The organism is Aurantimonas marianensis (assembly GCF_024195285.1).
Lineage (GTDB): Bacteria > Pseudomonadota > Alphaproteobacteria > Rhizobiales > Rhizobiaceae > Aurantimonas > Aurantimonas marianensis.
Window position 1 is genome coordinate 1 of record NZ_JALHBS010000016.1, and the last position, 56233, is coordinate 56233.

General features: G+C 66.1%; 53 protein-coding genes and 2 pseudogenes (1 of these 55 cut by a window edge). 33 read left to right on the forward strand and 22 right to left on the reverse strand.

Annotated features, from left to right (window positions below; all coding sequences use genetic code 11):
- The 8 genes and pseudogenes from MJ956_RS02430 to mbfA all read left to right on the forward strand — a co-directional run.
- Positions 1 to 124 (forward strand): annotated as a pseudogene (locus MJ956_RS02430) (alpha-ketoacid dehydrogenase subunit beta); the annotation flags it as partial.
- Positions 125 to 126: 2 nt separating this feature from the next.
- Positions 127 to 1512 carry a dihydrolipoamide acetyltransferase family protein gene (locus MJ956_RS02435; RefSeq protein WP_253962892.1) on the forward strand — a complete coding sequence of 462 codons (1386 nt, stop codon included), beginning with the start codon at positions 127 to 129 and terminating at the stop codon, positions 1510 to 1512.
- Between the two features lie 2 nt (positions 1513 to 1514).
- Positions 1515 to 2912, forward strand: coding sequence for a dihydrolipoyl dehydrogenase (gene lpdA / locus MJ956_RS02440; protein WP_253962893.1), 1398 nt, complete (start codon positions 1515 to 1517; stop codon positions 2910 to 2912).
- A gap of 166 nt (positions 2913 to 3078) precedes the next feature.
- On the forward strand, positions 3079 to 4368 hold the full coding sequence (gene murA, locus MJ956_RS02445; RefSeq protein WP_253962894.1) for a UDP-N-acetylglucosamine 1-carboxyvinyltransferase: 1290 nt from the start codon (positions 3079 to 3081) through the stop codon (positions 4366 to 4368).
- 252 nt (positions 4369 to 4620) lie between these two features.
- Positions 4621 to 4839, forward strand: a complete 219-nt coding sequence (gene infA / locus MJ956_RS02450; RefSeq protein WP_024349579.1) for a translation initiation factor IF-1 — start codon at positions 4621 to 4623, stop codon at positions 4837 to 4839.
- 21 nt (positions 4840 to 4860) lie between these two features.
- Positions 4861 to 5502: a Maf-like protein gene (locus MJ956_RS02455; RefSeq protein WP_253962895.1), complete on the forward strand. Its 642-nt coding sequence runs from the start codon at positions 4861 to 4863 to the stop codon at positions 5500 to 5502.
- On the forward strand, positions 5499 to 5702 hold the full coding sequence (gene yacG / locus MJ956_RS02460; RefSeq protein WP_253962896.1) for a DNA gyrase inhibitor YacG: 204 nt from the start codon (positions 5499 to 5501) through the stop codon (positions 5700 to 5702). Before MJ956_RS02455 ends, yacG begins: the two co-directional genes overlap by 4 nt.
- 433 nt (positions 5703 to 6135) lie before the next feature.
- Entirely contained in the window at positions 6136 to 7119 is a 984-nt protein-coding gene (mbfA, locus tag MJ956_RS02465; RefSeq protein ID WP_253962897.1) for an iron exporter MbfA, read from the forward strand.
- Between the two features lie 12 nt (positions 7120 to 7131).
- Here the strand turns inward: mbfA and MJ956_RS02470 are convergent, their stop codons facing one another.
- Both MJ956_RS02470 and MJ956_RS02475 read right to left on the reverse strand, forming a co-directional pair.
- A complete protein-coding gene (locus MJ956_RS02470) occupies positions 7132 to 7746 on the reverse strand; it encodes a transglutaminase-like cysteine peptidase (RefSeq protein WP_253962898.1) in 615 nt (204 codons plus the stop codon).
- A 290-nt stretch (positions 7747 to 8036) separates the two neighbouring features.
- Complete coding sequence (locus MJ956_RS02475; RefSeq protein WP_256477703.1) at positions 8037 to 8708, reverse strand: alpha/beta hydrolase; 672 nt, start codon at positions 8706 to 8708, stop codon at positions 8037 to 8039.
- A 461-nt stretch (positions 8709 to 9169) separates the two neighbouring features.
- Between MJ956_RS02475 and infC the strand changes: the two genes are divergently transcribed.
- Complete coding sequence (gene infC / locus MJ956_RS02480; protein WP_206453842.1) at positions 9170 to 9709, forward strand: translation initiation factor IF-3; 540 nt, start codon at positions 9170 to 9172, stop codon at positions 9707 to 9709.
- Between the two features lie 142 nt (positions 9710 to 9851).
- Here infC and MJ956_RS02485 read toward each other — a convergent pair whose 3' ends face one another.
- Positions 9852 to 10796, reverse strand: a complete 945-nt coding sequence (locus MJ956_RS02485) for a hypothetical protein (protein ID WP_253962899.1) — start codon at positions 10794 to 10796, stop codon at positions 9852 to 9854.
- Between the two features lie 338 nt (positions 10797 to 11134).
- Here MJ956_RS02485 and rpmI point away from each other — a divergent pair, with 338 nt between their 5' ends.
- The 5 genes and pseudogenes from rpmI to pheT all read left to right on the forward strand — a co-directional run bounded on the left by rpmI (position 11135) and on the right by pheT (position 16079).
- Entirely contained in the window at positions 11135 to 11335 is a 201-nt protein-coding gene (rpmI, locus tag MJ956_RS02490) for a 50S ribosomal protein L35 (RefSeq protein WP_253962900.1), read from the forward strand.
- A gap of 38 nt (positions 11336 to 11373) precedes the next feature.
- Positions 11374 to 11793 carry a 50S ribosomal protein L20 gene (gene rplT, locus MJ956_RS02495; protein ID WP_253962901.1) on the forward strand — a complete coding sequence of 140 codons (420 nt, stop codon included), beginning with the start codon at positions 11374 to 11376 and terminating at the stop codon, positions 11791 to 11793.
- Between the two features lie 149 nt (positions 11794 to 11942).
- Positions 11943 to 13002 (forward strand): annotated as a pseudogene (gene pheS, locus MJ956_RS02500) (phenylalanine--tRNA ligase subunit alpha).
- Positions 13003 to 13073: 71 nt separating this feature from the next.
- Positions 13074 to 13484 carry a hypothetical protein gene (locus MJ956_RS02505; protein WP_253962902.1) on the forward strand — a complete coding sequence of 137 codons (411 nt, stop codon included), beginning with the start codon at positions 13074 to 13076 and terminating at the stop codon, positions 13482 to 13484.
- Between the two features lie 180 nt (positions 13485 to 13664).
- Positions 13665 to 16079, forward strand: coding sequence for a phenylalanine--tRNA ligase subunit beta (gene pheT / locus MJ956_RS02510; RefSeq protein ID WP_253962903.1), 2415 nt, complete (start codon positions 13665 to 13667; stop codon positions 16077 to 16079).
- Positions 16080 to 16126: 47 nt separating this feature from the next.
- Here the strand turns inward: pheT and MJ956_RS02515 are convergent, their stop codons facing one another.
- Both MJ956_RS02515 and MJ956_RS02520 read right to left on the reverse strand, forming a co-directional pair.
- Positions 16127 to 17659 (reverse strand): YifB family Mg chelatase-like AAA ATPase, encoded by a 1533-nt coding sequence (locus tag MJ956_RS02515; RefSeq protein WP_253962904.1) that lies wholly within the window; start codon positions 17657 to 17659, stop codon positions 16127 to 16129.
- A 336-nt stretch (positions 17660 to 17995) separates the two neighbouring features.
- The gene (locus MJ956_RS02520) at positions 17996 to 19378 is read right to left on the reverse strand and encodes a hypothetical protein (RefSeq protein ID WP_253962905.1); all 1383 of its coding nucleotides are present in this window, start codon (positions 19376 to 19378) and stop codon (positions 17996 to 17998) included.
- A 171-nt stretch (positions 19379 to 19549) separates the two neighbouring features.
- On the opposite strand from MJ956_RS02520, the gene trhO reads away from it, so the two are divergent.
- Entirely contained in the window at positions 19550 to 20437 is an 888-nt protein-coding gene (trhO, locus tag MJ956_RS02525) for an oxygen-dependent tRNA uridine(34) hydroxylase TrhO (protein ID WP_253962906.1), read from the forward strand.
- 15 nt (positions 20438 to 20452) lie between these two features.
- Here the strand turns inward: trhO and ald are convergent, their stop codons facing one another.
- On the reverse strand, positions 20453 to 21568 hold the full coding sequence (ald, locus tag MJ956_RS02530) for an alanine dehydrogenase (protein WP_253962907.1): 1116 nt from the start codon (positions 21566 to 21568) through the stop codon (positions 20453 to 20455).
- Positions 21569 to 21701: 133 nt separating this feature from the next.
- On the opposite strand from ald, the gene MJ956_RS02535 reads away from it, so the two are divergent.
- A complete protein-coding gene (locus MJ956_RS02535) occupies positions 21702 to 22175 on the forward strand; it encodes an Lrp/AsnC family transcriptional regulator (protein ID WP_253962908.1) in 474 nt (157 codons plus the stop codon).
- A 21-nt stretch (positions 22176 to 22196) separates the two neighbouring features.
- On the opposite strand, the gene cysG is transcribed toward MJ956_RS02535, so the two are convergent.
- Positions 22197 to 23633, reverse strand: a complete 1437-nt coding sequence (gene cysG, locus MJ956_RS02540; protein ID WP_253962973.1) for a siroheme synthase CysG — start codon at positions 23631 to 23633, stop codon at positions 22197 to 22199.
- Between the two features lie 345 nt (positions 23634 to 23978).
- On the opposite strand from cysG, the gene MJ956_RS02545 reads away from it, so the two are divergent.
- On the forward strand, positions 23979 to 24221 hold the full coding sequence (locus tag MJ956_RS02545) for an antitoxin (RefSeq protein WP_253962909.1): 243 nt from the start codon (positions 23979 to 23981) through the stop codon (positions 24219 to 24221).
- Positions 24218 to 24610, forward strand: a complete 393-nt coding sequence (locus MJ956_RS02550; protein WP_253962910.1) for a type II toxin-antitoxin system VapC family toxin — start codon at positions 24218 to 24220, stop codon at positions 24608 to 24610. Before MJ956_RS02545 ends, MJ956_RS02550 begins: the two co-directional genes overlap by 4 nt.
- Positions 24611 to 25477: 867 nt before the next feature.
- Here MJ956_RS02550 and pobA read toward each other — a convergent pair.
- From pobA to queF, 3 genes are all read right to left on the reverse strand, one after another.
- Positions 25478 to 26659 (reverse strand): 4-hydroxybenzoate 3-monooxygenase, encoded by a 1182-nt coding sequence (pobA, locus tag MJ956_RS02555; protein ID WP_253962911.1) that lies wholly within the window; start codon positions 26657 to 26659, stop codon positions 25478 to 25480.
- A gap of 100 nt (positions 26660 to 26759) precedes the next feature.
- Complete coding sequence (gene ribB, locus MJ956_RS02560) at positions 26760 to 27872, reverse strand: 3,4-dihydroxy-2-butanone-4-phosphate synthase (RefSeq protein WP_253962912.1); 1113 nt, start codon at positions 27870 to 27872, stop codon at positions 26760 to 26762.
- A gap of 72 nt (positions 27873 to 27944) precedes the next feature.
- Entirely contained in the window at positions 27945 to 28406 is a 462-nt protein-coding gene (gene queF, locus MJ956_RS02565; protein WP_253962913.1) for a preQ(1) synthase, read from the reverse strand.
- Positions 28407 to 28636: 230 nt separating this feature from the next.
- On the opposite strand from queF, the gene MJ956_RS02570 reads away from it, so the two are divergent.
- The gene (locus tag MJ956_RS02570; protein WP_253962914.1) at positions 28637 to 29929 is read left to right on the forward strand and encodes a bifunctional alpha/beta hydrolase/OsmC family protein; all 1293 of its coding nucleotides are present in this window, start codon (positions 28637 to 28639) and stop codon (positions 29927 to 29929) included.
- A 38-nt stretch (positions 29930 to 29967) separates the two neighbouring features.
- On the opposite strand, the gene MJ956_RS02575 is transcribed toward MJ956_RS02570, so the two are convergent.
- From MJ956_RS02575 to MJ956_RS02590, 4 genes are all read right to left on the reverse strand, one after another.
- Positions 29968 to 30384 (reverse strand): hypothetical protein, encoded by a 417-nt coding sequence (locus tag MJ956_RS02575; protein ID WP_253962915.1) that lies wholly within the window; start codon positions 30382 to 30384, stop codon positions 29968 to 29970.
- Positions 30385 to 30506: 122 nt separating this feature from the next.
- A complete protein-coding gene (locus MJ956_RS02580; protein WP_253962916.1) occupies positions 30507 to 31661 on the reverse strand; it encodes an osmoprotectant NAGGN system M42 family peptidase in 1155 nt (384 codons plus the stop codon).
- Positions 31662 to 33470, reverse strand: coding sequence for an N-acetylglutaminylglutamine synthetase (ngg, locus tag MJ956_RS02585; RefSeq protein ID WP_253962917.1), 1809 nt, complete (start codon positions 33468 to 33470; stop codon positions 31662 to 31664).
- A 7-nt stretch (positions 33471 to 33477) separates the two neighbouring features.
- A complete protein-coding gene (locus MJ956_RS02590) occupies positions 33478 to 35253 on the reverse strand; it encodes an N-acetylglutaminylglutamine amidotransferase (protein ID WP_253962918.1) in 1776 nt (591 codons plus the stop codon).
- Between the two features lie 306 nt (positions 35254 to 35559).
- Here MJ956_RS02590 and MJ956_RS02595 point away from each other — a divergent pair, with 306 nt between their 5' ends.
- Positions 35560 to 36309, forward strand: a complete 750-nt coding sequence (locus MJ956_RS02595) for a Crp/Fnr family transcriptional regulator (RefSeq protein ID WP_253962919.1) — start codon at positions 35560 to 35562, stop codon at positions 36307 to 36309.
- Positions 36310 to 36342: 33 nt separating this feature from the next.
- Here MJ956_RS02595 and hemN read toward each other — a convergent pair whose 3' ends face one another.
- A complete protein-coding gene (hemN, locus tag MJ956_RS02600) occupies positions 36343 to 37698 on the reverse strand; it encodes an oxygen-independent coproporphyrinogen III oxidase (RefSeq protein ID WP_253962920.1) in 1356 nt (451 codons plus the stop codon).
- Positions 37691 to 38128 carry a hemerythrin domain-containing protein gene (locus tag MJ956_RS02605; RefSeq protein ID WP_253962921.1) on the reverse strand — a complete coding sequence of 146 codons (438 nt, stop codon included), beginning with the start codon at positions 38126 to 38128 and terminating at the stop codon, positions 37691 to 37693. Before MJ956_RS02605 ends, hemN begins: the two co-directional genes overlap by 8 nt.
- Positions 38129 to 38397: 269 nt before the next feature.
- Between MJ956_RS02605 and ccoN the strand changes: the two genes are divergently transcribed.
- Genes ccoN through ccoP form a run of 4 tightly spaced genes read left to right on the forward strand, consistent with a single transcriptional unit; the run spans position 38398 to position 41890 of the window.
- On the forward strand, positions 38398 to 40038 hold the full coding sequence (gene ccoN / locus MJ956_RS02610) for a cytochrome-c oxidase, cbb3-type subunit I (protein ID WP_253962922.1): 1641 nt from the start codon (positions 38398 to 38400) through the stop codon (positions 40036 to 40038).
- 12 nt (positions 40039 to 40050) lie between these two features.
- Positions 40051 to 40848, forward strand: coding sequence for a cytochrome-c oxidase, cbb3-type subunit II (ccoO, locus tag MJ956_RS02615; protein ID WP_253962923.1), 798 nt, complete (start codon positions 40051 to 40053; stop codon positions 40846 to 40848).
- Positions 40849 to 40858: 10 nt separating this feature from the next.
- Positions 40859 to 41014, forward strand: coding sequence for a cbb3-type cytochrome c oxidase subunit 3 (locus tag MJ956_RS02620; protein ID WP_206453642.1), 156 nt, complete (start codon positions 40859 to 40861; stop codon positions 41012 to 41014).
- 3 nt (positions 41015 to 41017) lie between these two features.
- On the forward strand, positions 41018 to 41890 hold the full coding sequence (gene ccoP / locus MJ956_RS02625; protein WP_253962924.1) for a cytochrome-c oxidase, cbb3-type subunit III: 873 nt from the start codon (positions 41018 to 41020) through the stop codon (positions 41888 to 41890).
- 12 nt (positions 41891 to 41902) lie between these two features.
- Here the strand turns inward: ccoP and MJ956_RS02630 are convergent, their stop codons facing one another.
- Positions 41903 to 42586, reverse strand: a complete 684-nt coding sequence (locus tag MJ956_RS02630) for a DUF2270 domain-containing protein (protein WP_253962925.1) — start codon at positions 42584 to 42586, stop codon at positions 41903 to 41905.
- A 153-nt stretch (positions 42587 to 42739) separates the two neighbouring features.
- Between MJ956_RS02630 and ccoG the strand changes: the two genes are divergently transcribed.
- The 4 genes from ccoG to ccoS all read left to right on the forward strand — a co-directional run bounded on the left by ccoG (position 42740) and on the right by ccoS (position 47250).
- Positions 42740 to 44299: a cytochrome c oxidase accessory protein CcoG gene (gene ccoG, locus MJ956_RS02635; RefSeq protein WP_253962926.1), complete on the forward strand. Its 1560-nt coding sequence runs from the start codon at positions 42740 to 42742 to the stop codon at positions 44297 to 44299.
- 2 nt (positions 44300 to 44301) lie between these two features.
- On the forward strand, positions 44302 to 44784 hold the full coding sequence (locus MJ956_RS02640) for a FixH family protein (protein ID WP_253962927.1): 483 nt from the start codon (positions 44302 to 44304) through the stop codon (positions 44782 to 44784).
- A gap of 91 nt (positions 44785 to 44875) precedes the next feature.
- Positions 44876 to 47107 carry a heavy metal translocating P-type ATPase gene (locus MJ956_RS02645; RefSeq protein WP_253962928.1) on the forward strand — a complete coding sequence of 744 codons (2232 nt, stop codon included), beginning with the start codon at positions 44876 to 44878 and terminating at the stop codon, positions 47105 to 47107.
- On the forward strand, positions 47104 to 47250 hold the full coding sequence (gene ccoS, locus MJ956_RS02650) for a cbb3-type cytochrome oxidase assembly protein CcoS (RefSeq protein ID WP_253962929.1): 147 nt from the start codon (positions 47104 to 47106) through the stop codon (positions 47248 to 47250). The genes MJ956_RS02645 and ccoS overlap by 4 nt, the downstream gene beginning before the upstream one ends.
- Positions 47251 to 47274: 24 nt before the next feature.
- On the opposite strand, the gene MJ956_RS02655 is transcribed toward ccoS, so the two are convergent.
- From MJ956_RS02655 to MJ956_RS02665, 3 genes are all read right to left on the reverse strand, one after another.
- Positions 47275 to 48789 carry a tripartite tricarboxylate transporter permease gene (locus tag MJ956_RS02655; protein WP_253962930.1) on the reverse strand — a complete coding sequence of 505 codons (1515 nt, stop codon included), beginning with the start codon at positions 48787 to 48789 and terminating at the stop codon, positions 47275 to 47277.
- A 5-nt stretch (positions 48790 to 48794) separates the two neighbouring features.
- Positions 48795 to 49268: a tripartite tricarboxylate transporter TctB family protein gene (locus tag MJ956_RS02660; protein WP_253962931.1), complete on the reverse strand. Its 474-nt coding sequence runs from the start codon at positions 49266 to 49268 to the stop codon at positions 48795 to 48797.
- A 106-nt stretch (positions 49269 to 49374) separates the two neighbouring features.
- Positions 49375 to 50361, reverse strand: coding sequence for a Bug family tripartite tricarboxylate transporter substrate binding protein (locus MJ956_RS02665; RefSeq protein WP_253962932.1), 987 nt, complete (start codon positions 50359 to 50361; stop codon positions 49375 to 49377).
- A 327-nt stretch (positions 50362 to 50688) separates the two neighbouring features.
- Here MJ956_RS02665 and MJ956_RS02670 point away from each other — a divergent pair, with 327 nt between their 5' ends.
- The 3 genes from MJ956_RS02670 (at position 50689) to MJ956_RS02680 (ending at position 53334) form a co-directional block, all read left to right on the forward strand.
- Positions 50689 to 51576 carry a TIGR01459 family HAD-type hydrolase gene (locus MJ956_RS02670; RefSeq protein WP_253962933.1) on the forward strand — a complete coding sequence of 296 codons (888 nt, stop codon included), beginning with the start codon at positions 50689 to 50691 and terminating at the stop codon, positions 51574 to 51576.
- 37 nt (positions 51577 to 51613) lie between these two features.
- A complete protein-coding gene (locus tag MJ956_RS02675; protein WP_253962934.1) occupies positions 51614 to 52900 on the forward strand; it encodes an FGGY-family carbohydrate kinase in 1287 nt (428 codons plus the stop codon).
- Between the two features lie 221 nt (positions 52901 to 53121).
- Positions 53122 to 53334: a hypothetical protein gene (locus tag MJ956_RS02680; RefSeq protein ID WP_253962935.1), complete on the forward strand. Its 213-nt coding sequence runs from the start codon at positions 53122 to 53124 to the stop codon at positions 53332 to 53334.
- A 103-nt stretch (positions 53335 to 53437) separates the two neighbouring features.
- Here MJ956_RS02680 and MJ956_RS02685 read toward each other — a convergent pair whose 3' ends face one another.
- Together MJ956_RS02685 and MJ956_RS02690 are read right to left on the reverse strand one after the other, a co-directional pair.
- Positions 53438 to 54100, reverse strand: a complete 663-nt coding sequence (locus tag MJ956_RS02685) for a YiaD family glycine zipper/OmpA-like lipoprotein (RefSeq protein WP_253962936.1) — start codon at positions 54098 to 54100, stop codon at positions 53438 to 53440.
- A 226-nt stretch (positions 54101 to 54326) separates the two neighbouring features.
- A complete protein-coding gene (locus MJ956_RS02690; RefSeq protein WP_253962937.1) occupies positions 54327 to 55358 on the reverse strand; it encodes an aspartate-semialdehyde dehydrogenase in 1032 nt (343 codons plus the stop codon).
- 103 nt (positions 55359 to 55461) lie between these two features.
- On the opposite strand from MJ956_RS02690, the gene MJ956_RS02695 reads away from it, so the two are divergent.
- Complete coding sequence (locus MJ956_RS02695) at positions 55462 to 56022, forward strand: DUF6152 family protein (protein WP_253962938.1); 561 nt, start codon at positions 55462 to 55464, stop codon at positions 56020 to 56022.
- A 24-nt stretch (positions 56023 to 56046) separates the two neighbouring features.
- A protein-coding gene (locus tag MJ956_RS02700; RefSeq protein WP_253962939.1) for a DUF2214 domain-containing protein crosses the window boundary here: on the forward strand, positions 56047 to 56233 show its beginning. 293 nt of this gene lie beyond the right edge of the window; the window shows 187 of its 480 coding nt (coding positions 1-187); it begins with the start codon at positions 56047 to 56049; its stop codon lies beyond the right edge, outside the window.

The window sequence follows — 56233 nt, forward strand, 5'->3', positions numbered from 1 at the left end:
CCTCGAAGCCCCGATCCTGCGCGTCGCCGGTTGGGACACGCCCTATCCGCACGCCCAGGAGTGGGATTATTTCCCTGGCCCGGCACGGGTCGGCGGCGCCCTCAAGCAGGTGATGGAGGGCTGACGGTGGGCACCTACACGATCAAGCTGCCGGATGTCGGCGAGGGCGTGGCCGAGGCCGAACTCGTCGAATGGCACGTTGCGATCGGCGATCCGGTGAAGGAGGACATGGTGCTGGCGGCGGTGATGACCGACAAGGCGACCGTCGATGTACCCTCGCCGGTGGACGGCACGGTCAAGTGGCTCGGCGGCGAGGTCGGCGATACGCTCGCCGTCGGCGCGGCGCTGGTCAAGCTCGTGGTCGAGGGCGAGGGCGGGACCAACGAACCCGATGAAAATCCGTCGGAGGTGGCGGAAAAAACCGGCGGCGAACCGCAAGCGCCGCCAAAGACCGGTGCGCCGGATGCGAACGACGGCAAGACGGATGCGAACGACGCCGAAGGCGGGCGAGCGCAATCCGCCAAAGCGGATGGCAAGGCGGCAGGACCGACCACCGGCCGACCCGCCGAAACGGCTGCGGCGCATCCGACGGCAAGGTCTGGGGCGGCGGGCGGCGGCCTCCCGAGGAAACCCGGCGAGAAGCCATTGGCTTCGCCCGCCGTGCGGCGCCGCGCCATGGAAGCGGGCGTCGATCTGCGCCGCGTCGCCGGCTCCGGCCCCGCCGGGCGCATCTCGCAGACCGATCTCGATGCCTATCTCGAAGGCGGTGGGCAGCCTTCGACGGCGCGCGGTCTCGTCGCCGACACCTCGGTCAACGACGTCAGGATCGTCGGGCTGCGGCGCAAGATCGCCGAAAAGATGGCGCTGGCCAAAAGCCGCATCGCCCATATCACCTATGTCGAGGAGATCGACGTCGAGGCGCTGGAAGAGCTGCGCGCCGCCCTCAATCGTGACCGTCGCGAAGACCATCCGAAACTGACGCTTTTGCCGTTCCTGATGCGGGCCATGGTGATCGCCATCCGCGACCAGCCGGCGCTGAACGCGCTTTACGACGACGACGCGGGCATCCTCCACCAGCATGGCGGCGTCCATATCGGCATCGCCGCGCAGACCGATTCCGGCCTCGTCGTACCGGTTGTGCGCCATGCCGAGGCCCGCGACATCTGGGGCTGCGCGGCCGAAGTGGCGCGGCTCGGCGAGGCGGCGAAGGCCGGCAGCACCAAGCGGGAGGAACTGTCGGGTTCGACCATCACCATCACCTCGCTCGGCGCGCTCGGCGGCATCGCGACGACGCCGGTGATCAACCACCCGGAGGTCGCCATCGTCGGCGTCAACAAGATGGAAGTCCGCCCGGTCTGGGACGGCAGCCGGTTTATTCCACGCAAGCGGATGAATCTGTCGTCGAGCTTCGACCACCGGGTGATCGACGGCTGGGACGCCGCCCGCTTCGTGCAGCGGATCAAGGCGCTTCTGGAAAACCCGGCGATGATCTTCGTCGAGGAGGGGCGCTGACCATGGCCGACATCTCCTGTCAGCTTCTTGTCATCGGCGCCGGTCCGGGTGGCTACGTCGCCGCGATCCGCGCCGGCCAGCTTGGCCTCGACACCGTCATCGTCGACGACCGCAAGCCGGGCGGCACCTGCCTGAATATCGGCTGCATTCCGTCGAAGGCGCTGATCCACGCCGCCGACGAATTTTTCGCGATGCGGGAGGCCGCCGCGAAGCGCGGGATTCCCGGCATTTCGGCGTCCGAACCGGACCTCGACTGGGCCGAAATCGTCGGCTGGAAGGACGGCATCGTCAACCGGCTGACCAACGGCGTCACCGGCCTGCTGAAGAAGGCGCGGGTCAAGCTGGTTCCCGGCCGCGCCCGCTTTCTCGACGGCAAGACGGTCGAGGTGACCAGCGAGACCGCGACCCAGCGCATCGCCGCCGAGAATGTGATCATCGCCACTGGCTCCATTCCCGTCGAACTGCCGATGCTGCCCTTCGGCGGCAAGGTGATTTCGTCGGAAGAAGCGTTGAGCCTTGCCGCGCCGCCGGAGCGGCTTGCCGTCGTCGGCGGCGGCTATATCGGCCTCGAACTCGGCACCGCCTTCGCCAAGTCCGGGTCGGCCGTGACGATCGTCGAGGCGACGGACCGGATCCTGCCGACCTACGACGCCGATCTCGTGCGGCCGGTGCGAACGCGGCTCGAGGCGCTCGGCGTCGAGATCCTGACGGGCGCGAAGGCGAAGGGGCTCGCCGGTGGGGACGGCGACCTTCTGGTCGAGCTGGCCGACGGCTCGGAGCGCCGGGTCGGCGCCGACAGCGTGCTCGTCACCGTCGGCCGCAAGCCGCTGACCGAGGGCTGGGGTCGCGAGGAACTGGTGCTGGAGATGGATGGGCCCTTTATCAGGACCGACGACACCCGCCGCACAGCGATGCGTGGCGTCTACGCCATCGGCGACGTCGCCGGCGAGCCGATGCTCGCCCACAAGGCGATGGCCGAGGGGGAGATGGTGGCCGAGATCGTCGCCGGCGAACGGCGTCGCTGGGACAAGCGCGCGGTTCCCGCGATCTGCTTCACCGATCCCGAAATCGTCACCGTCGGCCTGTCGCCCGAAGAGGCGAAGGCATCGGGTACGGAAATCAGGATCGGCAGCTTCCCCTTCCAGGCGAACGGGCGGGCGATGACGCTCGACCGCGACGACGGCTTCATCCGGATCGTCGCGCGCGCCGACAATCATCTCGTCCTCGGCATCCAGGCGGTCGGAGCTGGCGTCGCCGAACTCGCGTCTGCCTTCTCGCTGGCACTGGAAATGGGTGCCTGTCTGGAGGATGTCGCAGGCACCATCCACGCCCATCCGACGCAAGGCGAGGCCTTTCAGGAAGCCGCCTTCAAGGCGCTCGGCCACGCGATCCATATTTGAAATCGCTTCCGGCAGTGGCGTCGTCCGGTCACTTATGAATAGGCCCCACGGTCAACCGGTGCCGAGACGCCGCGGGGTCGCGCCCGGCCGCCCGATTTGAATCGGCGCGCCCGCTCGTGTACAGACCCGCCCTGCGGGGGACGCACACAGGCTGGACAAAGACTTCATGGATCGCATTCGCATTCGCGGCGGCAACGAGCTAAGCGGCACAATTCCGATTTCCGGCGCCAAGAACGCGGCGCTGCCGTTGATGATCGCCTCGCTATTGACGGACGACACGCTGACGCTGGAGAACGTCCCGCATCTGGCCGATGTCGAGCAGCTGATCCGCATTCTCGGCAATCATGGCGTCGATTATTCGGTGACCGGCAAGCGCCTGCGTCAGGACGCCAGCCTTGGCCGCACCATCCACTTCACCGCCCGCAACATCGTCGACACGACGGCGCCTTACGAACTTGTCTCGAAGATGCGCGCCAGCTTCTGGGTGATCGGGCCGCTGCTCGCCCGCATGCACAAGGCCAAGGTGTCGCTGCCGGGCGGCTGCGCCATCGGCACCCGGCCGGTCGATCTGTTCATCGACGGCCTGCGCGCGCTTGGCGCCACGATCGATATCGAGGCCGGCTATGCCATCGCCGAGGCCAAGGGCGGCCTTGTCGGCAATCGCTTCGTGTTTCCGAAGGTCTCGGTCGGCGCCACCCATGTCATGCTGATGGCGGCCAGTCTCGCCAAGGGCGAGACGGTTCTGGAAAACGCCGCGCGTGAGCCTGAGATCGCCGATCTCGCCGGCTGTCTCAACGCCATGGGCGCCAAGATCGAAGGTGCCGGCACGTCGACGATCACCATCCAGGGTGTACCGATCCTGTCCGGCGCCCGCCACCGCGTTCTGCCCGACCGCATCGAGACCGGAACCTACGCCATGGCGGTCGCGATGACCGGCGGCGACGTGACCTTGACGGGAACCAGCGTGGAGTTGCTGCAGACCGCGCTTGGCACGCTGCGGCACGCCGGCATCACGGTCGATCGCGTCGAGGATGGGATCAGGGTCTACCGCAATGGCGGCGGGATTGCGCCGGTCGACGTGGTGACCGATCCCTATCCGGGCTTTCCGACCGATCTACAGGCGCAGTTGATGGCGTTGATGACCTGCGCGGAAGGCACCTCGCACATCACCGAGACGATTTTCGAGAACCGCTTCATGCATGTTCAGGAACTCGCCCGGCTCGGCGCGAAGATCTCCCTGTCCGGACAGGTCGCGACGATCGAGGGCGTGCGGCGTCTGGCCGGGGCGCCGGTGATGGCGACGGATCTGCGGGCCTCGGTCTCGCTGGTCATCGCCGGCCTCGTCGCCGAGGGCGAGACCACGGTCAACCGCGTCTATCATCTCGACCGCGGTTTCGAGCGGCTCGAGGAAAAGCTCGGCGCCTGCGGCGCCGACATCGAGCGCATTTCCGGCTGATACGGCGGCCGGGACTCGATCCGGCCGTCAAAACGGCGTAGGAAAAGAGCCGCGCGACCGCCACCAGGCGCGCGGCGTTTTGCCAAAACGCTCACCCATGCCGCCAAATCCGGGCGGCATATTGCTTTTTCGGCCGTTTGCCCCGATTTATGGCGCGAATTTCCAGTTCGTCGCCGCCCGATCGGGGGCGGCTCCCTCTTGGCCGCGAAGCTTCCGCTTCCCGCTCCGACATCGCTCAAGGCTCTAGACCATATGGCAAAAGAAGAAGTTCTCGAATTTCCCGGTACCGTCACCGAGTTGCTGCCCAACGCCACGTTCCGCATCAAGCTGGAAAACGAACACGAGATCATCGCCCATACCGCGGGGCGGATGCGCAAGAACCGCATTCGGGTGCTGACCGGCGACAAGGTGCTGGTCGAGATGACGCCCTACGACCTGACCAAGGGTCGCATCACCTATCGCTTCAAATAGCCCGGCGAGGGGACAGTCATCATGACAGCGCGCCCCCTCTTGGTGCTCGCCTCGGGTTCGCCCCGTCGGCTCGACCTTCTCAATCAGGCCGGGATCGAGCCGGATCGCCTGCTGCCCGCCGATCTGGACGAGACCCCGCAGCGCAACGAGCATCCGCGCTCGCTCGCCAAGCGCCTGTCGAAGGAGAAGGCGGAAGTCGCCGCTATGGCGCTTCGCGAGCTCGACATAGACGGCCCTTCCTACATTGTCGCGGCGGACACGGTGGTGGCCGTGGGGCGGCAGATCATGCCGAAGGGCGAACTCGTCGAGGACGCCGTCGCCAATCTGCGCACGCTGTCGGGGCGCACCCATCGCGTCTATACCGGCGTCTGCCTGATCGGACCGAGAGGGGCTGTGCGCCAGCGTCTGATCGAGACCCGGGTCCGCTTCAAGCGGCTGTCGCGCGAGGACATCGACAGTTACATCGCGTCCGGCGAGTGGCGGGGCAAGGCCGGCAGCTACGCCATCCAAGGCCTTGCGGGCAGCTTCGTCGTCCGGCTTGTCGGCTCCTACACCAACGTGGTCGGTCTGCCGCTCTATGAGACGCTGGCATTGCTGGCGGGCGAGGGCTACGACATTCATGCACGGTGGAAGGCCGCCACGGTCGCCACGGAGGACGCATGAGCCCCGGTCCCGCCACGGTCACGCCACTCCGACCCAAGCGGCGTTGTCCGGAATGCGGCCGTGCGGCGGAGCGCGACAACTATCCGTTCTGTTCGGCGCGCTGCAAGGCGGTCGACCTGCATCGTTGGCTGAGCGGCAGCTACGTCATTCCGGCGTCGGAGGAGGAGCCCTCGGATCCTCAGGCCGGGGAGGCTGATTAGATCGGACCGGATCCTGCCCGGCGGGCATCGGTGAATCCGTTTCGGCCCGGGAGGTTCTTTCGTCAGCCGGCGTCGCCCGGGCCCGCTCTGCGCCACCCAATTCGGTGACATAGCGCTGAACGGGGCCTATCGAACGCGAACGCAGACGGGCGATTCCGAGCGCCTTGAGCGCGGCTTCGACCTCTTCGGCGAGTTCCCGATCATCGTCGATAGGCATGGGCAATCCTCCCTGCGACGCAATTGATCGTTGCATCGAGGCTAACCCGTCGGTCGGGCGTGTCTTTCAAGTGTTATATATTCTTCGGCACGATGAATGTCGGCTGAACACCATGGCCGAAAAGCTCTCCATCGCTTGGACGGCGAACGGCTCGCACCGCTTGAGAATGAGATTTCCAACCGATAGATTGGAATCCTTCTAAAGAGGGGATGCCCGATGTTGAGCCGTTTGACCGCTTTCACCCGCAGGACCATCGACGACCTTTCGGAGGCCGAGATCCTGGCGCTGGCGATCGGGGCGGAAGAGGAGGACGGCCGGATCTACGGTGCCTACGCCGATGGCTTGCGTGAGAATTATCCGGCGTCGGCCCGGGTTTTTGAAGCGATGGCGGAGGAGGAGGATGAGCACCGGCGCCGGCTGCTCGCGCTGTTCCGCGAGAAATTTGGCGAACGAATTCCGCTGGTTCGCCGCGCCGACATTCGCGGTTTTTATCAACGCAAGCCCGATTGGCTGGTTCGCCCGCTCGGGATCGATCGGGCGCGTGAGGCGGCCGCCGACATGGAAAGGCAGGCGGCGACCTTCTACCGGGAGGCGGCCAAGCGCAGCCGGGACGCGGGCGTTCGACAATTGCTCGGCGATCTCGCCGCCGCCGAAGCCCAGCACGAGCGGACCGCCCACGCGCTCGTGGATGAGACGATCACCGACGGCGTCCGCTCGGAGGAAGCCGAGACCGAGCGGCGCGCGTTTATCCTGACTTATGTCCAGCCGGGGCTGGCCGGTTTGATGGACGGGTCCGTCTCGACGCTCGCGCCGATCTTCGCCGCCGCCTTCGCGACCCACGACAGCCAGCAGACGCTGTTGATCGGGCTCGCCGCCTCGATCGGCGCCGGCATCTCCATGGGCTTTACCGAGGCGGCCAGCGATGACGGCGTACTGTCGGGGCGCGGCTCTCCGGTGCGCCGCGGCATCGCCTCCGGCGTGATGACCGCGTTGGGCGGTCTTGGTCATGCCTTGCCTTATCTGATCTCGGACTTCTGGACCGCGACGTCGATCGCCATCGCGGTGGTTTTCGTGGAGCTTTGGGCGATCGCCTTCATTCAGAACCGCTATATGGAGACACCATTCCTGCGGGCGGCGCTACAGGTTGTCCTCGGCGGAGCGCTGGTCTTCGCCGCCGGCGTTCTCATCGGCAACGCCTGACGGCGCTTGCCGTCATTGCTCGACGGAACTGACGATCACGTCCCGGCCATGGCCGATGTCGATCCAGCTGCCGGGGTCGGCGCTGCTTTGCCGCTTGAGAAATGTGTAGGGCGTGTCCGCCCAGGCGAGGATACGCCATTCGAGATTGTCGAGGATGAAGTCGCCCTGCGTCGTTCGCAGCGTCAGCACGGCATGGCCTTCGCCATCCGGTTTGAGGACGACGGTAATCAGGAGGTTCGCCGGATCGATCCCCTTCTGCGCGAGGACACGGCGTTTCAAGAGGACGAAATCCTCGCAGTCGCCCTCGGCGTCGGGATAGGCCCAGCGCTCCTCGACGCCGTAGATGTCCTTATCGGAGCGGGCTTCGATGCGGGCATTGATGGTTGTGTTCACGGCAGCCACCGACAGGATCATGGAACGATCGAGTTCCAGCGGGGTGGGCGTGATCCTGTCGACGGGCGGCTCGCACTCGCGCGAATTTTCCTGACAGAAGAGCAGATGGCCGATCGGCTGCGTGGTTGCGGTGCCGAGGGTCATGAAGGCGCCGCGCGTCTCCGCGTGAGCCGACGTGGCGATGACCGCCAGACAAAGCAGTAGCGTGGCGCCGAATGCGCGAAATGCCCCCATTTCGTACTCCCCTTTGTACGAAAAATGTGTTGATGGTTCATGCTTGAGGCAATCGTGAAAACTGTCAACACATTCAGGGTGTTGCAGCAGCATCGATGGGCAGCCTCGCTCAAGGCTCATCATTGATGGCGAGGATTTGCCCGCTGCCTGCGGCACGAATCACGCCCAGGCGCGACCAGCTAAGCCAATGGGATGAAAGCGAAAAATCGCGACGAGCGGCGGCGCAGTGATATAAATATGACAACCGCCCATCGTCATTCGCGGTGTGGGGATTTGGATGGAACCTTTGGTCAGTGGCCGCCGCGCGCCGCTGCGACCAGATCGAGCGTCGCGCGCGCGATGAGTTCGAGGTCCTGCGGCCGCGACAGGCGATGGTCCCCGTCGCGGACCAGTGTAACGATGACGCCCTCCGAGGGCAGATGGGCCACCAGTTCGAGCGCGTGCTCGAACGGCACGTCGGGATCGGCCATGCCCTGGATGATCGTGACCGGGCACCGTGTCTCGATCAGTCCCTCCATGACCAGATTCGCGGCCCCGTCCTCGAACAGCGCCCGGGTATAGATGTTCGGCTCCGGCGAATAGTCGGAGGGCTCGGCGATGAAGCCGTCCCGCGCGAGCGCGGCGCGTTGATCCTGGCTCAGCTTCGGCTCCATCAGCCGATGCGTGAAATCTGGCGCCGGCGCCAGGAGCAGAAGGCCGGCAATCTTGGGTGGCTTGCCAGCCGCCAGCGCCGTCTGGACGAGACGGAGCGCGATCCACGCCCCCATCGACGAGCCGACCAGGATCGCCGGACCGTCGACCGCCGCGGCGATGACCGCGGCGGCCTCCTCGGTCCAGCGGCCGATCGTGCCGTCCTCGAACCGGCCGCCGGACTCGCCGTGGCCGGAGTAATCCAGCCGGCAGAAACCGAGCGCCTGTTTTTCGGCCAGCTGCGACAGGCGTTCCGCCTTGGTCCCGCGCATGTCCGAGCGGTAGCCGCCGAGCCACACGAGCGTCGGCGCGTCCCCCGCCCGGGTACGAAAGGCGATCGTGCGGCCCTGCGGGCCGGCGCCGACGGTGATGCGGCGTGGTTGCTCTTCGCTGGTCTCAAGGGGCCTGGTCGTCGAGGTCCTTTCGTTGCCGCGCTGTTGGCCGGGACTGGCGAAATCTGTTGGCAGGTTCCATGTTCGATGCTGTCGGGTGGCGATCGCTCGCTTGCTGGTGACGCGGGAAACCAGCTGGCGTAAGGGTCACCGTAACCGTCACGGCAGCTTTTTGTCGCCTCGGGCGTGCCATTCGCCAATGACGATGCTATAGAGGACGCCGCTGATCGGGCGTGTGATGAATGTCGACGTACGGTTTTCCCTCAAGGTGGGGAAATCCGGCCGTCGCTGGCGTTTTTTCATGGCCCGTCCGGAGTCGTCAATAACAGGAGAGAACGACCATTCGCAGACCATTTCGTGCACCGCCGACCCAGAAAGAGGGGCCGCGCTCCAACAAGGAGATTCGCGTTCCGCAGGTTCAGTTGATTGATGCCGAGGGAACGAACCTCGGACCTGTGGCGACACAGGATGCTTTGACGATGGCCGAGGACGCGGGATTGGACCTCGTCGAGATCGTGCCGACCGCCAATCCGCCGGTCTGCAAGATCCTCGACCTTGGCAAGCTCAAATACGAAAGCCAGAAGAAGGCCGCTGAGACGCGACGGCGTCAGAAGACCATCGAGGTCAAGGAAATCAAGATGCGGCCGAACATCGATGAGCACGACTACGAGACCAAGATGAAGTCGGTTCGCCGCTTCTTCGATGACGGCGACAAGGTCAAGGTCACGTTGCGGTTCCGTGGGCGTGAGATGGCCCATCAGGAGCTCGGCATGCGGCTGCTCAACCGCGTTCGCGAGGAAACGGCTGAAATCTCGAAGGTCGAAGCCGAGCCGAAGCTGGAAGGCCGCCAGATGATGATGGTTCTGGCGCCGCGAGGCTGAACGGCTTATACGGGCCCGCGGCCTGGCCTTGTTGCGGCGGGGAATACAAGACCCTGCCGTCGCTCGCCTGACCGGCGGACGGACCGGGCCCTCCGCGTTGTCCTGACGCGTCGAATGGCGACGCCCTTTCGTCTCGGCGGGTCTATCGATTGGCCGCCGTGGCGCGAGGCGCGTTCGCGTCGCCATTTGCCTCGCAAGCCCCGATGATCGCCACGAGGGTTCCCTCGGCGGTCCCGGCCAAAGCGCTGAAACGTCTGCGCCCGGTCCCGCACCCCACGGCGCGAAGCGTGACCGGCAGCGGAGCGCTGCAACGAACCCCCTTGAGGGCGACGGTCTCCACATCGCTTTCGCCATAGACGATGCGGCCCGCCGCCAGGCGCAGACGCTCATTGTCGTTATTGACGGCCGCTCGCAAGGAGCCGCGGCACCCCAGCGGAGCAAAGAACCGGCGGGTGGTGACGATTTCCTCCGCCGCCATGTTGACGGCCAGAGGCCGCAAGCCGGCCGACAGCAGGACCACGCCGACGGACAGTTCGTCCCAGCTCGACTCGATGGTTGCCCGGTCGGGCTGCTCGGTCGTGCCGAGGCGGTGGGAGACGAGAAACGACCGCCGCAGATCCGGAGCCAGACGGCGCAGGAGCGTGGCGATCGCCGCGTCGTATCGCTCGCCGAGCGGGAGCGGAACCTGAACCGACAGAACCCAGAGGCGGGAGTCGCGCCGATCGAGCACGATCCCCGCCCCGCCCCCCGCCCCGTCATCGGCGCTCTCCGCCTCTCGTCGCCGGGAAGAAGGCAGGCCGGCCTCCGGCAACTCACGCATCCTGAAGATCGTGCCGACCGAAAGGAAATCGAGGCCTTGGGCATCCCACCGCGCGCCGATGATCCGGCGCAACCCCGAATTGCCGGCGGCGGTGAGTTGCCCGCTATCCGCCGCGCCGGTCCCGACGCGCTCCAGCACCGCCGAGGCGCCCGGAAAAAGTCGCTCCAGCGAGGTCAGAACCGCGGCCCAGTGAGAGGGGCAAACCGAGGCCAGGGCGGTCTTCTCCCGGACATCGCCGAGTTGCCCCGGAAATTGAATGAGCGCCATTGCTGTCCATTCCTTGCCCCACCGGCATCTTTTCATCGAGTGTGTTGGATGGCAAGGGGACCAATTCCGCGTTGCAGACGGCGCCGCGAAGCGAGGGACGCGGCGGGGGTGCTCGGAGCCGGCCAGGGCGCGGGTCATCGTCGCTCCTCCGGGAGGCGCGCGTGGGCTCTTGCGTCCGCTGGCGAGGCGCCGTATAAGCCCGTCGTCCAAGCGAACCGACCGGCAGGGCATGCCGTGGCGGTTCTCAATGCTGTCGCGACAATTCCGAATGAGACCGGAGCGGAGCCGGCCGGAAACGGTGGCCCGTCGTGTCGCGATCCTCACGTTAGGAGAGCAAAATGCCCAAGATGAAGACCAAGGCGAGCGCCAAGAAGCGCTTCAAGATGACGGCCTCCGGCCGTGTGAAGGCGGGTGCCGCCGGCAAGCGCCATGGCATGATCAAACGCTCCAACGACTTCCTTCGCGACGCGCGTGGCACGATGATTTTGTCGAAGCCCGACGAGCGGATCGTCAAGATTTACATGCCCTACGACCGCTGAGCGGCGTCGCGCATTACTAGAATTCCAGGAGCAAGATCATGGCGAGAGTGAAACGGGGCGTTACGTCCCATGCCAAGCACAAGAAGGTTCTGAAGCAGGCGAAGGGCTTTTACGGCCGCCGCAAGAACACCATCCGCGCCGCCAAGGCCGCCGTCGACCGGTCGAAGCAGTACGCCACGCGCGATCGCCGCGTGAAGAAGCGTAATTTCCGCGCTTTGTGGATCCAGCGCATCAATGCCGCCGTCCGCGAGCATGGCCTGACCTATGGCCGCTTCATCGACGGTCTGGGCAAGGCCGGGATCGAGGTCGATCGCAAGGTTCTGTCCGATATCGCGATCCACGAGCCGGAAGCCTTCGCGGTGCTGTGCGAGCAGGCCAAATCGGCGCTGGCCTATCTCAAGGACAGCGAGTTCGACGGTGCCTATGAGCGTGCCGTCGGCGAGAAGCGCGCGGCCTGAGCCACGCCGCCCATGACGCCAGGAAGGCCCGCGCCGCAACGCCGCGCGGGCCTTCCGCGTTTCGAGAGCGCGGCGTGGCGGCTTCCCTCGGCGCGCCGCAAGCGCTAATCAGGCCGCAAGGCCCGGCGCGGCAAAGTATGGAGTGACAGGTGAGCGACACCGAAGCGTTCGAAGCACGGCTCGAGGCCGATATCGCGGCGGCCGGTGACGAGGCCGCGCTGGAGGCGATCCGCCTGGCCGAGCTCGGCAAGAAGGGCCGCATCTCCGAGATGTTGAAGGGCCTCGGCAAGATGAGCCCGGACGAGCGCCGCGAGGCGGGGCCGCGGCTCAACGGCCTGCGCGACCGGGTCCAGGCGGCGATCGCGGAGCGGCGCGAGGAACTGGCGGATTTGGCGATCGCGGAGCGGCTCGCCGCAGAGCGGGTCGACGTTACGCTTCCGGTGCGTTCGAGCCCGGCGGCGCGCGGACGCATTCATCCGATCAGCCAGGTGGTCGAGGAGATTACCGCGATCTTCGCCGATATGGGCTTTGCCATCGCCGAAGGTCCGGACATCGAGACCGACTACTACAATTTCACCGCGCTGAATTTTCCCGAAGGCCATCCGGCCCGCGAAATGCACGACACCTTCTTCCTCAAGGCGAACGCGGCGGGCGAGCGCAAGGTGCTGCGCACCCACCCCTCGCCCGTGCAGATCCGCACGATGGAAAGCCAGAAGCCGCCGATCCGCATCGTCATTCCGGGCAAGACCTATCGGCAGGATTCGGACGCCACCCATTCGCCGATGTTCCATCAGGTCGAGGGGCTGGTCGTCGACAAAACCGCCAACGTCGCCAACATGAAGTGGGTGCTGGAGGAATTCTGCAAGGCGTTCTTCGAGGTGCCGTCGCTGAACATGCGGTTCCGGCCGTCCTTCTTTCCCTTCACCGAGCCCTCGCTCGAAGCCGGGCGAGGTGCGGTTCGGCGAAGGCTCCGACTGGATGGAGATCCTTGGCTGCGGCATGGTGCATCCGAACGTCCTGCGCTCCGGCGGTCTCGACCCGGACGAATATCAGGGCTTTGCCTGGGGCATGGGCATCGATCGTCTCGCCATGCTCAAATACGGCATGCCGGACCTGCGTGCCTTCTTCGAGGCCGACATCCGCTGGCTCGAGCACTACGGTTTTCGGCCGCTCGACATGCCGACCCTGTTCGGGGGCTTGAGCTCTTGACCTGACCGACGGAGTAAAAATCCGCCAGCTCTCCGACGAAAAATTCCTTCCACTTACGATCGGATTCCGCCATGTCCCCGCGCATGATCGTCCTCGAAACCATTGCCGTCGTTGCCGGCGCGATTATCGGCCTCCTCGTCGTCGATTTCTTCCACTGGCTGTTCGCCGACGGTGCCTTCTTCGCGCTGGTGTCGTCGCTCGGCCGCATTGTCGTGGCGCTGGTGACGGTCGGCCTGTTCGCCTTCTACTATCGCTCGATGCCGCCGACGGCCGCCGCGCTCGCCTCCTTCTTTACCGGCGTCGGCCTGCCGGCGATCCTCGACAAATTCGGCTTCGACTCCCCGCTCTCCTGGGGAACGCTGCTGTTCCTCTATGCGATCTTCGCCGTCGTCGCGCTGTTCACCTATCGCTTCGTCCACGCCAACGCCGCCGTGCGCCGGGTGACCGGCGAGATTGCCCCCGGCGACGGCCCGAACCCGTAGAACGGGCACTGCCGGTGATCTTCCGCCGGCGGCCTTTGCGTTGACGCGGACCGGGTTCGCGTCTTACGCAGCGGGGCCGGGCCCGGCGCGAGACCCGCGCCGGTCGCAGGGTCCGTTCTTCGACATATCCATCCTTTGCGCCGCAAGGCCGGCTCGCAACTCAACCGACGATCGCTTCCCATGAAATTCACGCTCTCCTGGCTCAAGGACCATCTCGAGACCGACGCGTCGCTCGCCGAGATCTGCGAACGCCTGACCATGATCGGGCTCGAGGTGGAGGCCGTCGATGACCGCGCGGTGTTTCAGCCGTTCACCATCGCGCGGGTGCTCTCCGCCGAAAAGCATCCCGACGCCAACAAGCTGAAGGTGCTGAGCGTCGAGGCGGGGCCGGAGATCAACGGCGGCAAGCCGCTGCAGATCGTCTGCGGCGCGCCGAACGCCCGCGCCGGGCTGGTCGGCGTCCTGGCCGTCCCCGGCACCTATGTGCCCGGCATCGATACGACGCTGTCGGTCGGGAGGATTCGCGGCGTCGAATCCCACGGCATGATGTGTTCGGAGCGCGAACTGGAACTCTCCGACAGCCATGACGGGATCATCGATCTGGCCGATGACGCGCCGGTCGGTACGAAATTCGCCGATTACGCCGATCTGGCCGATCCGGTCATCGAGATCAATCTGACGCCGAATCGCCCGGACGCGACCGGCGTTGCCGGCATCGCTCGCGATCTCGCCGCTTCCGGCCTCGGTACGCTCAAGACCAGGGCGCCGGAGCACATCGAAGGGGACGGCGACTGCCCGGTCGCCGTCCGGGTCGACAGCGCCACCTGCACCGGCTTCGCTTTGCGTCAGGTGTCCGGGCTCGCCAACGGCGCCTCGCCTGAGTGGATGCAAAAGCGCCTCAGGGCGATCGGCCTTCGCCCGATCAACGCCCTCGTCGACATCACCAACTACGTCACCTTCGATCGCGGCCGGCCGCTGCACGTCTTCGACGCCGCCAGGGTGGCGGGCGATCTCGCCGTCCGCGACGCCAGGGCCGGAGAAGAGGTGCTGGCGCTGGATGGACGCACCTATACGCTCGCCGAGGGCATGTGCGTCATCGCCGACGACAACGGCGTGGAATCGATCGCCGGCATCATCGGCGGCGAGCAGTCCGGCTGCGACGAGATGACGACGGACGTTCTCATCGAATCGGCGCTCTGGGAGCCGAAGGATATCGCCCGCACGGGCAGGGATCTCGGCATTATCACAGATGCCCGCTACCGCTTCGAGCGTGGCGTCGACCCGGCCTTCATGGAGCCGGGGCTGGACCTGGCGACGCGGCTGGTGCTCGACATTTGCGGCGGCACGCCCTCGCGGCGCATCGTCGTCGCGGAAGCGACGCGTGAGCCGCGGTCGATCCCACTGCCCTTCGGCGAGGTCGAGCGGCTGACCGGGCTGACCGTGACACCGGACGAGCAGGCGGCCATCCTGAAGCGGCTCGGCTTCGGTGTGTCGAGCCAGGGCGCGTCGGCGAGCGTGACGGTTCCGAGCTGGCGCCCCGACGTCGACGGCAAGGCCGATCTCGTCGAGGAGATCATGCGCCTCACTGGCGTCGAGACGATTGAGCCCCAACCGCTCCCGGCCGCCGCTTCGGTCAACACCCGCATTCTGACCGTGCCGCAGATCCGCGACCGCGCCGCCCGCCGGGCCCTGGCCACGCGCGGTATGGTCGAGGCCGTGAACTACAGCTTCATTCCCGAAAAACACGCCCTGGCTTTTGGCGGCGGCGCCGAGGCGTTGAAGCTGGAGAACCCGATCTCCGCCGACATGTCCGACATGCGGCCCTCGCTGCTGCCGGGCCTCATCGCCGCCGCAAGCCGCAACGCCGCGCGCGGTCATGGCGACACGGCCCTGTTCGAGGTGGCTGCGGTCTACGCCTCCGACGATCCGGATGGCCAGAAGCGCGTCGCCGGCGGCGTGCGGCGCGGTACGGCGGTTTCGACCGGCGCGGGCCGATCCTGGGAGGCAAACGCTCCGGCCGTGTCCGTCTTCGAGGCCAAGGCCGACGCCATCGCCGCGCTGGAAGCGGCTGGCGCGCCCGTCGACCGCTTGATGATCGAGGCGCCGGCGAGCGACTGGTACCATCCCGGCCGGTCGGGGCGCATCAAGCTCGGCCCGAAGGTGGTTCTCGCCGAGTTCGGCGAGTTTCATCCCCGGACCTTGAGGCAGCTCGATGCCGGCGGCGCGTTCTGCGGCTTCGAGGTGTTCCTCGACGCCATCCCCGAGCCCAAGCGCAAGACCACCCGCACCAAGCCGGTGCTGACCCTGTCGCCGTTCCAGCCGGTGCGCCGCGACTTCGCCTTCGTCGTCGATGCCGGCGTGGAGGCGCTGAAGCTCGTGCGCGCCGCCGAGGGCGCCGACAGGAAGCTGGTCGGCGAGGTGCGCGTCTTCGATGTCTTTTCCGGCGCGGCGCTCGGCGAAGGCAAGAAGTCCGTCGCCATCGAGGTGACGCTCAATCCGGCCGACCGGACGTTGACCGACGAAGACTTGGAAGCGGTTTCGGCGAAGATCGTCGCGCAGGTCGAAAAGGCGAGCGGCGGCGCTCTGCGCGGCTGACGCGCTCCCACGGCGACCAGGCATCGGCCGGGGATGGCGTTCCGCGTTCATGCCGCCGCCGCCAGCCGCTCCCCGGCGACGCGATAGGAGATCGCCTCGGCGAGATGAATGCGGCGCACGGTCGCGTCCTGGTCGAGATCGGCGAGCGTGCGCGCGACCTTCAGGATACGGTGATAGGCGCGGGCCGAGAATTTCATCTGCTCGGCCGCGTCCCGCAAAAGCCTCAGCCCCTCCGCGTCGGGCTCGGCGATCGTCTCGATCAGCGAAGCCGTGCAATGGGCGTTGACCGTGGAACCCGGCAGCCCCGCAGCCTCGTAACGCTCCATCTGGAGCGCGCGGGCCGCCGCTACCCGCGCCTTGACGGTGTCGGAGGTTTCCGCCGGTTGCGGACGGATCATGTCGGCGGCGGTGACCGCCGGCACATCGACGCGCAGGTCGATCCGGTCCATCAGCGGGCCGGAAATCCGCGCCTGATAATCGGCCGCGCAGCGGGCTCCGCGCGCGCAGGACCGGCCGGGCTCGCCGGCCATGCCGCAACGACAGGGATTCATCGCCGCGACCAGCTGCATCTTGGCCGGATAGGTGACGCGATGGTTGGCGCGCGCGATGACGCATTCGCCCGCCTCGAGGGGCTGGCGCAGCGAGTCGAGGACCACGGGCGTGAATTCCGGGAACTCGTCGAGGAAGAGGACGCCGCGATGGGCGAGCGACACCTCGCCGGGACGGGCGCGCAAACCGCCGCCGACCATCGCGGCCATGGAAGCGGAATGATGCGGCGCGCGGAACGGACGGCGGTCGGAGAGCTTGCCGCCGGAAAGCTCCCCGGCGATCGAGGCGATCATCGAGACTTCGAGCAGTTCCTTGGCGGTCAGCGCCGGCAGGATCGAGGGCAGCCGCTGGGCCAGCATCGACTTGCCGGAGCCGGGCGGCCCGACCATCAGGAGATTGTGTCCACCGGCGGCGGCGATTTCGAGCGCGCGCTTGGCGACGATCTGCCCCTTGATCTCGGCAAGGTCCGGCAGATTGGCCGGCGCGGCCCGGACCGCCGGTTCCGGCCGCGCGACGATCTGGGTGCCGCGAAAATGATTGGCGATCTGGATCAGGCTGCGGGCGGCAATGATATCCATGTCGCCGCTGGCCCAAGCAGCCTCCGCGCCGCAATCGGCCGGGCAGATCAGCCCGAGACCGATGGCGTTGGCGCCGATCGCGGCTGGCAGCGCTCCGGCCACGGCCGTCAGCATGCCGTCGAGCGAGAGTTCCCCCAGAACAACGAAGCCGGCGAGCGCGTCGGAAGGAATCGCGCCGAGCGCCGCCATCAGTCCGAGCGCGATCGGCAGGTCGTAATGGCTGCCCTCCTTGGGCAGATCGGCCGGGGCGAGATTGACGGTGACTTTCTTGGGCGGCATCGACAGGCCCGACGCATGCAGCGCGGCCTGGACGCGCTCCCGGCTTTCGGCAACGGCCTTGTCGGGCAGGCCGACGATCTGGATGCCGACCTTGCCGGGGGCGACCATGACCTGAACGTCGACGGGAACCGCTTCGATTCCCTGAAACGCGACGGTCTTGACGCGGGACACCATGGCGTTACCCCTCGAACCGGCGGCCTGTGCCCCCGCTGCGGGAAGACGGCTGCTCTGACCAGAATGCCGCTAGGTAAGCACGATTTTTGGAATGAAACAAGAACATTGTTCGAACAAAACCGCGCCGAATCGCGTCGCGGCTTCTGGCCGGATGAAATCTTAAAGGCAAATAAATTCAGGATTGGCCATATTTTCTGTCCTCGCCTCGCCTCTTTTCCGCCTGTCGCCTTGGCGCGCCGCGCGGCCCTTGGTCCGGTGCGGTGACGCCGCTCGAAGTAGGCAATCAACGCGTACGGGAAAGCGCCTGCCGTCCATCCCGCGCCGAAAATCGGCTCGTCACAGCGTTGCGGCAACCAGGACGGACAGCGAAAGCGCCAGCCCCGCGGCTAGGTTGAAGCCCCGGTTCCAGACCAGTCCGACGCGATGGGCGCTGGTGTGGCCGAGCCGGGCGACGATCAGCGTCGTGGCGGTGAAGGGCGAGGAAGCACCGGTGAGCGCCCAGCCCGCGGTCAGCGCGACGACGATCGCGTTCGGCGAAACGCCCATGGCGGCGGCGGAGGGAAGCAGCGGCGCAAACAGCGACACCGACAGGATCGGGTTCATGCCGATCTGGCCGAGCAGCGGGATGACCCAGACCAGCGCCACGAGGATCAGCGGGCCGGGCAGCGCGTCGAGGCCGATCGGCTGTCTGTCGAGCAACGGTTCAAGCAGCGCGCTGCCCGCCGTTCCGATGAATCCCGCCATCACCAGGAGGACAAGCTCGAACTGGTAGGACGGCACCTCTGCGAGCGCAATGTTGCGCAGGCGGGCGAGCGTGCGCCGGCTCGCGCCTTCCGGCCCCCGCGCCTGGATGAACAGCCAGGCGACGGCGATCGCCGGAACCAGCAGCATGACGACGGCGATCATTCGAAGGCCGGTCAAAAGTTCGAGGGCGGCGACGCCGCCGAACAAGAGCAGGAGCAGCGCCAGCAGCGGTTTCAGGTCCCGCCAGCCGCCGATCGGACCGGTGCGCCGAGGCGCGGGCTGTGACAGTTTCGGCTTGTACAGCGAATCCAGCACCCAGCCGACGAAGGTCACCAGAATGGCGTTGAGGATCGCGAAGCCCGCCGCGCCGCTCCAGGAGGAACCGGGGATGATCGAGGTCGTGATCGCCATGGCGAAGGCGAGCGGCGACCAAGCCAATGTGGCGACGAAGCCGCGCTGGATGGCCTGCAGCATCCGCCGGTTGCGGATCTCGCGAATCTCGGCGTTGGCCTCGCGGCTGGCGATGCTTTCGGTGAGTCCCCCGAGCAGCGAGATGGCGCCGTAGTTGAGGATCAGGGCGAAGAGATGCCCGCCGATCGTCAACGCCAGATAGCGCTTGCCCGGCGGCTGACTGGCCAGATACTGCCCGCAGCGCGCGATCGCCGGCGAGGTCGAGGCCGGATTGCGCAGCGAGGCGAGGGCGATGAAGAACGCCGCGATGAACGCGGCCTGTTCGAGCCCGCGCGCAACCACCTCTCGCCTGTCGGGTCGCGACAGGATGGTCGTCGCGACAAGTCCGATGCCGACGGCGACGAAGGCCTGCCGCGAGGGGCGCGCGCGGGGTGTGGCAAGCGCGAGAAACGTGAAAACGCCCACCGACCCGACCAGCGAGGCCGCCTCGCTGCCGGTCCATTCGCGCAGCAGGACCGCGGCGGCGGTGATGATCAGCACGACGCCGATGATACGGTCGATCACGAGCGGCGAAACTCCGGATTTGGCGAGCGGCGGGATTCGTTTCCTTCTCTTAGCATTTTCGTGGCCCGCGTCACGGCAAAGCTTGCGCGCCGCTGTCGGCCGGGCAGCGGAGCGCGGCGGCGAGGGCAGTGATGGATTTGTCAGGCGCCGCCTACGGCGTTATGAGGCGCGATGGCCTACACCGTCGCCGCCTTCTACCGCTTCGTCCCGCTCGATGATCTGCCGGCGCAAAAGGCGGCGCTCGCCGCCTTTTGCGCCGAGCGCGGGGCACGCGGCACGATCCTGCTTGCGCCGGAAGGCGTCAACGGCACCATCGCCGGCACGCAACAGGCGATCGCCGCGATCCTCGAGGAACTCGACCGCCGCTGCGGCATCAGGCGCGGCGAGGTGAAATTCTCCGAAGCCGCTGCCTGGCCCTTCGCGCGGTTGAAGATCCGCATCCGGCCGGAGATCATCACCCTGCGCGCGCCCGAGGCCGATCCGTCGTCGCAAGCCGGCACCTATGTCGAGGCGCCGGACTGGAACGCGCTGATCGCCGACCCGGATGTCATCCTCGTCGACACGCGCAACCGCTACGAGACAAAGGTTGGCGGTTTTGCCGGCGCGATCGATCCCGGCATCGACAGTTTCACCGGGTTCAAGGACTTCGTCGAAACGCGGCTCGACCCGTCAAAGCATCGCAAGGTGGCGATGTTCTGCACCGGCGGCATCCGCTGCGAAAAGGCGTCGGCCTACATGCTGTCGAAGGGGTTTAAGAGCGTCTTCCACCTCAAGGGCGGCATCCTGAAATATCTCGAGGAAGTGCCGGAATCCGATAGCCGCTGGCAAGGCGATTGCTACGTTTTCGACAGCCGCGTCGCGGTCGGCCACGGACTTGCGGCGAGCGGATGGGCCGCCTGTTTCGGTTGCGGCGCGCCGCTCTCGCCCGCTGATCGGGCTTCGCCGGCCTTCGAGGACGGCGTTTCCTGCCCGCATTGCATCGACCGGCTCACCGACGAGAAAGCCGCGGCGCTGCGCGAGCGCCAGCGGCAGATGACGGCGCGCGAACCGGCGGACTGATGGTCGTTCGCCGGGTCAGCCGGCCAGCGCCTCTCTCGCGTCGACCATGTCGCGGCCCAGCGATTCGGCGACCGCCCGGTTGGTGATCTGGCCGCGATGGACGTTGAGCCCGTGCATCAGATGCGGGTCGGCGAGCAGCGCGTCCAGCTTGCGGTTGGCGAGCGAAAGGCCGAAGGGCAGCGTCGCGTTGTTGAGCGCATGGGCCGAGGTGATCGGAACGGCGCCCGGCATGTTGGCGACGCAGTAATGGACGATGCCGTCGACCTCGAAGGTCGGCTCGGCATGGGTCGTCGCGTGGGAGGTCTCGAAGCAGCCGCCCTGGTCGATGGCGACGTCGACGAGGACGGCCCCCTTTTTCATGCCGGCGAGCATCTCGCGGGTGACGAGCTTCGGCGCGGACGCGCCCGGTATCAGCACGGCGCCGATCACCGCGTCGGCGGCGAACACCTCTTCCTCGATGGCGGTCTTGGTCGAATAGCGCGTATGGACGCGGCCGGCGAAGAGGTCGTCGAGGTCGCGCAGTCGCGGGATCGAGCGATCGAGGATCGTCACGTCGGCGCCGAGGCCGATCGCCATCTTGGCCGCTTCCTTGCCGACGACGCCGCCGCCGATGATGACGATCTTGCCGGGGGCGACGCCGGGAACGCCGCCGAGCAGCACGCCGCGTCCGCCATGGGCCTTTTCCAGCGCGCGCGCTGCGGCCTGGATCGACAGGCGGCCCGCGACCTCCGACATCGGCGCCAGCAGCGGCAGGCCGCCGCGCCCGTCGGTGACGGTCTCGTAGGCGATCGCGGTGACGCCCGAGGCCAGCAACCCCTCGGTCTGCCTCGGGTCCGGCGCGAGGTGGAGATAGGTGTAGAGGATCTGGCCCTCGCGCAGCTGCGCCCACTCGTTCGGCTGCGGCTCCTTGACCTTCACCACCATGTCGGCGGACCGGAAGATCTCCGCCGCATCGGCGGCGATCGCCGCGCCCGCCGCCTCGTAATCGGCGTCGCCGGCGTCGATGCCCGCCCCGGCGCCCGTCTCGATCAGCACATCATGGCCCTGGGCCACATATTCGCGCGCGGCCGAAGGCGTCAGGCCGACGCGATATTCGTGATTCTTGATTTCTTTCGGGCAGCCGACGCGCATGATGGTCCTCCTCGGGGCGATCGCGCGATCGTGCCGCGATGGGGCTGCAATGTCCTCTCGAAATGGGATGGTTCGACGGCGGCGTTAGCAAGGACCTTGCGCCAACAGCCCGTCAGGCGCAAAAATCCCGCGCATGGAGCCGTTCGATCGATTCGACCTTGCCATCATGCGCGCCTTGGAGCGCGAGGGGCGGCTGGCGAACAACACCCTCGCCGAACGGGTCGGCCTGTCGCCGTCGGCCTGCTCGCGCCGGCTCGACCGGCTGGAGGCGACCGGCGCGATCCTCAGCTATCACGCGCGCCTGTCCAACCACGTCCTCGGCCATCCGATCACCGTCGTCGTGCATATCTCCCTGTCCGGCCAGAGCGAGCGCCAACTGGCCGAGTTCGAGGCGGCTGCGAAGCGCTGCCCCAACGTCGTGGTCTGCTTTCTGATGTCCGGCGAATACGATTATCTGCTGCGGATCGCCGCGCGCGATCTCGCGGATTACGAGCGCATCCACAAGACCCATCTGTCGGCGTTTCCCCATGTCGTTCGGATCAACTCGTCCTTCGCGCTGCGCGAGGTGCTCGATCGCTCGACGGTGCGGATCGACCCGGGCGTGTGAGCCGGGGGCGATCGCTGCCTCTCAGCCTGCAGCCACTTCGGCGACGTCCGTCGGCCCGGCCGCCGCCGCCCGCGCATGCGCGGCGAACACCCGGCCGACGCCGATGAGGATCGGCCGGTCAACGCCGATCTGAGCGACGATCGCGCCGAGGCTGGCGAGCGTGCCGGCCGCCTTGGTTTCATCGTCGCGGGAGAGATTCGCCGCGACCGCCACCGGCGTCGTCTCCGGCAGGCCGTTGGCGATCAGCCGCGCGGCGATTTTCGACGCCATCCGGCCGCCCATGTAGAAGATCGTCGTCGCATGATCGTCGGCCAGCGCCCGCCAGTCGAGATCCTCCGGCAGGTCGCCTCGCTTGGAATGCCCGGTGACGAAGCGCACCTGTTGGGCGCGGTCGCGGTGGGTCAGCGAGACCCCGAAGCTTGCCGCCAGCGCCGAGGCGGCGGTGATGCCCGGCACGATGGCCACCGGAATGTTCTCGCGATGCAGCTCGTTGAGTTCCTCGCCGGCCCTGCCGAACACCGAGACATCGCCGGATTTCAGCCGCACCACATGCTTGCCCGCCTTGGCGAACTGCACCATCATCCGGTTGATGTCTTCCTGCCGGCAGCTCTCGCGGGCGGCGCGCTTGCCGACCAGCATGCGCTTGGCTTCGCGACGGGCGAGTTCCAGAATGTCGTCGGAGACGAGATCGTCGAACAGGATGACGTCGGCCGCCTGCAGCGCGCGCACGGCTTTCAGCGTCAGCAATTCGGCTTCGCCGGGGCCTGCGCCGACCAGGGTGACGCGACCGCCGGCCTCTGGCGAACGGGCGAGACCGCCGACGAAGTCCTGGGCATCGCGCTCGGCGTTCGCGTCCGGCGCCCGGGTCGTGAAGGCACGGTCGGAAAAGCGTTCCCAGAAGGCGCGGCGCAGCGGGCCCGGCGCGAGGCGGTCGACCACCTCGGCGCGGAGTTTCGACGCCAGCGCCGCCCAGCCGGCAAGCGCCGGCGGCAGCAAGGTCTCGATGCGCCGGCGGATCGCCTGGCCGAGGATCGGCGCGGCGCCGTCGGTGGAAATGCCGATGACCACAGGCGAGCGGTTGACGATCGAGCCGAAGCGGAAGTCGCAGAAGGCCGGCTTGTCGACGACATTGACCGGAACGCCCGCCGCGCGCGCGGCGCAGGCAAAGGCCTGCGCCTCGGCGTCCGCCTCGACATCGCCGACGGCGATCGCCGCGCCGGCGAAGATGTCGGTCGACCACGGCCGGTCGTGATGGAGGATGCGACCCGAAACCGGCGGCGCGGCCAGAAGCGCGACCATCTCGTCGTCCAGCGCCTCGGTCGGCGCATAGAGGTCGACATGCGCCCCGGCCGAGGCCAGCAGTTCCGCCTTCCACGCCGCACCCTCCGAGCCGCCGGCCATGACCACACGCTTGGCCGCAAGATCGAAGAACACCGGCAGGCTGGCGAGTTGCCCCATGCGCGCCGGACGCGAAGGCTCACGCTCGCCGATCCCATCGTCGGAGCGGGCGTCGTGGATGAACGGGCGCTCGGCCATATGGTCGTCCTCGTTGAGGTACAGCTTGCAGTCACTCTGCATAAGCCGTGAGCGGTCGGCAAGGCGAGGCCAGATTTTGCGCATTTGGTCGCGAAATGAGGTCAGTCTTTCGTCTGTAGGGTCGGCGCGGCAAGATGGCGTGCTCTCAGCGGCCGCCTCCTCTCTTATCGAGACGGTCGGCCCAAAATCTCCGCCATGATGTCGTGTCGCTTGTCGCCACCGCTCGGTCGATATATCTTCTTGCTATATAGCATTCGGAGGTTTGGAATGAGCACGGCGAAAGTCTTCTGGTCGGGGCGTTCCCAGGCGGTCCGGCTTCCCAAGGAGTTTCGGTTCGCCGGCGAGACCGTGCGGATCCGGCGGCACGGCAGCGCCGTCATCCTGGAACCCGTGGAGCAGGACTGGAAGTGGCTCGACGATCTGATCGGCCCCGTGGACAGTGATTTCCAGAGCGCGGCCAAGGCGCGCCCGACAGAGGAACAGGAACGCGATTTCAGCGTCTTCGAATGAAATTCCTGCTTGATACCAACGCGGTCATCGCCGTTTTGAAGGGCAATGCCGACGTTTTTGCCAGGCTCAAGCGACATCCGCCTGATCGCTACGCCATCTCCGTCGTCGTCGCGCACGAACTCTATTACGGTGCGTATAGGAGCGTCCGGGTTGGGGAAAATCTGGCGCGGTTGGATGAATTGCGGTTCCCGGTCCTCGAAATCGATCCGGAAGACGCGCGGCAGGCCGCGCGGATTCGGGCGAAACTCGCAGTCGTCGGATTGCCGATCGGACCCTATGACGTCCTCATCGCGGGGCAGGCGATGGCGCGCTCATTGACGCTCGTCACGCACAACCGGCGCGAGTTCGAACGCGTCGAAGGCCTCCGAGTGGAAGATTGGGAGGCCTGAAGAGGGCCGCCCCCAAAACTCTGGCCCGCCATGGTTCTCGACCAGCGTGGTCTGTGGCGCCAAGCCGTTCCCAGAACTCCGCTCCCTCCGTCACCGGAGCGGACGCGCCCCGCCTCCGCGCCGTCATCCTCGGCCGCAGGCCGGGGATCCATGCCAAGCCGGTGCCACCGCCAAACCGTTGCCGAAAGCCCGCCCCTTTCTTCACTGCAGCGGACACGACGCGCGTGGAGACATGGATCCCCGCGCAAGCGCGAGGATGACGAGGCTCAAAGGTCGGCGGCCTTCTTGCACCGGGGAGACGAAGAGACCGTTGGCCTTCTCAAAACCCCTACCGCCCGAAAAATTTCTCCCCACTCTTTTCCGCTCCCGCATAATCCCCTCACCGCCGGCCCACGGAACGGGCGCGAATGATCACCGGGATCGTTCGTTGGGCCAAGGGGAGAAATCCCCGGCGGTGCGGTGTCCGCGACGGGGCTTCTTCCGGAGAAGCGCCGGCCCGGACGGCCCTTTGCTCCCGCCGGACCGTCCCCCACTGATGAGGGGTCCGTGGTCTGGGTCCACTTGAACGCCCCCGCCAGGGGCGTGAAGATCCGGCAGCGCGCGCAAGCCCATGAGAAAGGCGGGGTTTGCGTGTCGAAGGGTTGCTCAGATACCGCGCGGGATGCCGGAGGCGAACCGTATGACGTAAAACAGTCGGAGGGTTCGCCTCCGGCGTCCCGCCGCTCGTCAGGGCGGCATCCATACTCGCGACGGAAGAAGGAACGATCAGTTTCGGGGAATGCCAGAACCGGCCGCAAACGTGGCGCGGGCGATGACGCGCGTCCTCACTGGGAGACTTGAATGGAAGCGAAGCGGCGACGACCGTCGCTAATACGGCAGCCCGACATAATTCTCGGCCAGCGCCGTCTGCGCCGCTTGCGAGCCGGCGAGATAGTCGAATTCGGCTTCCTGGATGCGCTGGGAGAAGGTGCCCTCCTCGCCGAACATGTGGATCATCGAGGTGAACCACCAGGAAAACCGCTCGGCCTTCCAGACACGGGCAAGCGCCGTCTCGGAATAGGTCTTCAGCAGTTGGTCGTCCTTGTCGCGATAATGGGCGATCAGCGCCCGCGACAGATAATGGACATCGGAGACCGCCAGATTCAGTCCCTTGGCGCCGGCCGGCGGCACGATATGCGCGGCGTCCCCGGCCAGGAACAGCCGGCCGTGGCCCATCGGCTCGGCGACGAAGGATCGGAGCGGCGCGATCGATTTCTCGATCGAGGGCCCGCGCTTGAGGTGAGCCGCGACGGCCACGGGAAGCCGCGCCTCGAGTTCGTCGAAGAAGCGTTCGTCCGGCCAGTTGGCGACATCGTCGCCGGCGTCGCACTGGAGACAGTAGCGCGACAATTGCGGACTTCTGAGCGAGCAGAGCGCGAAGCCGCGCGCATGATGGGCGTAGATCAGCTCGTCCTGGATCGGCGGCGTCCGGGTGAGGATGCCGAGCCAGCCGAACGGATAAACCCGTTCGAAGGTCCGCAGCAGATCGGCCGGAATGGTCTGGCGGCAAACGCCGTGGAAGCCGTCGCAACCGGCGACGTAATCGCATTCGAGGCTGTGCTCGCCGTCCACGGTATGGAAGGTCACGAACGGCGCGTCGGTGGCGATGTCTTGCGGCCGCACGTCCTCGGCCCCGTGGATGATCGGGACGCCGGCCTCGTCGAGCGCGTCGTAAAGGTCGTGCGTGAGCTCGGTTTCGCCGTATATGGTGACGGTCTTGCCGGTCAGGTCGCGAAGCGGGATGTGCAGCACTTCGCCGCGCCAGGCGATGTCGAACCCGTCATGGACGAGTCCCTCGCGGTCGAGACGGCCGCCGACGCCGGCTGTCCGCAAGATGTCCGTGGTGGCTTTTTCTAGCATGTCGGCGCCCATGCGCGACAAGACGTCGTCGCGGCTCCCGCGTTCCAGGACGACGCTGTCGATCCCCGCCCGGTGAAGGATGAGCGCCAGCAGCAATCCGGCGGGGCCGCCGCCGATGATGGCGACGCGAGTGCGTTCCAGATGTCTCATGAGACGCTCCATAGGTCGGCGCTGCGGCTGTTCATCGAGGCGGTGCGCACGACGGCGGGCCGGCTCGGCCTGACCGGCCTGAGTCGGTCGCGAGCGCCGGTCAGTCCTCGACCAGGATCGTGCCGGCGACCGCGATGCCGAAGCCGGTGAGGCCGACATAGGCCCGCTCATGCGTCGCCAGCACGGAGATCGACCGGATGTGGAGGTCGCGCAGGATCTGGGCGCCGACGCCGATCTCACGCCAGCGCTGCTGGCGTTTCAGCGCGCTGCCATGGCGTTCGCCGTCGGCATGGTCCGCCACGGCATCCTCGGTGAGGAAGTCGTCGACATTCGGTGTCCTGAGCAGCATCAGCACGCCGCGCCCGTGGCTTTTCAGCTGGTCGACGGCGATTTCCACCCATGTCTTTGCATCACGGGTACGGCCGAACAGGTCGAGTACCGGCTGCTCGCGATGGATGCGGGTCGGCACCTTCTCGCCGTCGCGCACGTCGCCGAAGACGGCGACGACATGCTGCATCTGGTCGAAGGGGGTCTCGTAGATCCGCACCTGGGCGGCCATGCCGCCGACGGTCATTGCTTCCTGCTTGACACAGGTGACGAAGGATTCCCGCCGGATGCGATAGGAGATCAGGTCCTCGATCGAGATGATCTTCAGGCCGTGCTCGCGCGCGAAGGGAACGAGCTCAGTGAGGCGCTTGACCGTGCCGTCGTCATTGACGACTTCGGCGAGGACGCCGGCGGGCTCCAGCCCCGCGAGCTTGGCAAGGTCGGTGCCGGCCTCGGTATGGCCGGAGCGGGTCAAAACGCCGCCGTCCCGCGCGATCAGCGGGAAGATGTGGCCAGGCCTGAGAAAGTCGGTCCCGGCGCAATTGTCGTTGGCCAGCGCCCGCACGGTGTTCGTGCGTTCCTCGGCGGAGATGCCCGTCGTCATGCCGACCTTGTAGTCGACCGAGACGGTAAAGGCGGTGCGCATCGGGTCGAGATTGTTGGCGACCATCGGCGGCAGGTTCAGCTTGTCGGCCCGCTCGGCGGTCATCGGCACGCAGATGATGCCGCTGGTGTGGCGGATCATGAAGGCCATCCGCTCGGGCGTCGCCTTCGACGCCGCCATGATCAGGTCGCCCTCGTTCTCCCGATCGGTGTCGTCGACGACGACGACCGGTTCTCCCGCCGCGATCGCCGCGATCGCGTCTTCGATGCTGTCGAGTTCCATGCCTGTCCCCGCTAGATCCTACAGGCGTCCTAAGCCGAAGCGGCGCGCCGTTCAATGCCGCCCGAAGCGGCGTCAGCCGCGGCCGCGATAGGGCGGCACGCCCTGATCCGGCAGGTAGACGCCTTCGGGTGCCGGGCCGGTCTGCCAGAACACGTCGATCGGGATGCCGCCGCGCGGATACCAGTAGCCGCCGATCCTCAGCCAGAGCGGCTTCGTCGCCTCGACGATGCGCCGCCCCACCGTGACGGTGCAGTCCTCGTGAAAGGCGCCGTGGTTGCGGAAGCTGGTAAGGAACAGCTTCAGCGATTTCGATTCCACCAGCCTCTCGTCAGGGGCGTAGTCGATCACCAGATGGGCGAAGTCCGGCTGCCCGGTGACCGGACAGAGCGAGGTGAACTCCGGACAGGTGAATCGGACGATGGCCGGCGCCCCCGCCCCGCGCCGATAGGGCACGGTTTCCAGGACCGCTTCGTCGGGCGAGGCGGCCGGGCGCGCGTCGCGGCCGAGCTGTGAGAGATCGTCTGGTTGGACCATGGGGCTTCCAATCGGAATGCTGGCGTGGATCGCAGCCATGTAGATGGATCGGCCGGCGGTTGGTAGAGGAGGCGGGACGATCAGCGGCCGCGCGTATCTGATCGTGTTTTCCGCGCGCGCTCGGCAAAGGAAGACCATGCCTCCCGGTCCTTCGACCGGCGGGAGCTGCCGGCGTGTGATGAAAGCGGTTATCGTCCGGCCATCGCAACCAACATCGGAGTCCCAGAAGCATGAGCGATTCGATTCTGCGCGTCGATTTCAAAGGCCATTCCGGCGGCGCCCTTTCGGCGCGGCTCGACCTGCCGCTCGGAGCGGTGCGCGCCTATGCGCTTTTCGCGCATTGCTTCACCTGTTCCAAGGACCTTCTGGCCGCGCGGACCATCGCCGATCGCCTGGCCGGGCAGGGCATCGCCGTCCTGCGTTTCGATTTCACCGGTCTCGGCGCCAGCGAGGGTGAATTCGCCTCCACCAACTTTTCCTCCAACGTCGCCGACTTGAAAAGCGCCGCCGACTATCTTCGAGCCAATTTCGCGGCGCCGGAAATCCTGATCGGCCACTCGCTTGGAGGCGCCGCCGTTCTCGCCGTCGCCGGAGACATTCCCGAGGTCAAGGCGGTGGTGACGATCGCGGCGCCCGCAGATGCGAGCCATGTCGAAAAGCAGTTCGCGGCCCATGTCGACGCCATCGAGGCGGAGGGGGCGGTTGCCGTGAAACTGGCTGGCCGTCCTTTTACCATCCGGCGACAGTTTCTCGAAGACATTCGCGGTACCCGCCTGACCGATCGCATCGGGGCGATGCGCAAGGCGCTGATGGTGATGCATTCGCCGGTCGACGAGTTGGTCGGGATCGACAATGCCAGCGCGATCTTCACCGCGGCGCGCCACCCGAAGAGTTTCGTGTCGCTGGACGGCGCCGATCATCTGTTGACCAAGCGCGCCGACGCCGGGTTCTCGGCCGAGGTCGTCGCCGGCTGGGTGACCCGTTACATCGATCCGGAACAGCCCCAGGGCAAGACGGCGATCGAGCATGTGGGGGTGCGAGAGACCTTCGGCGGCAAGTTCCAGAACGCCGTGCATGCGGGACGTCACCGGCTGCTGGCCGACGAACCGGAAAGTGTCGGCGGGCTCGACAGCGGCCCCTCGCCCTACGATTTCCTTTCGGCGGCGCTGGCGAGCTGCACCTCGATGACGCTACGCATGTACGCCGACCGCAAGAAGCTCGATCTTGGCCGGATCACGGTCGATGTTGCGCACCGAAAGATACACTTCAAGGACTGCGAAACCTGCACGGAGACGGAGCGCGGGCAGGTCGGCAAGATCGATCAATTCACCCGCCGCATCCACATCGAGGGCGGCGTGCCGGATGAATGGGAAGCCAGGCTCCTGGAAATCGCCGACAAATGCCCGGTTCACCGCACGCTCGAGGCATCCTCGACGGTGACGACGACGCTGGTCGATGCCGACGCGGCGACGCGCGATGCAGCGGACGCGATCGATCGCCCCGAGGCCGCTGTCGGAACCTGATCCGACGGCGGCAGCGGGTATCGGCGTCGCGATCGGCTTCAGCCGCTCGGCGGCAACCGGTCCCGTGCATCGCCGCCAGCCTGACGCCAGCGCACTTCATCCTGATAAAGCGCCTGCCATTCATTGGCTTCCGCCGCTGTGCGGTCCAGCTCGATGCGTGCCTGACGCAGCCGCAGCCGCAGCATCATCACCACGACGGAGACGATGACGATCACCAGAAACAACCCGCCGACGAGGATCTCGCGTTTGAGCGGATCGGCGATCGGCTCGGTGATGGGGATGGTGGCCATTGCGAGAAACGCCGCCGCGAGGAAGACCAGCAGGCTTCGCGACAGGAGCAGCGACAGGAGGGCGAGGATCAGACCCATCACGGCGATGGATGGATGGGCCGCCGCCGTCACCTCGATATCGCGCCACCACGCCGTGGCCAGCGCCAGGATTCTGTCGGAGGTCATGCCTGTCATCCCCATTTGTCGGCGGCGCGGTTCCGCGCCGGACACCGGCCGCCGATCTTATCGCGAACGGGCGACCTTATGAACCGCGAGAGCTTTGCCCGCTCGGCGGAACGGCAGGGGCATTACTCGGCCGGATCGGAATCCTCGGCGAGCTCCTGCTCCGCCGCGACGGCCGGCTGCCGGGTGAAACCCTTGATCCCCGCATGCTGGTTGCGATCCCGCTCGATCTCGACCGGCGAGGTCGCATAGGCGGTCACGAGTTCGGCCAGCGAGCGCAAGGCGTGCACATGGATGCGCTCATAGCCGTGCGAAGCGTCGACGCCGAAGGTGATCAGCGCCGTGCGAACATCGTGGCCCGCCTCGATCGCGGAGGCTGAATCGGAGCGGTAGAAACGGAAGATATCCTTCTGGTAGCGGATATCCTCTTCCTGGCAGAGCCGGACGAGCTTCTTGGTCAGATGGTAGTCGAACGGGCCGGTCTGGTCCGCCATGCCCACCGTGACGCCGAATTCGGAGGAGTTCTGGCCCGGCGCGGAGGTGCCGTTGTCGACAGCGATCATCGACGCGACGTCGGGCGTCAGGATCGAGGCAGCGCCGACGCCGACCTCCTCGGCGATGGTGAACAGCCAGTGCATGTCGACGGGCGTCACCGCCCCGGCGCGCTCCATCGCCTCGATCGCGGCGAGCATGACCGCGACGCCGGCCTTGTTGTCGAGGTGGCGCGAGACGATGAAGCCGTTATCGAGAAACTCCGGCTGCGGGTCGATCGCGACCGTGTCGCCGATCTCGATGCCGAGCGCCTGCAGTTCGCGCGCGTCGCGGCCTAGCGCGTCGACCCGCAACTCGACGAAATCCCAGCCGACCGGAAGCGTGTCGACTTCCTCGTTGTAGGTGTGGCCAGAGGCCTTGAGCGGCAGGATCGTGCCGCGATAGGTGCCGGAATCGGTAAACAGCGTCGCGCGCGCCCCCTCGGCGAAACGCGCCGACCAGTGGCCGATCGGCACGAGTTCGAGCCGGCCATTCTCCTTCAGTCTCTTGACCTGGGCTCCCAGCGTATCGAGGTGGCTGACGATCGCCCGCGCCGACGCCCGCCGCGAACCCTGCCTGAGCGCCGAGATCGCGCCGCGCCGGGTGAGTTCGACCGTCAGGCCAAGGCGCTCCAGCTCCTTGGCGACATGGCGAACGACCGTATCGGTGTAGCCGGTGGGGCTGGGGATATCGAGAAGCGCCTTCAGCTGGTCCGTCAGATACTGCGCATCGATGGCAAGCCTTGGCACTTAGTCGTCCTTCCTGGATTTGCGTTTTTGCGTTCTGGCGGCGCGCACTGAAAACGGAATCGACATGGGAAACAAGAGGTCGACAAAACGCTCGGCCGTCGGCTGCGGCTCATGATTGGCCAGTCCCGGTCGTTCGTTCGCTTCGATGAAGACGTAGTCGCTCTGGCGCGGCGACTTGACCATCAGGTCGATCCCCGTCACCGGAATCTCGATCGCCCGGGCGGCGGCGACGGCGGCATCGACGAGAACCGGATGCACCTCCCCGGTAACGTCGTGGATCGTGCCCCCGGTGTGCAGATTCGCGGTCTTGCGGACGGCGATGCGTTCGCCTTTCGCCGGAATGTCGTCCATGGCGTGCCCGCCATTTTTCACGCAGCGCTCGGTTTCCGCATCAAGCGGCACCCGGCTTTCGCCGCCGGTCGCCGCCGCGCGCCGCCGCGACAGATGCTCGATCAGCTGGCGCACGCTCGATCTGCCGTCGCCTGTTATGCTTGGCGGCTTGCGCAGGGCGGCGGCAACCAGGCGATAGTCTATCACGATCAGCCGGAGGTCGTGACCTTCGAAGCAGGATTCCAGCAGCACCCGGTCCGATTGCTCCCGCGCCGCCGTGATGGCGGTCTTCGCATCCTCGACGGTTTCGATGCCGACGGCGATGCCGCGCCCCTGTTCGCCCCGCGCCGGCTTGACGACGATCTGTCCGTGCCGCGCGATAAAGGCGGCCAGCTTCTCCTCGTTGCCGTCCGCTTCGATCTGCTCGGGCACCGCGACGCCGGCGGCCTCGACCATGCGGCGGGTCACCGATTTGTCGTCGCAGATCGACATCGCGATGGCCGAAGTCAGTTCCGACAGGCTTTCGCGGCAATGGATCGTGCGGCCGCCCTGGGTCAGGCGGAAGAAGCCGCCGGCCGCGTCGGTCACTTCGGCGTGGATTCCCCGCCGCCGCGCCTCGTCGACGATGATCCGGGCGTAGGGATTCAGGCTGTCGTAGTCGGCGCCCGAGCCGGTGAACAGCTTCTCGTTGATCTCGTTCTTGCGCTTCACGGCGAAATACGGAACCCGGTAGAAGCCGAGCTTGTCGTAGAGCGCGATCGCCAGCTCGTTGTCGTGCATGACCGACAGGTCCATGAAGGCGCAGCCCCGCGCCTGAAAATGTTCGGCGAGCCGGCGTACCAGCGCCTCGCCGATGCCCGGATGGGTGGCCTGCGGGTCGACCGCGAGGCACCAGAGCGAGGAACCGTTCTCGGGGTCGGCGAAGGCGCGCCGGTTATGGATGCCCGTGACCGTGCCGAGGATGGCACCGGTGTTTTCGTCCTCGGCGACGAAATAGGTCAGGGCCCGGTTGTCGCGATTGGACCAGAAGAAGGCCGGATGCACCTGCACCATGCCGCGGCTCTGGTAGATGCGGTTGACCTCCGTCGCATCCTGCTCCGAGGACAGGCGACGAATGAAATAGCCGCGTGGCCGGCGCGGATCGCTGCGATAGGTGGCAAGATCGAGACGATAGGTGTGCGAGGGATCGAGAAACAGCTCCTGCGGCGCGTGAGAGAGCAGCACATGCGGGTCGCGCACGTAGAACGCGATGTCGCGCCGATCGGGGCCTTCCTCGCGCAGACTGCGCACCAGCTCCGTCGGCTCCTCGAAGGTCTGGGCGAAGACCAGCCGGCCCCAGCCGCAATCGAGATAGGCGTTTTTCTCCGCTGACGGCAGCTTCGGATTGTGCCGGCCGATCGGGGCCTTGATGCCGTCGGTGCGCATCCGTTTCAGCCGGTGATCGATATTGGGCTGTGTCCGGGGCCGGTGATCTGCCATCGTGGCGCTAGATCCCTTGCTGCTGGAGCCAGAGTTCGAGAAGCGCGACCTGCCACAGTTCGGAGCCGCGCAGCGGCGTGATGTGGGCGGCCGGATCGGCGAACAGCGTCTCGAGATAGTCCCCGCGAAACAAGCCGCGCGATCTGGCGTTTTCGGAGGTCAGCGTATCACGCACCATGTCGAGATAGGGGCCGGAGATGTATTTGAGCTGCGGAACCGGGAAATAACCCTTCTTGCGGTCGATCACCGCGGACGGGACGACCTGACGGGCGACTTCCTTGAGGACGCCCTTGCCGTCCTGCTTCAGCTTCTCGGACGCCGGCACGCGCGCGGCGAGCTCGACCAGTTCGTGATCGAGGAAGGGCACACGCGCTTCGAGGCCCCAGGCCATGGTCATGTTGTCGACCCGCTTGACCGGATCGTCGACCAGCATGACGTGTGCGTCGATCCGCAGCGCCTTGTCGACGGGGTTTTCCGCGCCCGGCATGGCGAAATGCCGCTCGACGAATTCGCGGCTGACGTCGGTTTCGGTGTGCCATTCCGGCGCGATGTGGCTTTGCAGGCGCTCGTGCGAGCGGTCGAAGAAGGCATGGCTGTAGGCGGCCAGCGAATCATTGGCGCCGACCATCGGCGGATACCAGTGATAGCCGCCGAAGATTTCGTCGGCGCCCTGGCCGGACTGGACCACCTTGATGTGCTTGGAGACCTCGCGCGACAGGAGGTAAAAGCCGACATTGTCGTAGGAGACCATCGGCTCCGACATCGCCGCGATCGTGCCGGGCAGATGCTCCATCAGTTCCGAGCCGGGCACGAAGATCTTGTGGTGCTCGGTGCCATAGTGATTGGCGATCAGGTCGGAGAATTCGAACTCGTTGCCGACCTCGCCATTGGCGTCCTCGAAACCGATCGAAAAGGTATTGAGGTCCTTCTGCCCGGCTTCGGCCAGAAGCCCGACGATCAGCGAGGAATCGACGCCGCCGGACAGGAGAACCCCGACCGGAACGTCGGCCACCATGCGGCGGGCCACCGCCGTCTTGAGCGCTTCCAGCACCCTATCGCGCCAGTCGTCGGCGGACAGCTTGTCGTCGCCGGGGCGGGGGCCGAATTCTGGCGCCCAGAACACATCGTCGTGGAAGCTGCCGTCCGCCTCGATCAGCCGGGTCGTCGCCGGCGGCAGCTTGCGTACGCCCTTGAGAATCGTCAGCGGCGGCGGCACCACCGCGTGGAACGTCATGTAGTGGTGCAACGCCTCGCGGTCGATCGTGGTGTCGACATCGCCGGTCTTCAGGATCGCCGGCAGCGACGAGGCGATGTAGAGGCGTTCGGCGTTCTGCGAGAGATAGAGCGGCTTGATGCCGAAACGGTCGCGGGCGAGCAGCACGCGGCCGCTGTCACGCTCGTGAATGGCGAAGGCGAACATGCCGTGAAAACGCTTCACGCAATCGCGCCCCCAGGCGTGATAGGCCTTGAGGATGACCTCCGTGTCGCCATGCGAAAAGAAGCGATAGCCCTTGCCTTCCAGCTCCTTGCGCAGTTCCGGATAGTTGTAGATGCAGCCGTTGAAGGCGATGGTCAGCCCGAGTTCGGGGTCGACCATCGGCTGTTCGGCCTTGTCGGAAAGGTCGATGATTTTCAGGCGCCGGTGGCCGAGGCCGACCCGGCCGCGCATCACCTGGCCCGAGCCGTCCGGGCCGCGCCGGGCCAGGCAATCGCCCATGCGCTGAAGCCGCTCGGCCGAGGCCTTTTGCCCGTCGAACCGGATCTCACCGCAGATGCCGCACATTTTACCTCCGAACCGTCACGTCCCGCGCCGCAGGCCCGCATGGACGGCCTTCGGTGCAATTTCCTGATCCGAGACCATATAGGCAGCGACCGGCAACATGAACCGCAACGGCCGAATTTCTTCCGCGCCGCAAAAAAATCCCGCGAGAGGTGATTCGCCGGGATGGAAGCCCTGTCGCATCAGGCTCGGCCGTTCCGGCCGGCGGTGGCCGGCGCGCCCGTCCGCTCGATCGCAAACAGGGTTTGAATCGGCCGGCTATCTTCTTTAACACTGCGCCCGGGAGGAATGGCATGGACGATGAAATCGATGGCACGGACTTCCCTGGCTGAGCGGCAGGACATTCATAATTCCGAGGGTCCGGCGCTTTGCCGTGCCTGCGAGGCGCGGCATCGCGGCATCTGCGGCGCGCTCACGCCGAATCAACTCGTAGCGCTCAGCAAGCATACGGCGAGACATGCCTATGGCAGCGACGAGGAACTCGCCGCGACCGGAGACGACGTTCGCCGCTATGCCAACATCTTGAGCGGGGTCGTGAAATTGACGCGGCTGATGGCCGACGGACGGCAGCAGATCGTCGGATTACAGTTCGCGCCCGACTTCCTGGGCCGCCCCTTCAAGCGCCAAAGCGACGTCTCGGCCGAGGCTGCGACCGACGTGAGCGTATGTTCCTTTCCCAAGAGCGTCATCGAAGGCATGATCGACCAATCGCCGGAGCTCGGGCACAGGCTGCACGAACAGGCTTTGAAGGAACTCGATGAGGCCCGCGACTGGATTCTGACGCTCGGCCGCAAGTCCGCGACGGAGAAGGTCGCAAGCTTCCTCTACCTGATCGCGTCCCATGTCGACCCTGAGCATAAGGCCGAGGACGGTCCGATCTGCTTCGAATTGCCGCTCAAGCGTGCCGACATCGCCGATTTCCTCGGCCTCACCATCGAAACCGTCAGCCGCCAGATCACCAAGCTGCGGAAGGTCGGGACGATCGTCGTCGAGCACAACAGGACCGTCACCGTCCCCGACCTGCGCCGGTTGCGGGAGTGCTGCGAAGTCGACCGCTAGGAATCGGCGTCTCGGCGGCGCGGATCGCCTGTTTCACACCGCCTTGGAATAGCGGAACGCCGATGTCTGCAGATGCGCGTCGAACCGGGCGGCGACGATTCGCGTGAAGGATCGGGCCTCGTACGGGATGACGAAGCGGTCGGCGTCGAGGCGGCAGAGCCCGTCGGCGTCGCTCGCGGCGATCAGGCGGGCTTCCGCGATGTAGGGCGCGGCCGCCGCCCCGAATCGCGCTTTCAGATCGGCAAAGGAAACGGCGAAGTCGCACATCAGCCGTTCGATCAGATGAGCGCGGATGCGGTCGTCATCGCTGAGCCGATAGCCGCGCCCGACCGGAAGGCGGCCGGCTTCCAGTGCGGCGCGATAGGTTGCGGTCGGTACGATGTTCTGCACATAGCCGTCGCGAAACCGGCCGATCGATGAGGCGCCGAGCCCGATCAGCGTCTCGCATGCATCTGTCGTGTAGCCTTGGAAATTGCGATGCAGCGTGCCGGTCCGAGCGGCTTCGGCGAGCGTGTCGTGGGGCAGCGCGAAGTGATCGATGCCGATCGCCGCGTAGCCGGCCGCGACCAGCGCCGCCTCGGCGAGGCGCGCCTGGCCGAAGCGCTCCCCCTGATCCGGCAGATCCTCGTCCCGGATCATGGTCTGGTGCTTCTTCAGCCACGGCATGTGGGCATAACCGAACAGCGCGATGCGGTCCGGCTCGAGATCGACGACCTTGTCCAGGGTTGCGGCCAGTCGCTTCTCCGTCTGCAACGGCAGGCCGTAAAGGGCGTCGATATTCAACGAGCCGATGCCGATCGCGCGCAGGCTAGCGACGATTTCGCGGGTCAATTCGAAGCTCTGCGGCCGGTTGATGGCGGCCTGCACGGCGGGATCGAAATCCTGAACGCCGATGCTCGCCCGCGTCATGCCCAGCGCGCTGAGACCGGCCAACGTGTCGTCGGTAACGTCGGACGGGTCGATCTCGACGCTGATTTCGGTGGCGGCATCGATCGTGAAGGCTTCGCGAAGCGCGTCGGACAGGCGCCGGAAGTCGCCGGAGCGCATCAGGCTGGGGGAACCACCGCCGAAATGCAGTTGCGCCACCGGCACGGCAAAGCCGACCGCGCGAGAGATCAGCGCGATCTCGCGCAGCAGCGAATCCACATAATCGGCCACCGGCGCGTACTGCCGGGTATGTTTGGTGTGGCAACCGCAGAACCAGCACAGCCGGTCGCAATAGGGAACGTGGATATACAGTGAAACGCGCTTGTCGCCGGTGATCCCGGCCAGCATGTCGGGCAGCAGGTCCGCGCCGAGGTCCGGCTGGAAATGCGGCGCCGTCGGATAGCTCGTATAGCGGGGAACCGGCTCGCTGTAGCGCCCGAGAATCGCTGCCGAATCACGCATGGCCGCCCCCTTCGATCTGTTGCACGAGCGGAACGATGTGGGCCTTCTCGAAGGTGATGTGGCGCCGCATGCCTCCAAAGAATCCACGTAGCATATAGCCGAGGGCCTCGGGGTTGCGCGGTTCGAGTCCGCCGATGAAGCCGACGAGCCCTTCCGCCAACTCCTCGGCGAACATCTCGTCTTCCCAATGCTCGAAACGAAGGTCGTTCAGCGCTTCGCCGATGGCGGCGTCCGTGGCAAAGCGCGACTTCAGCAGCGGGAACAGAACGGTTTCCTCGAAATCATGCGCGCGGCGCACAGTCGGGCTGACACTTCGCGCCACATGCAGCGCGTCCTGCCGATTCACTTTGTCGGGGAGGCGGTCGGCAATCTCCTCCAGGCGGTCGCACAGGTCCGACAGTACGCTGAAATGACCGTTGAGCCGGACCACGAGGCTCTCGCCGCCAATGAAAGCGCCGGCACCGACCGACCGCAAGGAGGCGGCTCCACGCCCGGTCGCGCGTCTGGCTTGTGCTCTGGATCGCATTTCTCGACTCCGGTGGCGATCATCGTCCGACCATTCATAGAGGGCGGCGACCGCCCAACTCCTTGATCGAGGTCAAAGCGGAGGCCTTTCGACGCTGGCAAAGAGCCCGCGGGCGTCGCTGCGCAATTGGCCGGGTTTGGGTGCGCCGTGAGGGATATTGGAGAACATTGGTCATGAAGAATCAGGTTGAGGCGATCCTTGTCGGCCTGGCGGCGCTAGTGGCGCTGCTCGGGGCGGCCGTCGCCAGGGATGCGCTGTTCGAGGCGCATGCCTGGGTGCTGTTTTTCGTGCTGGCAGTCGCCACCGTCATCTTGCTGCGCCGTATCGAATTCGTTGACAAGCAAGCTATTGCCGAAGCGAAACAGATTCCGCTGAAGGCAACCGATGCCGGCTATGCCGACGACGTCGTGCGCTACGGCGTCATCGCGACCGTGTTCTGGGGGATCACGGGATTCCTGGTCGGTGTTGTCGCCGCGTCGCAGCTCGCCTGGCCTGATCTCAACGTCGAGCCCTGGCTGAATTTCGGCCGGCTTCGCCCGCTGCACACCTCCGCGGTGGTGTTTGCCTTCGGCGGCAACGCGTTGATCGCCACGTCATTTTATGTCGTCCAGCGTACCACCCAGGCGCGGCTGTGGGGCGGCAATCTCGCCTGGTTCGTTTTCTGGGGCTACCAGCTCTTCATCGTTCTGGCGGCGACCGGCTATCTGCTCGGCATCACCCAGAGCAAGGAATACGCCGAGCCCGAATGGTATGTGGATCTGTGGCTCACCGTCGTCTGGGTCGCGTATCTCGCGGTGTTCATGGGCACGCTGATCAGGCGCAAGGAACCGCATATCTACGTTGCCAACTGGTTCTACCTCTCCTTCATCGTCACCGTCGCGATGCTGCACGTCGTCAACGGGCTTTCGATGCCGGTCTCGCTGCTCGGCGCCAAGAGCTATTCGGCCTTCTCGGGCGTGCAGGACGCGCTGACCCAGTGGTGGTACGGCCACAACGCCGTCGGCTTCTTCCTGACCGCCGGTTTCCTCGGCATGATGTATTACTTCATTCCCAAGCAGGCGAACCGGCCCGTCTATTCCTACCGGCTGTCCATCATCCACTTCTGGTCGCTGATCTTCCTCTATATCTGGGCAGGCCCGCATCACCTCCATTACACGGCTCTGCCAGACTGGGCGCAGACGCTCGGTATGGTCTTCTCCGTCATGCTCTGGATGCCCTCATGGGGTGGCATGATCAACGGCCTGATGACCCTGCAGGGCGCCTGGGACAAGCTGCGTACCGACCCGATCCTGCGCATGCTCGTGATCTCCGTTGCCTTCTATGGGATGTCGACCTTCGAAGGGCCGGTGATGTCGATCAAGGCAGTCAACTCGCTCAGCCATTATACCGACTGGACCATCGGCCACGTGCACTCCGGCGCGCTCGGCTGGAACGGTCTGATCAGCTTCGGAGCGATCTACTTTCTGGTTCCGAAGCTCTGGCACCGCCAGCGCCTCTACAGCCTGCGGCTCGTCAACTGGCACTTCTGGCTCGCGACGCTCGGCATCGTAATTTATGCCGCGGTGATGTGGGTGTCGGGCATCATGCAGGGCCTGATGTGGCGGGAGTACGACGACCAGGGTTATCTGGTCTACTCCTTCGCCGAGACCATCGCCGCCATGTATCCCTACTATGTGCTGCGCATGCTGGGCGGGTTGCTCTACCTCACCGGCGCGCTGGTCATGGCCTTCAACATCTACAAGACGATCCGTGGCGACGTGCGGGTGGAGGCCCCTATGGGCCGCCAGACAGCCGCCGCGCAGCCGGCCAGCTAAAGGGGACGAGTAATGAGCAAGAAAGACGACGACTCCGCGCTGAAGGGCGCGCTCCCGGAGGTCAAGGCCGATCCTATTGCCCGCGGCATCTTGTCCCACCACGGCAAGATCGAACGCAACGCGACGCTATTGCTGGTCCTGTCGCTGCTGGTCGTCAGCATTGGCGGCGTCGTCGAGATCGCGCCGCTGTTCTACCTCGAGAACACGATCGAGAAGGTGGAGGGCGTGCGGCCCTATTCCCCGCTCGAACTGGCCGGCCGCAACATCTACATCCGCGAGGGGTGTTACACCTGTCACAGCCAGATGATCCGCCCGTTCCGTGACGAGGTGGAACGCTATGGCCCGTACAGTCTGGCGGCGGAGTCGATGTACGATCATCCGTTCCAGTGGGGGTCGAAGCGTACCGGGCCGGATCTGGCCCGGGTCGGCGGCCGCTATTCGGACGAATGGCAGGTCCGGCATCTGATCGACCCGCGCTCGGTCGTGCCGGAATCGGTCATGCCGACCTACGCCTTCCTTCTAAAGGAGCTGGTGGTGGAGGACCCGGCTGGCCATCTGATCGCCAACCGCCGCGTCGGCGTGCCCTACACGGATGCGATGATCGAGAACGCCAGGGCCGACTTGCGCGCCCAGGCGGACCCGGAGGCCGACACGGCGGCGCTCCTGGAGCGCTATCCCAAGGCGGTGGTCAGCAATTTCGACGGGGATCGGCAAAAGCTGACCGAAATGGATGCGCTCGTCGCCTACCTGCAAATGCTTGGAACGCTGGTCGACTTCGCGGCCTACAAGCCTGAACTCAACGACCGGTAAGGGGCGAACGATGGATTTCGAATACCAGAGCATGCGCACTTTCGCCGACAGCTGGGGGCTCCTCTACCTGACGCTCGTCTTCGTTGCCGTCGTCGTCTGGGTCCTGAGACCGGGCGCTCGCAAGGCAGCCGACGAAGCCGCACGCATTCCGTTCAAGGAGGATTGATCGATGGCGGAAGACAAAGACATCGACGCGGTGACGGGCGTCGAGACCACCGGCCATTCCTGGGACGGCATCAAGGAACTGAACAATCCGATGCCGCGCTGGTGGCTGTGGACCTTTTACGCCACGATCGCGTTTTCCCTGGTCTACACGGTGCTCTATCCGGCGTGGCCGCTGGTGAACTCCGCGACCCAAGGCGTTCTCGGCTGGTCGAGCCGCGCCGATCTGCGGGAAGAGATGACGCTGGCCGACGCGCTGAATGTCGACCGGATCACCGCCATCCAGACCTCGGCGGTTTCCAAGGTCGCCGCGGACCCCGATCTGCGCCAGTTCGCGATCGCCGCCGGGCGGGCGGCCTTCAAGGTCAATTGCGTGCAATGCCACGGCTCCGGCGCCCAGGGCGGCCCGGGCTATCCCAACCTGAACGACGACGCCTGGATCTGGGGGGGCAGCCCGGAGGAAATCTACACCACCATCCTCCATGGCGTGCGCTACGGCGATGACGACGAGACCCGGGTTTCGGAAATGCCGGCTTTCGGCCGGGACGGCATTCTCGAACGCGATCAGATCGCGGCCGTGACGGCCTATATACGCACACTCTCTGGCCAGGAAGCGGACGCAGGGGCCGCGGAGCGCGGCGCGACGGTCTATGCGGACAATTGCGCCGCCTGTCACGGCGAGACTGGCGAGGGTGTGCGTGAGCTCGGGGCGCCGCGTCTCGATGACGCGCTGTGGCTCTATGGCGGCAGCGAGAGCGCCATCATGGCCCAGATCAGCGTGCCGCAGCATGGTGTCATGCCCGGCTGGGGTAGCCGTCTGGGCGAGGTCACGGTAAAGCAGCTCGCCGTCTATGTTCATAGCCTTGGCGGCGGCGAATAGGGGCAGCCTCACTCAACCCATCGAACTGGAAGACGATCCCCGCGATCGGAACTTCGCGGCGTCGCTGCGGGCGATCCAGAGCGCGATCGTCGTCCAGCTAGCAACGTAGAAAAAGCCGATGACGAGCACCGCCTCTCCGGGGAAGGGGCCGATATCGGCGCGGTCGACGAACTCGGTCAGGGAACCGACGGCGGTGGGATGAACCAGTAGCTTGCCGATATAGGCGGCGGTCTGGATCAGCCGGATCCAGAGGTAGTTTCTGCGAATCCGCCGGCCAATCGCGGTGAACTGGCTGATATGATAGACTGGGTGCAGGTAGTTTTCGGCAAGGACCTTCGTCCAGCCGTTTTCGGCGTGCAGATCGCCGTCCAGTAGCATCGGCGCGTAGAGATTGTTTTCCATCCAGCGCGCCCGCGCCCGCCAGACATTGAAATAGCGATACCGGCGTGCCTCGAGCAACAGGAAAAAGAAGATGAGTATGCCCACCAGCACCAGCGGGAGCGGCGAGGCATCGGGCGAGGAAAACGCGATCGACAAAGCGATGCCGAGCGTGACCACCGCCCAGTTCGTCGTGGTGTCGAGCCGGGTTCGCCAGATCGTCGAGCGATAGATCTCGCCACGATAAAGATGGGCGAGCGCTCCCATCTCCGCACTGTTGAAATGGCGCGCGGCCGCGCTCTCCCGGACGGAATCCATGGCTTCCTCCCTGTCGCCGCACGCCGCAAAGTGTCTCACGGGGCGCCGCGGGGGTCAAAGCGGCAGGTTGATCTGGGTCAAGGATCGACCGCGCCATAACGGTGAAAAGACTGGCATCATGCCGGACAGCGCCCGGCAACGCAGGAGTCGCAATTGGACCAGCCCGCCGAGATAACGCCGATCGATGTCGAGGCCGTCAATGCGGGCGGGCGCCAGCAGAGCCAGCCTCTGTACGCCCCGCGTCAGAAGATCTTTCCCAAGCGTGCCGAAGGCAATTTCCGCCGCTTGAAATGGATCGTCATGGCGATCACGCTCGGCATCTACTACGTCACGCCTTGGCTGCGATGGGACCGCGGACCCTATGCTCCCGACCAGGCGGTCCTCGTCGATATGGCCAATCGCCGGTTCTATTTTTTCTTCATCGAGATCTGGCCCCAGGAGTTCTTCTTTGTCGCCGGATTGCTGGTCATGGCCGGCGTCGGCCTGTTCTTGATCACGTCCGTCGTCGGACGAGCCTGGTGCGGCTATACCTGTCCGCAGACGGTCTGGACCGACCTGTTTCTGGTCGTCGAGCGTTTCTTCGAGGGTGACCGCAACGCTCGCATCCGGCTGGACAAGGCGCCGTGGAGCGCCGACAAGATTCGCAAGCGCGTCTTCAAGCACGCCACCTGGCTGGTAATCGCGGTGGCGACCGGCGGCGCCTGGATCTTCTATTTCGCCGACGCGCCGACACTGCTTACCAGCTTCATCCTCGGTGAAGCGCCCTTCGTCGCCTACGCCACCGTCGGCGTTCTGACCGCTACCACCTATATCTTCGGCGGCCTCATGCGCGAACAGGTCTGCATCTACATGTGCCCCTGGCCGCGCATCCAGGCAGCGATGCTGGACGAGGATTCGCTGACCGTCACCTACAACGACTGGCGCGGCGAACCGCGCACGCGCGGCGCCAAGAAAGCGGCGGCGGCGGGACTTGCGGTCGGCGACTGCGTCGACTGCAATGCCTGCGTCGCTGTTTGCCCGACCGGCATCGACATCCGCGACGGGCAACAGCTGGGCTGCATCACCTGCGCGCTGTGCATCGATGCCTGCGACTCGGTGATGGACCGGCTCGGCCGGGAGCGCGGGCTGATTTCCTACGCCACGCTGCGCGACTACGACGCCAATCTCGCGATCGCGACCGATCCGGTCAGCGGGACGATCGACCCGTCCCGGGTGCGGGACGAGAACGGCCGTTTCCGCGACGATCTTCGCCACTTCGACTGGCGGATCATCTTCCGGCCGCGGACGCTGATCTACACCGCTATATGGGCGGCGATCGGCGCCGCCTTGTTCATCGCGCTGATGGCGCGCGACAGGCTGGAGATCAACGTCCAGCACGACCGCAATCCGGTCGCAGTGACGTTGAGCGACGGCTCGATCCGCAACGGCTACACGGTCAAGCTGCTCAACATGATCCCGGAGCCCCGCGTGATCACGCTCGGTATCGAGGGACTGCCCGGCGCGACCATGAGCATCAACGAGATCGAGCAACCGGCCGGGACCAGCTTCCCGGTGCCGGTGGAACCCGATAAACTGCGCACCTTGCGCGTCTTCGTTTCGCAGCCGCCGGAGACCGCCACGCCGGGCGCGACCGAATTCCGTTTCGTGGTCAAGGACCGGGCATCGGAAGAGACCGACACCTACGCGGCGATCTTCGAGGTTCTGGAGGAATGACCATGCTGGCTCGCCTGTTTCGACCGCGTGAATTCACCGGCTGGCACATGGTTGCCGTGATGGTCCTGTTCTTCGGGACGATCATTTCAGTCAATCTGGTGCTGGCCTATTTCGCCAATTCCAGCTGGAGCGGCCTCGTCGTCCAGAACTCCTATGTCGAGAGTCAGCGCTTCGACGCGCAAACGGCCGTGAAACGGCGCCAGGCGGCGCTCGGCTGGACCGTGCATACATCCTATGAGGGCGGGGTCTTCGCGGTCAGTCTCGCCGACGCAGAGGGACGCCCCATTCGGGACGTGTCCGTCGAGGCGACGATCGGCCGGCCCACGACCGAGCGGGAGGATCGCACCCTGCGGCTGAAACCCGTCAGGGGCGGTGATTACGCCGCTCCGACCAAGCTCGGCACCGGGCTTTGGGAGGCCGCCATCGCCGTCACGGCGACAGACGAGCCGTCCTGGGACAAAGCGGTACGCTTCGTGTTGGAGTGAGACGGTCATGACCTGTTGCGATCAAACCCTGGCCACGAGCGTCGCGCTCGAAGCATCTGATCCGGCGAGCGCGCTGCGAGCCGAGGAGCTGATGCGGTCGGGACGCGCCAACGAAGACGGCACGGTCCAGTACGTCTTCTCGGTTCCAGGCATTTCCTGCGGCCGTTGCATATCCACGATCGAGACGGCGTTGGCGCCGCTCGACGGCGTTGTCTCGGCCCGCGTCAATCTGACGATGCGCCGCGTGACCGTCATTCTCGATGCCGCGGACCGCTCGCCGCTCGCCGTCAGCGACGCCCTGAAGCGCCTTGGTTATGGTGCGATCCCGGTCGACATCGGTGATCTGGACGACCTTTCCCGCCAGCGGGAATCGGCGGGTCTGCTCAAGGCGCTCGCCGTCGCCGGCTTCGCGGCCGGCAACATCATGCTTCTGTCGGTGTCAGTCTGGTCCGGCGCCGACGCCGCGACGCGCGACATGTTTCATCTGGTCTCGGGGCTGATCGCCCTGCCGACGGTCGCCTATTCCGGTCAGGTCTTCTTCCGTTCCGCTTTCGGCGCGCTTCGGGCCGGACGCCTCAACATGGACGTTCCGATCTCGCTCGCCGTGGTGCTGGCGCTCGCCATGAGCGTCTTCGAGAGCCTGACCGGTGGCGCCGAAGCCTATTTCGACGCGGCGGTGACGCTGCTTTTCTTCCTCCTGATCGGGCGCTATCTCGACCAGCGCATGCGCGAGCGCGCACGTACCGCCGTGACCGGTCTCAGCCGTCTGGCGGTAAAGGGCGCCACCCGGATCGAAGGCGGCGAGCCCTCCTACGTGCCGCTCGACGAGGTCCGGCCCGGCATGATCCTGCGTGTCGCCGCCGGCGAGCGGGTTCCCGTCGACGGCCTGGTCGTCAGGGGGACGAGCGACCTCGACCGCTCCCTCGTCACCGGCGAAAGCGCGCCGCTCGCCACTTCCATCGGCGACCGGCTCGAGGCGGGAACGTTGAACCTGTCCGGCTCGATCGACATCGAGGCGCTGGAGACGGCGGAGAACTCCTTCCTCGCCGAAATCATCCGGATGATGGAGGCTGCGGAGAAGGGACGGGGACGCTATGTGCGCGTCGCCGACCGCCTGGCGCGGATCTATGCGCCGGCGGTCCATATCCTGGCCGCAGCCACCTTCGTCGGCTGGATGGTCGCGACGGGCGGAGACTGGTATTCCGCCACATATGCCGCGATCGCCGTGCTGATCATCACCTGCCCCTGCGCGCTCGGACTGGCGGTTCCGGTCGTCCACGTCATCGGCGCGGCGCGATTGTTCGAGAACGGCATCCTGATGAAGGACGGCTCGGCGCTGGAACGGCTCGCCGAGGCCGATCACGCCGTCTTCGACAAGACCGGCACGCTGACGACGGGGGTCCCCCGCGTTACGGCCTCTGATATCGCCGGCGACGCGGCGGCCGCGGCACGCGCGCTGGCCGCCCATTCAGCGCATCCGGCGTCCAGGGCGATTCTGGCTTTTCTCCCGGCCGGGGAGGCGCGATCGCTCTCGGCGGTTCACGAGGTGCCGGGCTGCGGCGTCGAGGGGGAAATCGACGGTCGCCGCGCCCGTCTCGGGCGTGCCGACTGGGCTGGCGCCATCGCATCCGGCACCGGGTCGCCCGGGGCACGATCCGGCGGCGTCGCCTTTGCGCTGGAGGGTGGTCACCTGTTCGGCTTCGAGCTGGCGGAGACGCTGCGCGATGATGCCGCGGGGGCGATCGACGAGCTGAAGGCGGACGGCCTGGCGGTGGAGGTGCTGTCGGGCGACGCGGTCGATCCCGTCGCCCGGATCGCCGGTGAACTCGGCGTCGCCGCAATGGCGTCCGGCCAGACTCCCGGCATGAAGATCGAGCGGCTCCAGTCATTGCAAGCCGGCGGCGCCAAGGTTTTCATGATCGGCGACGGCCTCAACGACGCGCCGAGCCTTGCGGCCGGCGACGTGTCGATGGCGCCGGCTTCGGCCTGCGACGCCGGGCGGCTGGCGGCCGACTTCGTCTTCACCCGGGACAGCCTTCTGGCCGTGCCCTTCGCCCACCGGATCGCGGTCAAGGCCCGGCGGCTGGTGCAAGAGAATTTCGCGCTGGCGATTCTTTACAATTGCATCGCGGTGCCGTTGGCGATGGCCGGCTACATCACGCCGCTGGTCGCGGCCATCGCGATGTCCGCCTCGTCGATCGTGGTCGTCGCCAATTCGCTTCGTCTTGCCCGGGGCGGCAAGTCGGGACGGCGGACTCAAGGCGCGATCGCGCCGCGCACGGGGTTGCGGTCTGCGCGGCTCGTGCGGGAGGGTGTGGCATGAACGTCCTGATCTACCTCGTGCCGATCGCGCTCGGGCTGGGTGTGCTCGGCCTGATCGCCTTTCTGTGGAGCCTGAAAAGCGGGCAGTATGACGACCTCGACGGTGCTGCCGAACGAATTCTATCGGACGACGAAGCCGATTGAGGCCGGACCCCGGCGCGCATCGGATCAGCCGGGTGTGACGTCGTCCCGCGGCTGCGGTGAGCGCCGCCGGTTCGCCGCCCAGACGATCAGCGGAATGCACCAGATCGCGATGGTGAAGATGCCGAGACCGGCGGCGATCGGCCGCTCGAAGAAGGCGAGGAAACTGCCGTCCGCCTTGATCATCGAGGTGATGAAGTTCTGCTCCAGCATCGGGCCGAGAACCAGGCCGAGGATCGCCGGGGCGATCGGAATGTCGTTCTCCTCCATCACGAAACCGAGGACGCCGAAGATCAGCATCAGGATGACGCCGAAGATCGAGTTGTTGATGGCGAACGAGCCGACGATGCAGAACATCAGGATGACCGGCATCAGGACCCGGGTCGGAATCGACAGGATCGTTCCGGCCGCCTTGATCGCCACCCAGCCGAGCGGCAGCATGATGATGTTGGCCAGGAAGAACACGATGAATACCGCATAGATCATCTGCGGATTGGTGATGAAGACGGTCGGTCCCGGATTGATCCCCTTCACGTAGAGGACGCCGATGACGATCGCGGTGATCGAGTCGCCCGGAATGCCGAAGACCAGCGCCGGTATCCAGGCGCCGCTGACCGCGCCGTTGTTGGAGGCGCCGGCCTCGACGAGCCCCTCCACATGGCCGGTGCCGAACTTGCCCTTGTCTTTCGAAAACCGCTTGCTGATGGCATAGGAGATCCAGGCGGCAATGTCGGCGCCGGCGCCCGGCAGCGCGCCGATGGCGGTGCCGACGACGCTGCCGCGCATCACCTGCGCCGGATAGCGGCGCAAATTGATCCACTGGCCGCGAAAGATCCCGGGCTGGCCGGGCCGTTCGATCCGCGGGCGTTCCTGGCGTGTGACGACCGAGCGCAGCACCTCCGATACGGCGAACAGGCCGATCATCGCCGGTATGAACTGGACCCCTGCCAGAAGATCGACGGTGCCGAAGGTGTAGCGCGGTTCGCCGGCCGGGTTGTCGATGCCGATCGTTGCGGCGAACAGGCCGATCAGGAGCGAGATCAGGCCGCGCGGCACCGATCCTGGCGAGACGAAGATCGCGCAGGACAGGCCGAGCACGACCAGCCAGAAATACTCGAAGGACGAGAATTTCAGCGCGATCTCCGCCAGTGCCGGCGAGGCGGTGACGAGAACGATCGTGCCGAAGATGCCGCCGATCGCCGAGAACACCAGCGCCGCGCCCAGCGCTTCCTCCGAAAGGCCCTTGCGGGTCATCCGGTAGGCATCCTCGACATAAGCCGCGCTGGCCGGCGTTCCCGGCATGCGCAACAGCGCGCCTGGAATGTCGCCCGCGAAGATCGCCATCGCCGTCGCGGTGACGATCGCCGCGATCGCCGGGATCGGGTCCATGAAGAATGTTACCGGCACCAGCAAAGCCGTCGCCATGGTCGCGGTCAGCCCGGGAATGGCACCGACGAACATGCCGAAGCAGGCCGAGCCGAGGATGACCAGAAGCACATAGGGCTGGAAGACGAGCGCGAAGGCCTCGGCGACGAAGGACATGAACCCTACCAGAGAAAGCCGAGAAAGGCGTTGCGCGGAAGCGGCACCAGCAAGAGCCGCCCGAATGCCTGCTGAACGATGACGGCCGCCACGATCGAGACGAGGATCGCCGTTATCGGCTTGACCCGGAGCGTCAGCATCAGTGCCGCCATCACGAACACCGCCGTCGGCACGAAGCCGATCAGATCGGAGAAGAGGATGTAGAAGACGATCAGCGCGAGCGACACGACGAGGCCGATGACCGAAGCGGGCGAGCGCGCCCAGTCGGCGATGACGACGGCGGGCCGCCGGGCACCGGCCGCCACGCTGCGCCCGGTCATGTATAAACCGAGCCCGAAGGTCAGCAGAGCGATCGTCTTGGGCATCGTCGCGGCGCCATAGGCCTGGCCCGGGATCGCCGAGAATTGCGTGGCTGAGAGGAAAATCGCGATTGCGCCGGCCAGAAGCAGGACGCCGAGGGTGAAATCATTGAGCTTCATCGACGCGCTCTTTTGAACCGCAAAGGCTCGGCACGGCGGATCGCGTCCCGCGCGCCGGCGACAGGGGAAAGCGTCCGGCCGCGCGGCCGGACGCATCTTGGCTGTCTCAGTTCTTCGCCAGACCGGCCTCTTTCATGACCACGCCAAGGCTGGCGTCGTCGTCGGCGACGATCTTCGTCGCCTCGTCGCCGGCGGCCCAGCGGACCCCGAACCCGCGCTCCTTCATGAAGTTCTGGTATTCGTCGCTGTTATAGGCCTTTTCGATGGCATTCGTCAGGGTGGACTTGACGTCGTCCGGCAGCCCCTTCGGCGCGGCGACGGCGCGCCAGACCGCCAGCGTCCAGTCGGAATCGACGCCCTCCTTCAGCGTCGGCACGTCCGGGAACATCTCCTGGCGCTCGGCGGACATGGAGGCCAGCGGCCGAACCCGACCCGCCTCGATCATCGCCCGTCCTTCGGCCAGCGAGGAGGGTACGATGTCGACGCCGCCGGCCACCATGTCGGTGATGCCCGGCGCCGCGCCCTGGCTCGGAACCCAGGTCACCTGATCCGGCGGCAGATCCTCCGACAACAGCCAGCCGGCGAGACCGAGATGCCAGATGCCGCCCTGGCCGGTGCCGGACGCCTTGAAGGTGCCCTTCGGCTGCGATTTGATGGCGTCGCGGAGCTGCTCGAGCGTTTCGTATTCGGATTCGCTCGATACCATGACGCCGCCCGGATCGGCGTTGACCAGGGCGAGAATGTCGAAGTCCTCATAGGTGAGGTCGGTGAGCCCCTGCCAGTGCATCATGTCGATCTCGATGGTCATGATGCCGAGCGTGTAGCCATCCGGCTCGGCAGTGGCGATGGCGCTGTGGCCGACAACGCCGGAGCCGCCGGTGCGGTTCACCACATTGACCGGCACGCCCAGCTCTTCCTGCAACAGCGAGGCGAGGATGCGCCCGACCGCGTCGGTGCCGCCACCGGCGCCCCAGGGCACGATCATCTGGATTGGCCGCTCTGGATAGGCCGACTGCGCCGAAGCGACGCCCGCGCCTAGAACGCTGGACGCCAGCAGTGCGGCGGCGGAGATGATGATGGAACGTCTGTGCATGATTCCTCCCAGATGGCTTGTTCGCATGAGCGCGATGCGGCGGCGCCACGCCGCCGGTGCCGGCCGTCGGCCTCCCAGACCGACTATCGGGGTCACTTGTCACCCTGTCAATGTATACCTTGTTTTGCGTGACTGCGGCCGTTCGTGGGCGGCGAACGGGAGCGAGACCGGAAATCGACAAGCTGGGGCCGGTTATCCTAGGTTGCCGGGCGGGACATCGGCAAATACAGCGAATCTCATTTCGCGTATCTGCGCAGGCGCGGGCAGGTGGTGGCGATCGCTTGCCTCGCGCTCGCACGGGTATCGGCATCGAATGGAGACGATCAATTGGGCAGACACATCACCGGCTTGCGGGAGATCGAGGATCGTTTCGATGCCATCGTCCTCGATCAATGGGGGGTTCTGCACGACGGCGATGCCCTTTATCCCGGCGTTCTGGAGGCGCTGGAGCGGCTGACCGACGCCGGCAAGGCGATCGCGCTCCTGTCGAATTCGGGAAAGCGGGCGGCGCCGAACCGCGAACGCCTCGCCGGCTTCGGCATTCCGGTCGAACGGATGGCATGTGTCGTGACCTCCGGCGAAGTGCTTTGGGATGATCTGGCGAACCGCGTCGTCAAGGGCTTCAATCGCCTCTTCCCTGTCGCCGCGACTCCGGAGGATGCCGAAGCCTGGATCGACGGTCTCGACGGGATTGCGCTCGCCGACACGCTACCCTCGGCCGACGCGATCCTGATCATGGGCCTGCCGGACGATGCCGAACTGTCGTCCTATCAGGTGCTTGTCGACGAAGCGCTGGCCCGCCGGGTGCCGGTGCTTTGCGCCAACCCCGATCGCGCCTCGCCGCGACCGGGCGGCAGGCTGGTGGTGGCGCCGGGGGCGCTGGCGGAACGCTACGAGGCGGCCGGTGGGCGGGTCGTCTGGTACGGCAAGCCGCATGGCCGGGTCTTCGAGGCGACGGCCGAGGCGTTGGGCACTCCGAGGCCAGACCGCATTCTCATGGTCGGGGATTCGCTGCAACATGACGTGGCGGGCGCCAGCGCCGCCGGCTGGCAAACGCTTTTCGTTCGCGACGGTCTGCATGCGCAATCGCTTGCCGACAAGCGTGGCGGCGATCTCGATGCGCAAATCGATAAGCTCGCGAGCGAGGACGGGGCGCCGCTGCCCGATTACACGATCGGGATGCTGCAATGGGGGGACGATGACGCTCGTTCCTGATTTCCTGGCAGGCTCTCCAGGGGGGAGGCGACGCGGCATGAACCCGCTTTATCTCGGCCTCGACATCGGCACCTCCGGCGTTCGTAGCGCTGTCGTCGGCGGCGACGGACACCTGGTCTCGACCGCCCGCGAACCGATGCACCTGTCAGCAGGGGACGACGTTTCCGCCGAAAGCTGGTGGGATGCGGTCTCCGCCTGCCTCGATGCCCAGGCAAAGGCGCTTGCGGAGAAGGGCCGTTCGATGGCGTCGGTCCGCTCGGCCGCGGTCGACGGCACTTCCGGCACGATGGTTCTGGTGGACGGCGACGTGCGGCCGGTCACGCCGGCCTTGATGTACGATTCGTCCGGTTACGACGACGAGGCCGCGCGGATCGCTGGCGTCGCGCCGCCAGGTTCGATCGCCCGCGGAAGCGGCTCGGCCCTTGCCCGCATGTTGCGGTTGCAGAGTTGCGACCCGGGTCGGCGGGCGCGCCATCTTTGTCATCAGGCCGATTTCATTCTGGCGCGGCTGACCGGGCGACCGGGACTATCCGACGAGAACAATGTCCTGAAATTGGGCTACGACCTCGAACGCGACATATGGCCGGACTGGTTCGCGGCCTGCGGCACGCGAATGGAGCTTCTTCCGGATGTGTTGCGTGTCGGCGCGGTTGCCGGATCGGTAACGGCATCGATGGCAAGGCGGTTCGGCTTCTCGCGCGAGCTGAAGCTTCTCGCCGGCACCACCGACAGCGTTGCCGCGTTTCTCGCGTCGGGCGTGACGGAGGTCGGCGAGGCGGTGACGTCGCTCGGCACCACGCTGGCGGTCAAGCTGTTATCGGATGTTCGGGTAGATGACGCGGCGCGCGGCATCTACAGCCACCGGCTGGGCGATCGGTGGCTGGCGGGCGGCGCGTCGAACAGCGGCGGCGGCGCGCTGCTGCACCACTTCTCGGCCGACACGATCGCGGAACTGTCCCGGCGGATCGATCCGAACCGGCCGACCGGGTTCGATTATTATCCGTTGGCACGAGCCGGAGAACGCTTCCCGATCAACGATCCCGCGCTGGCCCCACGGCTCGAGCCGCGTCCCGACGACGACACGGTGTTTCTGCAAGGCATGCTGGAGGCGATCGCCCGGATCGAGGGCGAGGGCTACGCCGCCCTTGCCGCGCTCGGGGCGCCGGCGCCGAAGCGGGTTCTGACCGCAGGGGGCGGCGCGCGAAATGAGGCATGGACAGCGATCCGGCGCCGGACCCTCGGCTGTCCCGTCGAGAAAGCGCCCGACGCCGAGGCCTCTGTCGGCATGGCCTTGCTGGCGCGGCGCGGCATGGCGCCGATCTGACGGAGGGAGGCGGGATTCAGGCATGAAGGCCATCGCCTCCGCTAACCTGACAGGCTTCGGCTCGCCGGTCGAGGCCTTCCTGACGCCGGATGCCGAGGACATCGCGATGGCGTATCGCGGGCGGCGAAGTCCCGATCTTGCCTTCCCTCGTCACGGTTCCAGTTCTGTGTTGGAAGGACATCCGTCCGCCGCGAGCGGCGGCACAGCGAAAGGCTATTTCGATGACGATCAGACTTGCCACCATGACCGCGCTCATCGCGGCGACCATGAGCGTTTCGGCCTGTACCACGACGCAGAAGACGGTCGGCGGCGCCGTCGTCGGTGGTGTTGGCGGGGCGGTTCTGGGCGACGCTGTCGCTGGTACTGGCGGAGCCGTGGTCGGCGGCGTCGCGGGTGCCGTCGCCGGCGGCGCGGTCGGGCGCAATCTGCGGTAAGTGCCGGAGCGATTGATCGGTCCGATCCTCACCTGAAGGCGGGCATGCGAAAGGCCGCGCTTTGATGAAGCGCGGCCTTTCTTTGATTGGCAGGGACTGCGCGTCAGCCGTTGGTGAGCGGCGAGATCGAGATTTCGACGCGGCGGTTCTGGGCGCGGCCCTGTTCGGAAGCGTTGGAAGCGATCGGCTGGCTTTCGCCGAAGCCCTGGGTGTTGAGCCGGCGCGGATTGACGCCCTGGCTCGCCAGGAACTGGCTGACCGAGCTGGCGCGCTGCTGCGACAGCTGCAGATTGTAGCCGTCCGAGCCCTGGCTGTCGGTGTGGCCGTAGACGTCGACAATCGACTTGTCGAACTCCTTGAGAACCAGCGCGACCGAACTGAGCGTCGGATAGAAAGCCGGCAGGATCGACGCCTGGTCAGTCGGGAAGGTGATGTTCGACGGCATGTTGAGGATGATGCGGTCGCCGGCCCGGGTGACCGAGACGCCGGTACCCTGGAGCTGCTGGCGCAACTTGTCTTCCTGCGAATCCATGTAGGCGCCGACGCTACCGCCCGCCAGCACCCCGACGCCGGCGCCGATCAGCGCGGCACGGCCCGAATCGACGCCGGTGGCCTCGCCAACCAGATAGCCGCCGAGCGCGCCGACACCGGCGCCGATGCCGGCACCGCCCACGGTATTGGAGAGCTTGGCTTCACCCGTGTAAGGGTCGGTCGTGCAACCGGCGACGGCGGTGGTCAGCGCAAGGGCGAGGGCGAGCTTTTTCATGAACGATATCCACTGTTGACTTCGGGGCCTTCACGGCCCGCTTCGTGTCCATTCGCGGTCGGCGTTAACGGCTACAGATGACTGAAATACGGCCGACCGGACCGCTGCCGCAATTCCATTGCAGCGTTACCCACAGGTAACAGATGGGCCGTGCGTGGCGCTGGTCGCGCGCGAAAGAAAGGCCGGCCCCGCAAGGCGACGCCGGCCGTCCTTTGATCGGGGCTGCTCAGGCAGCCCGCTGTTTTTCCAGAAGGCCGCGATTGATCAGCAGTTCGGCGATCTGAACGGTGTTGAGCGCCGCGCCCTTGCGCAAATTGTCGGAGACGATCCAGATGTTCAGCCCGTTCTCCAGGGTCTGGTCCTCGCGGATGCGGGAAATGTAGGTGGCGTCCTCGCCAGCCGATTCATACGGCGTGATGTAACCGCCGTCCTCGCGCTTGTCGATCACCAAGCAGCCCGGCGCCTCGCGCAGGATGTCGCGCGCCTCGTCGGCGGTAATCGGGTTCTCGAACTCGATGTTGACGGCCTCCGAATGGCCGATGAAGACCGGCACGCGCACCGCCGTACAGGTGACCTTGATCTTGGGATCGAGCATCTTCTTCGTCTCGACCATCACTTTCCACTCTTCCTTGGTGGAACCGTCCTCCATGAAGACGTCGATATGCGGAATGACATTGAAGGCGATGCGCTTGGTGAACTTCTTCCGTTCGATCTCGTCGGCGACGAAGACCGCCCGGCTCTGGGTGAACAGCTCGTCCATGCCGTCCTTTCCCGCGCCGGAGACCGACTGGTAGGTGGAAACGACGATACGCTTGATCCTGGCGTGGTCGTGCAGCGGCTTCAGCGCGACGACAAGCTGCGCGGTGGAGCAGTTCGGATTGGCGATGATGTTCTTCCTGGTGAAGCCCGTCACGGCGTCGGCATTCACTTCCGGAACGATCAGCGGCACGTCGGGATCGTAGCGGAAGGCCGAGGAATTATCGATGACGACGCAGCCCTTGGCCGCGATCTTCGGCGACCACTCCTTGGAGATGTCGCCCCCGGCCGACATCAGGCAGATGTCGGTTCCCGCGAAATCATGCTGGTCGAGCGGCTTCACCTTCAGCGTCTTGTCGCCGAAGGAGACCTCGGTGCCCGGGCTGCGGCGCGAGGCGAGCGCCACGACCTCGTCCGCCGGAAAGCCCCGCTCGGCGAGGATGCTGAGCATTTCGCGCCCGACATTGCCGGTGGCGCCGACGATGGCAACCTTGTAACCCATGGGATACAACCCTTCGCTCTCCCCGTCCGACCATTGCACGCTCGTCTACCGCCCCGGGGGAGACAAGCGGGGCAGACGGCGTCAGATAATCGACGTTTTGATCGTGGAGCGTGCGGACATAGGCTGCGATATGCGCGGAGACGCGTCGCTTGTCAATCACGCGGGATTGATGGCGGTTCGGGCAGGGAAGATCATGTCCCGATCAACAAAACCTTCTTCGCTGCGTTCCTGTCCCAGCCCGACTCTCGAGAAGGAATACGAAATGGCCAGCAAGAACCCAACCCGAGCGCGCGCGGTCCTGGTGGCCGCCGTCTTGATCGCCGCCCCGGTCGCCGCATCAGCCCATCATGGCTGGGCCTGGACCGAAGAGCAGGAAAGCCGGTTGCGAGGAACCATTGTCGCGATGTCCCTCGGCAACCCGCATGCTCATCTCGTGGTGGAGAACGAAGAGGGCGTCTGGGAAGTCGACCGCGCCCCGCCCGCGGCCACGCAGCGATCCGGATTCGTCGAGGGTGTCGCCGCCGTCGGCGACCAGGCCGCCTTTACCGGTCATCGGTCGCGCGATCCCAACGAACGCGTCTTCAAGGCCGAAACCGTCACGGTGAACGGGACGACCTATGATGTCTATCCCCGCCGCGAGAAAAGCCTCGAACCGTCGGCCTGACCATCCGTTGCCGGAGCGCGATCGGTGATCGATGAGTTCCTCGTCGCCGTGGCGGCCTCGCCGGTCGCCACCGCGTTGAAAGCCTCGCGCGTGGTTTATCCGCTCGTCAACGCCGCTCATATTCTCTCGCTCGCGACGCTGTTTGGCGCGATCATGGCGCTCGACCTAAGGCTGCTGGGTGCGTTCCGCATCGCGCCGGTCCAGCCGCTCG

Excerpts from the sequence above, each read along its gene's own strand:
- MJ956_RS02630 (WP_253962925.1), bottom strand. The coding sequence starts at position 42,586 with ATGGATTCCGTCCGGGAGAGCGCGGCCGCGCGCCATTTCAACAGTGCG.
- ccoO (WP_253962923.1), top strand. The coding sequence starts at position 40,051 with ATGAGCAAGAAAGACGACGACTCCGCGCTGAAGGGCGCGCTCCCGGAG.
- ribB (WP_253962912.1), bottom strand. The coding sequence starts at position 27,872 with ATGGAACTCGACAGCATCGAAGACGCGATCGCGGCGATCGCGGCGGGA.
- MJ956_RS02685 (WP_253962936.1), bottom strand. The coding sequence starts at position 54,100 with ATGAAAAAGCTCGCCCTCGCCCTTGCGCTGACCACCGCCGTCGCCGGT.
- ngg (WP_253962917.1), bottom strand. The coding sequence starts at position 33,470 with ATGGCAGATCACCGGCCCCGGACACAGCCCAATATCGATCACCGGCTG.
- MJ956_RS02455 (WP_253962895.1), top strand. The coding sequence starts at position 4,861 with ATGACAGCGCGCCCCCTCTTGGTGCTCGCCTCGGGTTCGCCCCGTCGG.
- MJ956_RS02595 (WP_253962919.1), top strand. The coding sequence starts at position 35,560 with ATGGCACGGACTTCCCTGGCTGAGCGGCAGGACATTCATAATTCCGAG.
- pobA (WP_253962911.1), bottom strand. The coding sequence starts at position 26,659 with ATGAGACATCTGGAACGCACTCGCGTCGCCATCATCGGCGGCGGCCCC.
- rplT (WP_253962901.1), top strand. The coding sequence starts at position 11,374 with ATGGCGAGAGTGAAACGGGGCGTTACGTCCCATGCCAAGCACAAGAAG.
- cysG (WP_253962973.1), bottom strand. The coding sequence starts at position 23,633 with ATGGGGCAACTCGCCAGCCTGCCGGTGTTCTTCGATCTTGCGGCCAAG.
- trhO (WP_253962906.1), top strand. The coding sequence starts at position 19,550 with ATGGCCTACACCGTCGCCGCCTTCTACCGCTTCGTCCCGCTCGATGAT.
- ccoS (WP_253962929.1), top strand. The coding sequence starts at position 47,104 with ATGAACGTCCTGATCTACCTCGTGCCGATCGCGCTCGGGCTGGGTGTG.
- hemN (WP_253962920.1), bottom strand. The coding sequence starts at position 37,698 with ATGCGTGATTCGGCAGCGATTCTCGGGCGCTACAGCGAGCCGGTTCCC.
- MJ956_RS02535 (WP_253962908.1), top strand. The coding sequence starts at position 21,702 with ATGGAGCCGTTCGATCGATTCGACCTTGCCATCATGCGCGCCTTGGAG.
- MJ956_RS02655 (WP_253962930.1), bottom strand. The coding sequence starts at position 48,789 with ATGTCCTTCGTCGCCGAGGCCTTCGCGCTCGTCTTCCAGCCCTATGTG.
- pheT (WP_253962903.1), top strand. The coding sequence starts at position 13,665 with ATGAAATTCACGCTCTCCTGGCTCAAGGACCATCTCGAGACCGACGCG.
- MJ956_RS02470 (WP_253962898.1), bottom strand. The coding sequence starts at position 7,746 with ATGGGGGCATTTCGCGCATTCGGCGCCACGCTACTGCTTTGTCTGGCG.
- MJ956_RS02475 (WP_256477703.1), bottom strand. The coding sequence starts at position 8,708 with ATGCGCGGGACCAAGGCGGAACGCCTGTCGCAGCTGGCCGAAAAACAG.
- MJ956_RS02640 (WP_253962927.1), top strand. The coding sequence starts at position 44,302 with ATGCTGGCTCGCCTGTTTCGACCGCGTGAATTCACCGGCTGGCACATG.
- MJ956_RS02505 (WP_253962902.1), top strand. The coding sequence starts at position 13,074 with ATGTCCCCGCGCATGATCGTCCTCGAAACCATTGCCGTCGTTGCCGGC.
- MJ956_RS02485 (WP_253962899.1), bottom strand. The coding sequence starts at position 10,796 with ATGGCGCTCATTCAATTTCCGGGGCAACTCGGCGATGTCCGGGAGAAG.
- yacG (WP_253962896.1), top strand. The coding sequence starts at position 5,499 with ATGAGCCCCGGTCCCGCCACGGTCACGCCACTCCGACCCAAGCGGCGT.
- ccoP (WP_253962924.1), top strand. The coding sequence starts at position 41,018 with ATGGCGGAAGACAAAGACATCGACGCGGTGACGGGCGTCGAGACCACC.
- MJ956_RS02545 (WP_253962909.1), top strand. The coding sequence starts at position 23,979 with ATGAGCACGGCGAAAGTCTTCTGGTCGGGGCGTTCCCAGGCGGTCCGG.
- MJ956_RS02665 (WP_253962932.1), bottom strand. The coding sequence starts at position 50,361 with ATGCACAGACGTTCCATCATCATCTCCGCCGCCGCACTGCTGGCGTCC.
- queF (WP_253962913.1), bottom strand. The coding sequence starts at position 28,406 with ATGGTCCAACCAGACGATCTCTCACAGCTCGGCCGCGACGCGCGCCCG.
- murA (WP_253962894.1), top strand. The coding sequence starts at position 3,079 with ATGGATCGCATTCGCATTCGCGGCGGCAACGAGCTAAGCGGCACAATT.
- ald (WP_253962907.1), bottom strand. The coding sequence starts at position 21,568 with ATGCGCGTCGGCTGCCCGAAAGAAATCAAGAATCACGAATATCGCGTC.
- mbfA (WP_253962897.1), top strand. The coding sequence starts at position 6,136 with ATGTTGAGCCGTTTGACCGCTTTCACCCGCAGGACCATCGACGACCTT.
- MJ956_RS02575 (WP_253962915.1), bottom strand. The coding sequence starts at position 30,384 with ATGACCTCCGACAGAATCCTGGCGCTGGCCACGGCGTGGTGGCGCGAT.
- infA (WP_024349579.1), top strand. The coding sequence starts at position 4,621 with ATGGCAAAAGAAGAAGTTCTCGAATTTCCCGGTACCGTCACCGAGTTG.
- lpdA (WP_253962893.1), top strand. The coding sequence starts at position 1,515 with ATGGCCGACATCTCCTGTCAGCTTCTTGTCATCGGCGCCGGTCCGGGT.
- MJ956_RS02550 (WP_253962910.1), top strand. The coding sequence starts at position 24,218 with ATGAAATTCCTGCTTGATACCAACGCGGTCATCGCCGTTTTGAAGGGC.
- MJ956_RS02675 (WP_253962934.1), top strand. The coding sequence starts at position 51,614 with ATGAACCCGCTTTATCTCGGCCTCGACATCGGCACCTCCGGCGTTCGT.
- MJ956_RS02645 (WP_253962928.1), top strand. The coding sequence starts at position 44,876 with ATGCGGTCGGGACGCGCCAACGAAGACGGCACGGTCCAGTACGTCTTC.
- MJ956_RS02590 (WP_253962918.1), bottom strand. The coding sequence starts at position 35,253 with ATGTGCGGCATCTGCGGTGAGATCCGGTTCGACGGGCAAAAGGCCTCG.
- MJ956_RS02570 (WP_253962914.1), top strand. The coding sequence starts at position 28,637 with ATGAGCGATTCGATTCTGCGCGTCGATTTCAAAGGCCATTCCGGCGGC.
- MJ956_RS02690 (WP_253962937.1), bottom strand. The coding sequence starts at position 55,358 with ATGGGTTACAAGGTTGCCATCGTCGGCGCCACCGGCAATGTCGGGCGC.
- MJ956_RS02515 (WP_253962904.1), bottom strand. The coding sequence starts at position 17,659 with ATGGTGTCCCGCGTCAAGACCGTCGCGTTTCAGGGAATCGAAGCGGTT.
- rpmI (WP_253962900.1), top strand. The coding sequence starts at position 11,135 with ATGCCCAAGATGAAGACCAAGGCGAGCGCCAAGAAGCGCTTCAAGATG.
- MJ956_RS02680 (WP_253962935.1), top strand. The coding sequence starts at position 53,122 with ATGACGATCAGACTTGCCACCATGACCGCGCTCATCGCGGCGACCATG.
- MJ956_RS02660 (WP_253962931.1), bottom strand. The coding sequence starts at position 49,268 with ATGAAGCTCAATGATTTCACCCTCGGCGTCCTGCTTCTGGCCGGCGCA.
- ccoN (WP_253962922.1), top strand. The coding sequence starts at position 38,398 with ATGAAGAATCAGGTTGAGGCGATCCTTGTCGGCCTGGCGGCGCTAGTG.
- MJ956_RS02620 (WP_206453642.1), top strand. The coding sequence starts at position 40,859 with ATGGATTTCGAATACCAGAGCATGCGCACTTTCGCCGACAGCTGGGGG.